This is a genomic window from Pararhizobium sp. DWP1-1-3 (assembly GCF_049896125.1).
Taxonomy (GTDB): Bacteria; Pseudomonadota; Alphaproteobacteria; order Rhizobiales; family Rhizobiaceae; genus Pararhizobium.
Map to the genome: position 1 here is coordinate 168,826 of NZ_JAFCTR010000001.1, position 56,048 is coordinate 224,873.

The 56,048-nt window shown below is 60.5% G+C and carries 54 protein-coding genes, 1 tRNA gene and 2 pseudogenes (2 of these 57 only partly in view); 37 read left to right on the plus strand and 20 right to left on the minus strand.

The annotated features are described in order from the left end of the window. Positions 1–47 (plus strand): annotated as a pseudogene (locus ACP7BS_RS00795) (VOC family protein); it begins 338 nt to the left of the window's first position. 80 nt (positions 48–127) lie between these two features. Here ACP7BS_RS00795 and carA read toward each other — a convergent pair. Continuing rightward, a complete protein-coding gene (gene carA / locus ACP7BS_RS00800; RefSeq protein ID WP_426235331.1) occupies positions 128–1,333 on the minus strand; it encodes a glutamine-hydrolyzing carbamoyl-phosphate synthase small subunit in 1,206 nt (401 codons plus the stop codon). Positions 1,334–1,616: 283 nt separating this feature from the next. On the opposite strand from carA, the gene ACP7BS_RS00805 reads away from it, so the two are divergent. After that, positions 1,617–2,075, plus strand: coding sequence for a GatB/YqeY domain-containing protein (locus tag ACP7BS_RS00805; protein ID WP_426228499.1), 459 nt, complete (start codon positions 1,617–1,619; stop codon positions 2,073–2,075). A gap of 63 nt (positions 2,076–2,138) precedes the next feature. On the opposite strand, the gene ACP7BS_RS00810 is transcribed toward ACP7BS_RS00805, so the two are convergent. Both ACP7BS_RS00810 and ACP7BS_RS00815 read right to left on the minus strand, forming a co-directional pair. Continuing rightward, a complete protein-coding gene (locus ACP7BS_RS00810; protein WP_426227345.1) occupies positions 2,139–2,474 on the minus strand; it encodes a BrnA antitoxin family protein in 336 nt (111 codons plus the stop codon). After that, positions 2,437–2,730, minus strand: coding sequence for a BrnT family toxin (locus tag ACP7BS_RS00815; RefSeq protein WP_426235333.1), 294 nt, complete (start codon positions 2,728–2,730; stop codon positions 2,437–2,439). The genes ACP7BS_RS00810 and ACP7BS_RS00815 overlap by 38 nt, the downstream gene beginning before the upstream one ends. 154 nt (positions 2,731–2,884) lie before the next feature. Here ACP7BS_RS00815 and dnaG point away from each other — a divergent pair, with 154 nt between their 5' ends. Next, on the plus strand, positions 2,885–4,885 hold the full coding sequence (gene dnaG, locus ACP7BS_RS00820) for a DNA primase (RefSeq protein ID WP_426235335.1): 2,001 nt from the start codon (positions 2,885–2,887) through the stop codon (positions 4,883–4,885). Between the two features lie 271 nt (positions 4,886–5,156). After that, positions 5,157–6,752: an EAL domain-containing protein gene (locus ACP7BS_RS00825; protein ID WP_426235337.1), complete on the plus strand. Its 1,596-nt coding sequence runs from the start codon at positions 5,157–5,159 to the stop codon at positions 6,750–6,752. Positions 6,753–6,783: 31 nt separating this feature from the next. Here the strand turns inward: ACP7BS_RS00825 and ACP7BS_RS00830 are convergent, their stop codons facing one another. Continuing rightward, positions 6,784–7,089, minus strand: a complete 306-nt coding sequence (locus tag ACP7BS_RS00830) for a hypothetical protein (RefSeq protein WP_426235339.1) — start codon at positions 7,087–7,089, stop codon at positions 6,784–6,786. A gap of 80 nt (positions 7,090–7,169) precedes the next feature. Here ACP7BS_RS00830 and recQ point away from each other — a divergent pair, with 80 nt between their 5' ends. Further along, positions 7,170–9,026, plus strand: a complete 1,857-nt coding sequence (gene recQ / locus ACP7BS_RS00835) for a DNA helicase RecQ (protein WP_426235341.1) — start codon at positions 7,170–7,172, stop codon at positions 9,024–9,026. A gap of 284 nt (positions 9,027–9,310) precedes the next feature. On the opposite strand, the gene ACP7BS_RS00840 is transcribed toward recQ, so the two are convergent. After that, positions 9,311–10,081 carry an SDR family oxidoreductase gene (locus ACP7BS_RS00840; RefSeq protein ID WP_426235343.1) on the minus strand — a complete coding sequence of 257 codons (771 nt, stop codon included), beginning with the start codon at positions 10,079–10,081 and terminating at the stop codon, positions 9,311–9,313. Between the two features lie 114 nt (positions 10,082–10,195). Further along, positions 10,196–10,603: a lysozyme inhibitor LprI family protein gene (locus ACP7BS_RS00845; protein ID WP_426235345.1), complete on the minus strand. Its 408-nt coding sequence runs from the start codon at positions 10,601–10,603 to the stop codon at positions 10,196–10,198. Positions 10,604–10,885: 282 nt separating this feature from the next. Between ACP7BS_RS00845 and ACP7BS_RS00850 the strand changes: the two genes are divergently transcribed. From ACP7BS_RS00850 to ACP7BS_RS00895, 10 genes are all read left to right on the plus strand, one after another. Further along, the gene (locus tag ACP7BS_RS00850) at positions 10,886–12,073 is read left to right on the plus strand and encodes a glycine C-acetyltransferase (protein WP_426235347.1); all 1,188 of its coding nucleotides are present in this window, start codon (positions 10,886–10,888) and stop codon (positions 12,071–12,073) included. A gap of 188 nt (positions 12,074–12,261) precedes the next feature. Continuing rightward, entirely contained in the window at positions 12,262–13,296 is a 1,035-nt protein-coding gene (gene tdh / locus ACP7BS_RS00855; protein ID WP_426235349.1) for an L-threonine 3-dehydrogenase, read from the plus strand. A gap of 225 nt (positions 13,297–13,521) precedes the next feature. Beyond that, positions 13,522–14,214, plus strand: coding sequence for a L,D-transpeptidase family protein (locus ACP7BS_RS00860; RefSeq protein WP_426235351.1), 693 nt, complete (start codon positions 13,522–13,524; stop codon positions 14,212–14,214). A 108-nt stretch (positions 14,215–14,322) separates the two neighbouring features. Next, on the plus strand, positions 14,323–14,667 hold the full coding sequence (locus tag ACP7BS_RS00865; protein ID WP_426235353.1) for a GFA family protein: 345 nt from the start codon (positions 14,323–14,325) through the stop codon (positions 14,665–14,667). Between the two features lie 449 nt (positions 14,668–15,116). Then, positions 15,117–17,168 carry an RNA polymerase sigma factor RpoD gene (gene rpoD / locus ACP7BS_RS00870; protein WP_426235355.1) on the plus strand — a complete coding sequence of 684 codons (2,052 nt, stop codon included), beginning with the start codon at positions 15,117–15,119 and terminating at the stop codon, positions 17,166–17,168. A gap of 158 nt (positions 17,169–17,326) precedes the next feature. Then, positions 17,327–17,551: a DUF2188 domain-containing protein gene (locus ACP7BS_RS00875; protein ID WP_426235357.1), complete on the plus strand. Its 225-nt coding sequence runs from the start codon at positions 17,327–17,329 to the stop codon at positions 17,549–17,551. A 6-nt stretch (positions 17,552–17,557) separates the two neighbouring features. Beyond that, positions 17,558–18,199, plus strand: coding sequence for a hypothetical protein (locus ACP7BS_RS00880; protein WP_426235358.1), 642 nt, complete (start codon positions 17,558–17,560; stop codon positions 18,197–18,199). Positions 18,200–18,494: 295 nt separating this feature from the next. Next, positions 18,495–18,788, plus strand: coding sequence for a GYD domain-containing protein (locus tag ACP7BS_RS00885; protein ID WP_426227370.1), 294 nt, complete (start codon positions 18,495–18,497; stop codon positions 18,786–18,788). Between the two features lie 137 nt (positions 18,789–18,925). Then, the gene (locus ACP7BS_RS00890) at positions 18,926–19,297 is read left to right on the plus strand and encodes a DUF427 domain-containing protein (RefSeq protein ID WP_426235360.1); all 372 of its coding nucleotides are present in this window, start codon (positions 18,926–18,928) and stop codon (positions 19,295–19,297) included. Positions 19,298–19,432: 135 nt separating this feature from the next. Then, complete coding sequence (locus ACP7BS_RS00895; protein ID WP_426235362.1) at positions 19,433–20,677, plus strand: DUF930 domain-containing protein; 1,245 nt, start codon at positions 19,433–19,435, stop codon at positions 20,675–20,677. A 27-nt stretch (positions 20,678–20,704) separates the two neighbouring features. Here the strand turns inward: ACP7BS_RS00895 and ACP7BS_RS00900 are convergent, their stop codons facing one another. Then, a complete protein-coding gene (locus ACP7BS_RS00900) occupies positions 20,705–21,166 on the minus strand; it encodes an SRPBCC family protein (RefSeq protein WP_426235364.1) in 462 nt (153 codons plus the stop codon). Positions 21,167–21,224: 58 nt separating this feature from the next. Here ACP7BS_RS00900 and ACP7BS_RS00905 point away from each other — a divergent pair, with 58 nt between their 5' ends. After that, positions 21,225–21,548 carry a metalloregulator ArsR/SmtB family transcription factor gene (locus ACP7BS_RS00905; protein ID WP_318410618.1) on the plus strand — a complete coding sequence of 108 codons (324 nt, stop codon included), beginning with the start codon at positions 21,225–21,227 and terminating at the stop codon, positions 21,546–21,548. 5 nt (positions 21,549–21,553) lie between these two features. Here the strand turns inward: ACP7BS_RS00905 and ACP7BS_RS00910 are convergent, their stop codons facing one another. Further along, positions 21,554–22,006, minus strand: a complete 453-nt coding sequence (locus ACP7BS_RS00910; protein ID WP_426235367.1) for a VOC family protein — start codon at positions 22,004–22,006, stop codon at positions 21,554–21,556. A gap of 234 nt (positions 22,007–22,240) precedes the next feature. Between ACP7BS_RS00910 and ACP7BS_RS00915 the strand changes: the two genes are divergently transcribed. The 3 genes from ACP7BS_RS00915 to ACP7BS_RS00925 all read left to right on the plus strand — a co-directional run bounded on the left by ACP7BS_RS00915 (position 22,241) and on the right by ACP7BS_RS00925 (position 25,169). Continuing rightward, positions 22,241–22,879: a PadR family transcriptional regulator gene (locus tag ACP7BS_RS00915; RefSeq protein WP_426235369.1), complete on the plus strand. Its 639-nt coding sequence runs from the start codon at positions 22,241–22,243 to the stop codon at positions 22,877–22,879. 25 nt (positions 22,880–22,904) lie between these two features. Then, complete coding sequence (locus tag ACP7BS_RS00920) at positions 22,905–23,717, plus strand: siderophore-interacting protein (RefSeq protein WP_426235371.1); 813 nt, start codon at positions 22,905–22,907, stop codon at positions 23,715–23,717. Between the two features lie 204 nt (positions 23,718–23,921). After that, positions 23,922–25,169, plus strand: a complete 1,248-nt coding sequence (locus ACP7BS_RS00925; protein ID WP_426235373.1) for a diguanylate cyclase — start codon at positions 23,922–23,924, stop codon at positions 25,167–25,169. Positions 25,170–25,286: 117 nt separating this feature from the next. Here ACP7BS_RS00925 and ACP7BS_RS00930 read toward each other — a convergent pair whose 3' ends face one another. Further along, the gene (locus tag ACP7BS_RS00930; protein WP_426235375.1) at positions 25,287–26,183 is read right to left on the minus strand and encodes a DMT family transporter; all 897 of its coding nucleotides are present in this window, start codon (positions 26,181–26,183) and stop codon (positions 25,287–25,289) included. Between the two features lie 176 nt (positions 26,184–26,359). On the opposite strand from ACP7BS_RS00930, the gene ACP7BS_RS00935 reads away from it, so the two are divergent. The 6 genes from ACP7BS_RS00935 (at position 26,360) to ACP7BS_RS00960 (ending at position 30,441) form a co-directional block, all read left to right on the plus strand. Continuing rightward, positions 26,360–27,250, plus strand: a complete 891-nt coding sequence (locus tag ACP7BS_RS00935; protein WP_426227388.1) for a LysR family transcriptional regulator — start codon at positions 26,360–26,362, stop codon at positions 27,248–27,250. 774 nt (positions 27,251–28,024) lie between these two features. Next, positions 28,025–28,384, plus strand: a complete 360-nt coding sequence (locus ACP7BS_RS00940; protein WP_426235377.1) for a hypothetical protein — start codon at positions 28,025–28,027, stop codon at positions 28,382–28,384. A gap of 1 nt (position 28,385) precedes the next feature. Further along, on the plus strand, positions 28,386–28,739 hold the full coding sequence (locus tag ACP7BS_RS00945; RefSeq protein ID WP_426235379.1) for a DUF1428 domain-containing protein: 354 nt from the start codon (positions 28,386–28,388) through the stop codon (positions 28,737–28,739). Between the two features lie 40 nt (positions 28,740–28,779). Then, the gene (locus ACP7BS_RS00950) at positions 28,780–29,202 is read left to right on the plus strand and encodes a secondary thiamine-phosphate synthase enzyme YjbQ (protein ID WP_426235381.1); all 423 of its coding nucleotides are present in this window, start codon (positions 28,780–28,782) and stop codon (positions 29,200–29,202) included. 263 nt (positions 29,203–29,465) lie between these two features. Further along, the gene (locus tag ACP7BS_RS00955) at positions 29,466–29,870 is read left to right on the plus strand and encodes a ketosteroid isomerase-related protein (RefSeq protein ID WP_426235383.1); all 405 of its coding nucleotides are present in this window, start codon (positions 29,466–29,468) and stop codon (positions 29,868–29,870) included. Between the two features lie 172 nt (positions 29,871–30,042). Next, positions 30,043–30,441, plus strand: a complete 399-nt coding sequence (locus tag ACP7BS_RS00960; protein WP_426235384.1) for a hypothetical protein — start codon at positions 30,043–30,045, stop codon at positions 30,439–30,441. A gap of 227 nt (positions 30,442–30,668) precedes the next feature. On the opposite strand, the gene ACP7BS_RS00965 is transcribed toward ACP7BS_RS00960, so the two are convergent. Continuing rightward, on the minus strand, positions 30,669–31,412 hold the full coding sequence (locus tag ACP7BS_RS00965) for an SIMPL domain-containing protein (RefSeq protein WP_426235385.1): 744 nt from the start codon (positions 31,410–31,412) through the stop codon (positions 30,669–30,671). 158 nt (positions 31,413–31,570) lie between these two features. Here ACP7BS_RS00965 and ACP7BS_RS00970 point away from each other — a divergent pair. Then, positions 31,571–31,646: transfer RNA gene (locus ACP7BS_RS00970), tRNA-Ile, on the plus strand. A 706-nt stretch (positions 31,647–32,352) separates the two neighbouring features. Here the strand turns inward: ACP7BS_RS00970 and ACP7BS_RS00975 are convergent. The 5 genes and pseudogenes from ACP7BS_RS00975 to ACP7BS_RS00995 form a co-directional block, all read right to left on the minus strand. Beyond that, entirely contained in the window at positions 32,353–32,862 is a 510-nt protein-coding gene (locus tag ACP7BS_RS00975) for a hypothetical protein (RefSeq protein ID WP_426235387.1), read from the minus strand. Between the two features lie 12 nt (positions 32,863–32,874). Continuing rightward, the gene (locus ACP7BS_RS00980; RefSeq protein WP_426236432.1) at positions 32,875–33,669 is read right to left on the minus strand and encodes a hypothetical protein; all 795 of its coding nucleotides are present in this window, start codon (positions 33,667–33,669) and stop codon (positions 32,875–32,877) included. Positions 33,670–33,714: 45 nt separating this feature from the next. After that, positions 33,715–34,092 (minus strand): annotated as a pseudogene (locus tag ACP7BS_RS00985) (ATP-binding protein); the annotation flags it as partial. A gap of 30 nt (positions 34,093–34,122) precedes the next feature. Further along, on the minus strand, positions 34,123–34,806 hold the full coding sequence (locus ACP7BS_RS00990) for a hypothetical protein (RefSeq protein ID WP_426235389.1): 684 nt from the start codon (positions 34,804–34,806) through the stop codon (positions 34,123–34,125). A gap of 39 nt (positions 34,807–34,845) precedes the next feature. Next, positions 34,846–35,463, minus strand: a complete 618-nt coding sequence (locus tag ACP7BS_RS00995) for a hypothetical protein (protein ID WP_426235391.1) — start codon at positions 35,461–35,463, stop codon at positions 34,846–34,848. Positions 35,464–35,783: 320 nt separating this feature from the next. On the opposite strand from ACP7BS_RS00995, the gene ACP7BS_RS01000 reads away from it, so the two are divergent. Further along, the gene (locus tag ACP7BS_RS01000; RefSeq protein ID WP_426235393.1) at positions 35,784–36,329 is read left to right on the plus strand and encodes a dsDNA nuclease domain-containing protein; all 546 of its coding nucleotides are present in this window, start codon (positions 35,784–35,786) and stop codon (positions 36,327–36,329) included. A 174-nt stretch (positions 36,330–36,503) separates the two neighbouring features. Here the strand turns inward: ACP7BS_RS01000 and ACP7BS_RS01005 are convergent, their stop codons facing one another. Continuing rightward, entirely contained in the window at positions 36,504–37,898 is a 1,395-nt protein-coding gene (locus tag ACP7BS_RS01005) for a DUF1254 domain-containing protein (protein WP_426235395.1), read from the minus strand. A 118-nt stretch (positions 37,899–38,016) separates the two neighbouring features. Next, complete coding sequence (locus ACP7BS_RS01010) at positions 38,017–39,663, minus strand: arylsulfatase (protein ID WP_426235397.1); 1,647 nt, start codon at positions 39,661–39,663, stop codon at positions 38,017–38,019. A gap of 177 nt (positions 39,664–39,840) precedes the next feature. Between ACP7BS_RS01010 and ACP7BS_RS01015 the strand changes: the two genes are divergently transcribed. Together ACP7BS_RS01015 and ACP7BS_RS01020 are read left to right on the plus strand one after the other, a co-directional pair. Further along, the gene (locus ACP7BS_RS01015) at positions 39,841–40,878 is read left to right on the plus strand and encodes a SphA family protein (protein WP_426235399.1); all 1,038 of its coding nucleotides are present in this window, start codon (positions 39,841–39,843) and stop codon (positions 40,876–40,878) included. Between the two features lie 41 nt (positions 40,879–40,919). Further along, positions 40,920–42,359 carry an arylsulfatase gene (locus ACP7BS_RS01020; RefSeq protein ID WP_426235401.1) on the plus strand — a complete coding sequence of 480 codons (1,440 nt, stop codon included), beginning with the start codon at positions 40,920–40,922 and terminating at the stop codon, positions 42,357–42,359. A 175-nt stretch (positions 42,360–42,534) separates the two neighbouring features. On the opposite strand, the gene ACP7BS_RS01025 is transcribed toward ACP7BS_RS01020, so the two are convergent. The 3 genes from ACP7BS_RS01025 to ACP7BS_RS01035 form a co-directional block, all read right to left on the minus strand. Then, the gene (locus tag ACP7BS_RS01025) at positions 42,535–42,726 is read right to left on the minus strand and encodes a hypothetical protein (protein ID WP_426235403.1); all 192 of its coding nucleotides are present in this window, start codon (positions 42,724–42,726) and stop codon (positions 42,535–42,537) included. 564 nt (positions 42,727–43,290) lie between these two features. Next, positions 43,291–44,478 (minus strand): mannonate dehydratase, encoded by a 1,188-nt coding sequence (gene uxuA / locus ACP7BS_RS01030; RefSeq protein ID WP_426235404.1) that lies wholly within the window; start codon positions 44,476–44,478, stop codon positions 43,291–43,293. Between the two features lie 39 nt (positions 44,479–44,517). Beyond that, entirely contained in the window at positions 44,518–45,240 is a 723-nt protein-coding gene (locus ACP7BS_RS01035; RefSeq protein WP_426235406.1) for a GntR family transcriptional regulator, read from the minus strand. Positions 45,241–45,329: 89 nt separating this feature from the next. Here ACP7BS_RS01035 and uxaC point away from each other — a divergent pair, with 89 nt between their 5' ends. The 8 genes from uxaC to ACP7BS_RS01075 all read left to right on the plus strand — a co-directional run. Continuing rightward, positions 45,330–46,730: a glucuronate isomerase gene (gene uxaC / locus ACP7BS_RS01040; RefSeq protein WP_426235407.1), complete on the plus strand. Its 1,401-nt coding sequence runs from the start codon at positions 45,330–45,332 to the stop codon at positions 46,728–46,730. A gap of 59 nt (positions 46,731–46,789) precedes the next feature. Continuing rightward, positions 46,790–47,965 carry an ABC transporter substrate-binding protein gene (locus tag ACP7BS_RS01045; protein WP_426235409.1) on the plus strand — a complete coding sequence of 392 codons (1,176 nt, stop codon included), beginning with the start codon at positions 46,790–46,792 and terminating at the stop codon, positions 47,963–47,965. 246 nt (positions 47,966–48,211) lie between these two features. After that, positions 48,212–49,312, plus strand: a complete 1,101-nt coding sequence (locus tag ACP7BS_RS01050; protein ID WP_426235411.1) for an ABC transporter ATP-binding protein — start codon at positions 48,212–48,214, stop codon at positions 49,310–49,312. Further along, a complete protein-coding gene (locus ACP7BS_RS01055; RefSeq protein WP_426235413.1) occupies positions 49,309–50,187 on the plus strand; it encodes an ABC transporter permease in 879 nt (292 codons plus the stop codon). Before ACP7BS_RS01050 ends, ACP7BS_RS01055 begins: the two co-directional genes overlap by 4 nt. 52 nt (positions 50,188–50,239) lie before the next feature. Further along, the gene (locus tag ACP7BS_RS01060; RefSeq protein ID WP_426235415.1) at positions 50,240–51,082 is read left to right on the plus strand and encodes an ABC transporter permease; all 843 of its coding nucleotides are present in this window, start codon (positions 50,240–50,242) and stop codon (positions 51,080–51,082) included. Further along, the gene (locus ACP7BS_RS01065; protein WP_426235417.1) at positions 51,079–52,554 is read left to right on the plus strand and encodes a mannitol dehydrogenase family protein; all 1,476 of its coding nucleotides are present in this window, start codon (positions 51,079–51,081) and stop codon (positions 52,552–52,554) included. The genes ACP7BS_RS01060 and ACP7BS_RS01065 overlap by 4 nt, the downstream gene beginning before the upstream one ends. A gap of 414 nt (positions 52,555–52,968) precedes the next feature. Continuing rightward, on the plus strand, positions 52,969–54,330 hold the full coding sequence (locus tag ACP7BS_RS01070) for a TadE/TadG family type IV pilus assembly protein (RefSeq protein ID WP_426236434.1): 1,362 nt from the start codon (positions 52,969–52,971) through the stop codon (positions 54,328–54,330). Between the two features lie 265 nt (positions 54,331–54,595). Continuing rightward, positions 54,596–56,048, plus strand: partial view of a DEAD/DEAH box helicase gene (locus tag ACP7BS_RS01075; RefSeq protein ID WP_426235419.1) — the 5' portion only. The gene runs 479 nt beyond the window's last position; the window shows 1,453 of its 1,932 coding nt (coding positions 1–1,453); the start codon lies at positions 54,596–54,598; the stop codon falls past the right edge of the window.

Below are 56,048 nucleotides of genomic sequence, written 5' to 3' on the forward strand. Positions count from 1 at the left end.
GCGCGATCCGGCCGGCAACAAGCTTTTCCGTGGTCTTCAACGGTTAAACGCCTTCAACGGCCAAATGCAAAAGCCCCGGTACTCCTTTGAGAGACCAGGGCTTTCAGCATTTTATAAGGGTAAAATATCAGCGTTCGGCCAGCGCCGGTTCGCCCTTCTTCTCGCGCACCAGATTGATGAAGCGGCGGAAGAGATAGTGGCTGTCCTGCGGGCCGGGCGAGGCTTCCGGGTGATGCTGGACCGAGAACACCGGCTTGCCGGTCAGGCGCAGGCCGCAATTGGTGCCGTCGAACAGCGAAATGTGAGTCTCTTCAACGCCTTCCGGCAAGGACTTCGAATCCACCGCGAAGCCATGGTTCATCGAGACGATCTCGACCTTGCCCGTCGTGTGGTCCTTGACCGGATGGTTGGCGCCGTGGTGGCCCTGGTGCATCTTTTCGGTGGTGGCGCCGAGTGCCAGGCCGAGCATCTGGTGGCCAAGGCAGATGCCGAACAGCGGGATGTCGCTCTTGATCAGTTCCTGGATCACCGGAACCGCATACTCGCCGGTTGCCGCCGGGTCGCCCGGGCCGTTCGACAGGAAGATGCCGTCCGGCTTCTGGGCAAGCACATCTTCGGCCGACGTCGTTGCCGGCATGACGGTGACCTTGCAGCCGAGCCCGGTGAACAGGCGCAGGATGTTGCGCTTGACGCCGTAGTCGAGCGCCACGACATGATACGTCGTGTCGGCGTCCGCCAGTTCGTCATAGCCTTCGTTCCACACCCAGGGCTTTTCGCTCCAGCGCGAGGTCTGGCCGGAAGAGGCGACCTTGGCGAGGTCGAGGCCTTCGAGCCCGCTCCAGGCCTTGGCTTCCGCCTTCAGGGTGTCGATGTCGAAAACGCCGTTCGGGTCATGGGCGATCACCGCGTTCGGCGCGCCGTTCTCGCGGATCCAGGCGGTCAGCGCGCGGGTGTCGATGCCGCACATGCCGATGATGCCGCGTGCCTTCAGCCAGGTGTCGAGATTTCTTGCGGCGCGGTAGCTGGAAGGGTCGGTGATGTCGGCCTTGAAGATGACGCCGACCGCGCCGTGGCGCGCTGCCGGCGTCAGGTCTTCGATGTCTTCGTCATTGGCGCCGATATTGCCGATATGCGGGAAGGTGAAGGTGACGATCTGGCCGAGATAGGACGGATCGGTCATGATTTCCTGGTAGCCGGTGAGGGCGGTGTTGAAGACCACTTCGGCCTGCACCTTGCCGGTGGCGCCGATGCCCTTGCCTTCGATGACGGTGCCGTCGGCCAGAACGAGCAGGGCGGTTGGTTTTGCGGTGGTCCAGGGGGCTGTCGCGGTCATTGTCTTCATCCCGTTCAGGCGGCGCGTCACGGACGCTCCGAAAGGGAACGCCGGCCGGCCGTTGTGGTTTGCAGGCGGGCAGATGCGGGCGATCGGCGCGCGCTGTCAGGCCTGGTCACGATGTTGGTGCAGGTGACGGTCAATACCTGCAGCGCCCGGCAAGGTCAATCTTGAAGACGGCGGGATCGGGCTTTTCCTGCGGCTTTTACCGCGGATTCGCGCAATTTGTTTGCCCCGGTCTGTCCGGCTGGTTTATGAAGCGCCATCAAACAGGAGTAAGACAATCATGCGCGATCAACTCGCTGCCGCCCTCAAGGATGCGATGAAAGCCAAGGATGCCCTTCGGCTTTCCACCGTCCGTCTCATTCAGGCCGAGATCAAGACCCGCGATATCGCCAACCGCGGCACCGGCAAGGGTGACGCCACGGACGACGAAATCCTGCAGCTGATGGCCAAGATGGTCAAGCAGCGCGACGAATCGGCAAAGATCTACGAAGACAATGCCCGCCCGGAACTCGCCGCCAAGGAACGCGCCGAAATCGTCGTCATTCAGGATTTCATGCCCAAGCAGCTGAGCGAAGCCGACGTGCGCGCCAATGTCGCCGCAGCGATCGCTGAAGCCGGCGCCAGCGGCGTAAAGGACATGGGCAAGGTCATGGCGGTGTTGAAGGAGCGTTATGCCGGGCAGATGGATTTCGCCAAGGCCTCGTCCGTGCTCAAGGAACTGCTGTCCGCTGCCTGACGGTTGATCTGACCGTGATGTCCGGCCGCGCCGGCGCCGCCTATTTTCCGCAGCGCCCTGAAGCTATCCGTTCTTCCGGCTTTTCTGCTCGGTCATGAAATGCCGCAGCACCGCATTCATCCGGGTCTGATACCCCTTGCCGCTCTTCTTGAAGAAGTCGATGACATCCTCGTCGAGCCGGATCGAAACGGCTTTCTTCGGGGTCGGGTAGACGATCGTCGCTTTTGACCAGTCGACATCCATGAATTCCGCCCAGTCGGGATCGTCCCGCATGGCCGCCATGATGTCCTCGTCGGTCAGGGCTGCGACGCGCGCCCAGTCGGTCAGGCTTTTTTCGCCGCGTGCCCGCTTATCGAGGATTTCATCGAGAGAAACTCTGGTAATAGATTCTTTGCTCATTCTTGTGTGCCGGACGGGCGGAGATGATTCTGCAGATTTCCGCTCGCATCGTGTAGACGACAGTGATGATGCGGTTGGTGTCTGGGCAAATCGCTAACGTCCGGACTTCTCCGTTTCTGATGGATTGAAACTCGATCCTGGATGCTTGCAGAGCAAGAATGGCATCTTCAAAGTCGATGCCATTCTTTCGGATATTGTCGAGGCGCTTTTGGTCATTCCAATCAAAAGACGTCAATGGTTGCGGGTCTAACATCATAATGCCCCACTGGCTTCGCCAGACCCAACGATAACAATACAGATTGTATATACAGTTGCGGAAACCGTCAACCTGTGAATTGCGGGTATGACGTATCCCCTCTGTAGCGCGGGCGCGGTTTGCCGCCTATATGGAAGCCAGCCCAGAGGTATTCATGCGATTTTCCAACTCCTTTCTTGACGAGATCCGCGACCGCGTTCCCATTTCGGACGTGATCGGCAAACGCGTCACCTGGGATCGCAAGAAGACCAATGCCTCGCGTGGCGACTATTGGGCCTGCTGCCCGTTCCATGGCGAGAAATCGCCGAGCTTTCACTGCGAGGATCGCAAGGGCCGGTATCACTGCTTCGGTTGCGGCGTCTCCGGCGATCATTTCCGCTTCCTCACTGATCTCGACGGAATGGCCTTTCCCGAGGCCGTGCAGCAGATTGCCGATCTCGCCGGTGTCGCTATGCCGCAGCCGGATGTCGAGGCCGAAAAGCGCGACCGCCAGCGCATCGGCCTGCAGGACGTCATGGAAGTGGCGACGCAGTTTTTCCAGGACCAGCTGCAGACGGCAAACGGCGCCAAGGCACGCGCCTATCTGCGCGACCGGGGTCTGACCGGCCGCACCATCGAGACGTTCCGCCTCGGTTACGCGCCCGAAAGCCGCAATGCGCTGAAGGAGTTTCTGGCCGGAAAGGGCATACCGAAAGACCAGATCGAAGCCTGCGGCCTCGTCGTTCACGGTCCCGATAAGCCGGTCTCCTACGACCGCTTCCGCGACCGCATCATGTTTCCCATTTTGTCGTCGCGCGAAAAGGTCATCGCCTTTGGCGGCCGCGCCATGTCTCCGGATGCGCCGGCCAAATATCTCAATTCCAACGAGACCGAGCTCTTTCACAAGGGCAACGTCCTTTACAATTTTTCGCGCGCCCGCAAGGCGATGGGTGGCGCCGACGGCGCAGGGACCATCATTGCCGTCGAAGGATATATGGACGTGATCGCGCTGCATCAGGCCGGCATCGAAAATGCCGTGGCGCCGCTCGGCACCGCGCTCACCGAAAACCAGATGGCGCTGTTGTGGAAACTCACCGCGCAGCCGGTGCTCTGCTTCGATGGGGACAGCGCCGGTATCCGCGCCGCCAACCGCGCCGTCGATCTGGCGCTGCCGCATCTCAAACCCGGTTTCTCGGTGCGCTTCGCCATGCTGCCGGATGGCAAGGACCCCGACGATCTCGTCCGCAACGAGGGCCGGGCGCCGTTCGATAAGGTCATGGCATCGGCCCGTTCGCTGTCGGAAATGGTCTGGCTGCGCGAGGCCCAGGCAGGGGCCTTCGATACGCCGGAAAGCCGCGCCCAGCTGGAAGCAACCCTGAAACAGGTCGTCTCGGTGATATCAGATGAAAACGTCCGCCGCCACTATGGCCAGGATGTGCGCGACCGGCTCAACCAGTTCTTTCAGGGTGCCTCGCGCCAGCAGAACGGCCAGCGCAATTTCGACCGCAACCAGCGCCAGGGTGCCAACCGCAATGGCGGCCAAGGGCAGGGCCGCAGCGGACAGCAGGGCGGACGCATGTCGGAACGCTCTGGAATTTCCGATAGGCTTGCCCGCTCGTCGCTGGTCAGCGGTCATCAGGCGCTGCCGCCCTTGCGCGAAAGCGTGCTGGCGCTGACCATCGTCAATCATCCGCAGCTGCTGTTTGAGGAATATGACGAGATTTCCGCGATCGAATACGACAATCGCGATCTGCAGCGCTTCTGGTCGTCGGTGCTCAACGCCGCCGCCGCCAAAGGTCCGCGCCTGTCACGCGAAATCCTCGTCGAGCAGCTGGAGGCCGAGGGCTTCGATACGCTGTTGAAATCGCTCGACCAGCAGATACGCTTTGCCCGCCTGTGGACCGCAACCACCGCCGCAGCGCCCGAGGATGCCCGCGAAGGCTACCTGCAGGCACTCGCCCTTCACCAGCGCACCAAGGCGCTCTTGTGGCAGCGCCGTGAACTGGAAAGCGAACTGGCCTACGCAACCGAAGAAGGCGACGACGACACCGTCAGCCAGATCCTGCGCAATCTCCAGGAAGTACAGCTGGAAGTGACCCGGCTGGAAAACCAGGAAGCGATCATCGACGGTTTTGGCGTGCTGTCGGGACGCGTGAAGGGCCCTGCGGGCAAGTAGGAGAGCTTTGGCCGGCACAGGCGTTTTCCGCCTCAACTGACGGGCGGCGCAGGAGTTTGCGGGCCTCGTGCCATCGCGCCCGGCAATTGCAAAAGTCTGGTCTTCGTCGTTGGGCCTGCAGGCGCCCATCCGCAGGGGCGTGCGAACGTTTGATTTCTGTCGGAAATTCCGGATTGCTGCCGGATAAATACAATGCCGCAGAAAGCCGAAATAGATTTTTAATGCAACCTTGGCATGAGTCTCCCTGAGCTCATCGCGGGGTTTGTGAAAAATGGATAGGCGGCGTTCCCGCATTATCGCGGTTGCTGTTTTTCTGGGTCTTTTCGGCGCGCTGATCCCGATCGTCGCGATGGCCTATATGTCATGGGTCATCGCGGTTGAGAGCAGGCAGGATCGTCTGGCGCAGTTCTCCCGGGGGACACTTTTGCGGGCGACGCACACGTTCGCCGATGCGAAGGGCGCGCTCGACGCCATGGCGGCGGTATCCTTCATACCCTGTTCCGACGTTCACATCGCGCGTATGCGCGCCCTGACCTTCAACACCATGTCCGTCGAAGAGATGGATTATTTGGAGGATGGTCTGGTCAAATGCACGTCCTGGGGCAGATCCGTCGGCGAAATCCCCAAGCCGCATGTCGATTATGTGACGCCTGACGGTATGGAGGTGACGATCCGGATTCAGCCCGCTATCAGCGGTGGCGAGCAGATGATGGCTCTGCATGAGGGCGCACACAACGTTCTTGTCGCTCCGTCGCGGTTTATGGATACTCTGCTTGACGACGGCATGTCCATTGCCTTGGCAAACGGGCAGGGCGCGCTGCTCAACGCCGTGAACGCACCTGATCCGAAGCTTGTCCGCTCCCTTATTCGTGAGCCCCGTAAAGGGATGACGGACAGCGACCTGTTTGCTGCGGTGGGTGGTGACGGCCTGATTGCGGTTGCCACCGAGCCGCGATCCTTGCTCGCCTCTCAGCTGCGAAATGAGCAGATACTCCTCTTGCCGTTAGGCGCGTTCATCGCGGCCTTCATCGTCGGCATCGTCATATGGCTGTCGCGCAAATGTTTCTCGCCGCTGGCAGACCTGGAGATCGCTGTCCGCAACCGCGAATTCATCGTCCACTACCAGCCGATCGTTGAGCTAACAACCGGCATATGCTTCGGTGCCGAAGCGCTGGTGCGCTGGCGGCGGCCCGACGGTTCGCTTGTCAGGCCCGATCTTTTCATCCCGCTTGCCGAAGAGAGCGGCCTCATCATGCCGATCACCGACCAGGTCATCGAGGCAGTCATTATGGATCTGAACGGCACCCTCGTTCAAGACCGCACCCTGCATATCGCCGTCAATCTATGTGCCGCCGATATCAAATCCGGCCGCATTCTCGACGTTCTCGAGGCCAAACTTGCCGACACCGGCATCCGGCCTGAGCAGATATGGCTGGAGGCGACCGAGCGCGGCTTCATGGATATAGACGCAGCGCGCGTGACGCTCACGAAAGCCCGCGAACGCGGGCATTCCGTCGCCATCGACGATTTCGGCACCGGCTATTCCAGCCTGCAATATCTGCAGGGCCTGCCGATGGACGCGCTGAAGATCGACAAGTCCTTCATCGACACGATCGGCAGGGACACGGCCACCAGCTCCGTCACCCCGCACATCATCGACATGGCAAAGACGCTCGGGCTCTACACTGTCGCTGAAGGCATCGAGGTGGAGGAGCAGGCCGGTTATCTGAAAGCCCACGGAGTCGATTTCGGGCAAGGGTGGCTTTTTTCAAAAGCACTGCCGGCCGCCGCGTTCATTGCCTATCAACGGCGGACGAAGGAAAAATATGGCGCGGCGCCGGAAGTTGCTCAGGTGGGTGCGGAGTGAGCCGGCGGCTTCTGTGCAGCCCGCCTGACAATCAGAATTTGGGATAACCAGGATATCCTGGGCCTACGCAATCGAAGAAGGCGACGACGACACCGTCAGCCAGATCCTGCGCAATCTCCAGGACGTACGGGTGGAAGTGACCCGGCTGGAAAACCAGGAAGCGATCATCGACGGTTTTGGCGTGCTGTCGGAACGCGTGAAGGGCCCGGCGGCGAAATAGCAAGGCACCGGCAGGCAAGCAGGATGAGTTGGCCGTCCCGCCCGGCAGAAGGCTGCTTTGCACGACGGTGACCGGCTGTCCGTTTTCGTGCGGTGCGGGCGTGCCGTCAATGTGCATCGGGGCCGGACATGTGGCAAAACCCTCGCACCCGCCACCCGATCTGTGCCATAGTCGGCTTTCCCCACGAAGGCGATTCCATGCTGCAGACCAAAGACCGTATCGATCCCCTGTTTGACACTGACGGTGCGAAAAATCCGCTATCCGTGTTGAAAAGGGTTTACGGTTATCCCGCCTTTCGCGGCAAGCAGGCGGCCGTCGTGGAGCGGGTGGTGTCCGGCGGCGATGCCGTGGTGCTTTTTCCGACCGGGGCCGGCAAGTCTCTCTGCTTCCAGATCCCGGCGCTGTGCCGCGATGGCGTCGGCATCGTCGTGTCGCCGTTGATTGCCTTGATGCGCGATCAGGTGGAGGCATTGAAGCAGCTTGGGGTGAGGGCTGCCGCGCTCAATTCCTCGCTGTCGCGCGAAGAATTCGTCGATGTCCGCCGGGCGATTGCCAATGGCGAACTCGAACTTCTCTATGTCACGCCGGAGCGTATCGTCACCCCGGGCTTCAAGGAGATGATCGGCAATGCGAGGATTTCGCTGTTTGCCATCGATGAAGCGCACTGCGTCTCGCAGTGGGGACATGATTTTCGCCCGGAATACCGGGAGCTGGGCCAGCTTGCCGAACATTATCCCGGCGTGCCGCGCATGGCGCTGACGGCAACAGCCGATCCGCACACCCGCGAAGACATTATCGACAAGCTGGGCTTACGCTCCGCCGAAGTCTTTACCACCTCGTTCGACCGGCCGAACATCGCCTATGAAATCGTCGAGCGCGACCAGCCGCGCCAGCAACTGTTGCGCTTCCTGTCGCGCCACAAGGGGTCCAGCGGCATCGTCTATTGCCTGTCGCGCGCCAAGGTCGAGGATACGGCCGAATGGCTGAACGGGCAGGGTGTTCGTGCGCTCGCCTATCATGCCGGCATGGACAGGGCGGTGCGCGATTCCAACCAGGATGCCTTTTTGAAGGAAGAAGACCTGTGCCTGGTGGCGACCGTCGCCTTCGGCATGGGCATCGACAAGCCGAACGTACGCTATGTCGCCCATCTCGATCTGCCGGGTTCGGTCGAGGCCTATTACCAGGAAACCGGCCGTGCCGGGCGCGACGGCCTGCCGTCGGACGTCTGGATGGCCTATGGCATGGCCGATGTCATCCAGCGCGGCCGGATGATCGATGGCGGCACGTCGGGCGACGATATCAAGCGGGTCGAGCGCGCCAAGCTGAATGCGCTGCTGGCCATCTGCGAAACGCCCGGCTGCCGGCGGCAATCGATCCTTGCCCATTTCGGCGAGGCGCATGGCGGTAGGTGCGGCAATTGCGATACCTGCATCAATCCGGTCGAAACCTGGGATGGAACAGACGCTGCGATCAAGGCGCTGGCGGCGATCTACCGCACCGGCGAGCGGTTCGGCACTGGCCATCTGATCGATGTGCTCTTGGGCACCGAAAACGAAAAGACCGAGCGTTTTGGCCATAGCAAGATGCCGGTCTTTGGAGCCGGCAAGGATATTCCGTCGAAAACCTGGCAGTCGGTCTATCGCCAGTTGCTCGCCGCCGGCCTGATCAGCGTCGATCATGAAGCCTTTGGCGCACTGAAGCTGGAACCGGACGCCCGTACCGTCTTCAAGCGCGAGCGCGAGGTCCGGTTTCGTAAGGACCGTCCCGCGACAGGCAAGGGCAAGAACGCCCGGCAGTCGGCCGCGTCCGGCGCCAAATCCGCCCTGTCCGGTTCGGATGCGGAGCTGTTCGAGGCCTTGCGCCGGGCCCGTTCCGGCATCGCCAAGGAACTCGGCGTGCCGCCCTATGTCGTCTTCCCGGATACGACGCTCATCGCCTTTGCCACCGCCCGCCCGCACGATCACGACGCCCTGCTTGGCATTTCCGGCGTCGGCCAGTCCAAGCTGGAACGCTATGGCGACGCATTTCTCGATGTCATTCGCGGATTTGATTGACGATTTGGGTGTCTGCTGGCGACCGCTTACGTGCTGCGCGGCTTACCCCCCTCTGTCACTCCGTGACATCTCCCCCACAAGGGGGGAGATTGGCCGTTTGCTGCTGCGCCCTCCTAACGAGTTCGCGATTTTATATGATCGCCTAATTTGCATGATCGTTTGAGGGAAAAGGATGATCTCCCTCCTTGTGGGGGAGATGTCACGGAGTGACAGAGGGGGGTGAGCCGCAAGGCACCTAAGCGGTGACGCCGCGAAATCTACCTCGAATGCCAGTATCCCGCCGCCTACATCCTGACCGTCATGCCGCCGTCCACCGTCAGCACGTGGCCGTTGACGAAGGATGCGGCGTCGCTGGCGAGGAAGAGTGCCGCGCCGGCGATCTCGTCCGGCCGGCCCCAGCGTTGGACCGGGATGCGCTGGCGCACGAAGGGCATCAGGTCTTCGTCGGCGGCCATCGCCGCATTGGTCTCGGTGGCGAACCAGCCCGGCGCGATGGCGTTGCTGGTGATGCCATGCGGACCAAATTCGACCGCCATCGAGCGCATCAGGCCGGTCAGTCCCTGCTTGGCGACCGGATAGATGCCGTCGCCCGGCATCGCCACCTGGCCGTTGATCGAGGTGATCGAGATCAGCCGCCCGTGCGCGTTCTTCTTCATGATCGCGGCTGCATCGCGCGACAGGGTGAGTGCCGCGATCAGGTCTGTCTGGATCAGGTCGATCACCGCATCGTCGTCGAATGCGGCCAGCGGCCGCCGGTCGCGGGCGCCGACATTGTTGATGAGAATATCGAGCCGTCCATGCCGCTTTTCGATCCCGGCAAGCGTGTCGCGCTGCGCTTCGCGGTCGGTGATGTCGAAGGCCGCCGCCTCGGCGCTGCCGCCAGCCTTTGTGATCGCGGTCACGGCATCATCAAGCGTCGCCGCAGTGCGCCCATTGATGACGGCATGCGCTCCGGCCTCGGCCAGCGCAAGGGCAATTTCCAGCCCAAGCCCGCGCCCGCCGCCGGTGACGAGCGCGACCCGGCCGTTCAGGGAAAATCTGTCGAAGATTGTCATGGCTTCCTCGCCGTGGAGAAGAGATTGCCCATCGACACCAAAATACTTGACTTGGTCAACTATTTTTTCTGCCCGTGAACCTTTTTGCCGAGGCTTGCGGCTGGCTTCATACGATCATTGCGCCGATGGAACGGGGCAGCTCAGATCGCCTTCCTCGCAGGCAAGATAGGTCTGCAGATCCTTCGCCCGCGTCTGTGTCAGCCCGTCGAGGCACATGGAATGGATCATCGGATAGGCGCTTGCGCCTGCCACGCCCGAGGATGAGAAAGCGCATTCGGCATCGCGAAAGGCAACCCAGGCGCGTTGCGCCGCCACCAGAAGCTTGGTCTTGTCCGCGTCGTCCTTCAGCCGCGTCCCGATCTGTTTATAGAGATCGTTCAATTGCTTGTCTGACTTTTTGAAGGACTCGCTGGCGCAGACGTCCATCGTCGTCTGATCCTGCGCATTGGCACAATCGTCGGCGGCGTGTGCGGTGCCCGTCGCAAGCATTGCCAGAGCGGCGAGCAGGAAAGTGCGTGTCATTGGCGGCCTCCCATGTATCGGTGCGGCAGGTGCCGCGTGCCGCAATCTCAGCATGCATGCAACGGCGCGGCAACATAAAACGTCCATCAGCCTTTCCGGGATGTTGACCGGTCTGTTGCAGGCCTGCCGTGGTCGAAATAATCCGCGTCGCGGATGGACGACAGCAATGGATCATCCTGTCGTGCAAACGCCCCGTCCTGACGCTGTCTTTCGCTGTCATGTGGATCGGAATATGATAGGTCTCCATCGCAACCCGATCTCAAATCCTGGAAAGCGGCCTTCATGACGTCAGCCTTCATCACTCACCTTTCCTCCGAACTTGAGGGACTGAAGTCCGCCGGGCTTTACAAGTCCGAGCGGGTGATCGTGTCCAAGCAGGCTGGCGAAATCGAGGTTGCTTCTGGCGCGAAAGTGTTGAACTTCTGCGCCAACAACTATCTTGGCCTTGCCAATAACGAGGAACTGGCTGAAGCCGGTAAACGGGCGCTGGACCGGTACGGCTACGGCATGGCATCCGTCCGTTTCATCTGTGGCACGCAGGAGGAGCACAAGCAGCTCGAGGCGCGCATTTCCTCGTTTCTGGGGCTTGAGGATACGATCCTCTATTCCTCCTGTTTCGACGCCAATGGCGGCCTGTTCGAGACGTTGTTGAACGAAGAAGACGCGATCATTTCCGATGCGCTGAACCACGCCTCGATCATCGATGGCGTGCGTCTCTCCAAGGCGAAACGCTTCCGCTATGCCAACAATGACATGGCGGCACTGGAAGAAGAGTTGAAGAAGGCCGAGGGCGCGCGCTTCAAGCTGATCGCCACCGATGGCGTCTTTTCGATGGATGGCATCATCGCCAATCTGCAAGGCGTGTGTGACCTTGCCGAACAATACGGTGCCATGGTCATGGTCGATGACAGCCATGCCGTCGGCTTCGTCGGCAAACATGGCCGTGGTTCGGCCGAATATTGCGGCGTCGAGGGCAGGGTGGACATCATCACCGGCACGCTCGGCAAGGCGCTCGGCGGCGCATCCGGCGGTTATACCTCGGCAAAGGCCGAGGTGGTCGATTGGCTGCGCCAGCGCTCGCGCCCCTATCTGTTCTCCAATACGCTGGCCCCGGTCATCGCGGCCGCCTCGCTTAAAGTGTTCGACCTGATCGACAACGGCGACGCACTGCGCGCCCGGCTCGAAGCCAACGCCGCTTTGTTCCGCACCGAAATGAGCAAGCTCGGCTTCACGCTGGCCGGCGAAGGCCATCCGATCATCCCGGTGATGCTGGGTGATGCGTCGCTGGCGCAGGCTTTTGCGGCAAAAATGCTGGAAAAAGGCGTCTATGTGGTCGGCTTTGCCTTCCCGGTCGTGCCCAAGGGCCAGGCCCGCATCCGCACCCAGATGTCGGCGGCGCATAGCGAGGCCGATGTCCGCCGGGCGATTGCGGTGTTCGAAGAGGTCGGCAAAGAGCTGGGTGTGATTTGAGACCCTTACCTCCCCCTTGAGGGGGGAGGTCGCAGCGAAGCTGCGGGTGGGGTGACCACAGCGAACACCAAGGTCAACTGCATATGCTGCAGATCACCCCACCCCGTCGCTGCGCGCCGACCCTCCCCCTCAAGGGCAGGGTGGAAGACATTCGCCGCCGATGACAAAAACATTCTGAGGAACCACCGATGACAAACATGATGAAGGCGCTCGTCAAATCCAAAGCTGAAGTGGGCCTGTGGATGGAGCATGTGCCGGTGCCGGAGCCCGGCCCCAATGACGTGCTGATCAAGGTGAAGAAATCCGCCATCTGCGGCACAGACGTGCATATCTGGAACTGGGATCAGTGGGCACAGAAGACCATTCCGGTGCCGATGGTGGTCGGCCACGAGTTTGTTGGCGTCATCGCGCAGGTCGGCTCGGCCGTTACCAAATACCATGTCGGCGAGCGTGTCTCGGGCGAGGGCCATATCGTCTGCGGCAAATGCCGCAATTGCCGGGCGGGCAGGGGGCATCTGTGCCGCAACACGCTCGGCGTCGGCGTGCACCGCCCCGGCTCCTTCGGCGAATATGTCTGCATTCCGGAATACAATGTCGTGGCCATCCCCGACGAGGTGCCGGACGAGGTCGCCGCGATCTTCGATCCGTTCGGCAATGCCGTGCACACGGCACTCTCCTTCGACGTCGTCGGCGAGGACGTGCTGGTCACCGGTGCCGGGCCGATCGGCATCATGGGCGCCATGGTCGCCAAACGCTCTGGCGCGCGCAAGGTGGTGATCACCGACATCAATCCGGTGCGGCTGGCGCTGGCCGAAAAGATGGGCATCGATTATGTCGTCGATGCGTCGAAGGAAAACCTGTCGGATGTGATGAAGCGCATCGGCATGACCGAGGGGTTCGATGTCGGGCTGGAAATGTCGGGGGCGGCGCCTGCCTTCCGCGACATGATCGACAAGATGAACAATGGCGGCAAGATCGCCATTCTCGGCATCGCGCCGACCGGCTTCGAGATCGACTGGAACAAGGTCATCTTCAAGATGCTCAACCTCAAGGGCATCTATGGCCGCGAGATGTTCGAGACCTGGTACAAGATGATCGCCTTCGTGCAAGGCGGCCTCGACCTGTCGCCGATCATCACCCACCGCATCGGCATCGACGATTTCCGCGACGGGTTCCAGGCCATGCGCTCGGGAAATTCCGGCAAGGTCGTCATGGACTGGTAGGCCGCAACCGGTCCCGTGATGCTGCGGGGCAGGTTTCCAGGTGCACCACGTCAAACCCGTGCAGCGGCTTCGCCCATGGCTGCGTGAAGCGGCCGCACCGCTGAGGCGTTTGTGGCGGGCATCCGGCCCCATCACAAGCCGTTCACGTTTGCGTTGGGTGGCTTCCCATGCCTGCCCGCGCATGGCAAGCGGGGGACCTTCGACAAGCAGATGAGGTTTCCCCGATTGATTGATTTGAATGTGTCCCGCCGAACCTTCCTGCAGGCGGGCGGCGCCTTTGCAGCGCTCGGTCTTACCGGCTGCGCCACCACCGCCCGGCCTGTCGCCGCCGAAGCCGAACCCGTCGCACTGCCCACCGCCGAAAGCGAAATGTACGGCGCAAGGCCCGACGAGCAGTTCCCGCTGCCGGCCATCCCATACCAGAAGGTGCCGCCGCGCTTTCGCCGCCAGTGGGTCGACAATACCACCGGCGAGCGTCCCGGCACGCTGGTGGTCGATACCGCCAATCATTTCCTCTACCTGACCTATGAAAACGGCAAGGCGATGCGCTACGGCGTCGGGCTGGGCCGTGCGGGCTTCGAATGGGCAGGCCGTGGCGTCATCCAGTACAAGCGAAAATGGCCGCGCTGGACCCCGCCCGACGAGATGGTGGCCCGCCGCCCCGATCTTAAACCCTACAGCATTGCCAATGGCGGCATGGACCCGGGCCTGAAAAACCCGCTCGGCGCCCGCGCGCTCTATATCTTCAAGGACGGCGTCGATACGATCTACCGCATCCACGGTTCACCGGAATGGTGGACGATCGGCAAATCGGTGTCGTCCGGCTGCGTGCGCATGCTCAACCAGGATGTAATCGATCTCCATGACCGCGTGCCCAACCGCACCGAAATTTTGGTGATCGGCGCCACGATGGCCTAGCCGTACGCGGCTTTGGAATTTGCGTCTTTTTGGGTGGCGATGCAGGCAAGACCTTGACATCGCCACCGGAGGCATCATCTCTCAAGCTGTCCGACTTGGGAGGGTTTGATGATCTATTCGGGAAGCTGTCATTGCGGAGCCATCGCCTTCGAGGTCGAGGCCGAGATCACGCAGGCGATGGATTGCAATTGTTCGATGTGCCGCCGGCGCGGCGGCCTTCTGGCCTTCGTGCCGCGCGAAAAGCTGACGCTCAAGACACCCGCCTCGGCCGTATCGACCTATCAGTTCAACAAGCACGTCATCCAGCATCACTTCTGTGCCAACTGTGGAATTGCGCCTTATGCCGACGGGGAGGGCAGGACCGGGCCGATGGCGGCAGTCAATGTCCGCTGCCTGCCGGATGTCGATCTTGAAACCTTGACGATCACCAAGGTCGATGGACGGAGTTTTTGATGGAAAGGAACGTTTTGACGGAGAAGCGGCGGCTCATCCACAAGCGGCGATTCTTTTCACCCTTGTCTTTCCATCAACACTTCCTACATTTCGGCCATGGAACTGAATCTTTGAAGCTCTCTGCTTGATTCGGTCTTTTTTGCCGATTTGAACGGTTTTTCACCGGAAATGCTTGACGGGACCGAAAATTGTGGGAATCACCATTTCTGATACAGTGAGTGAAATGGGTACGGCGGACAGATCCATCATGCAAGTGATGTCAAAACGGCGCTGCTGTCGCAGCTGGCCGGTTTAACCGCGGTGACTGTCGTGGTTAATCAGGAATTAAAGATCATCCCGTTACGTCAGGGGTAATGATTCGCGGTGGGGAGCGCTTGACGCCCCCGAGCCTCGAAAGAGTTTTGCACCGCGCACGCGTTGAGTGCTGTCCAAGGAAAGCGACGATATAAATGGCAACCAAAGTCAAAGAGAACGAAGAAGCAGAAGCCGAACGCGAAGGCGCACCCGACGGCCCGCTTCTCGATCTCTCGGATGACGCGGTCAAGAAGATGATCAAGGCCGCCAAGAAGCGCGGCTATGTGACCATGGACGAGCTGAACGAGGTTCTGCCGTCCGATCAGGTTGACCCCGATCGTATCGAAGATATCATGGCGATGCTCAGCGAAATGGGCATCAATGTCGTCGAGGACGAGGAAGCCGACGAAGGCCCGGCCGCGTCCGAGGAAGAAGACAGCGATTCCGATGGCGAGAGCGAAGGCGGCGAACTGGCCCCTTCGAGCGGCACCGCGCTTGCGACCGCCAAGAAGAAAGAACCGACCGACCGCACCGATGATCCGGTGCGCATGTACCTGCGCGAAATGGGCTCGGTGGAGCTTTTGTCGCGCGAGGGCGAAATCGCCATTGCCAAGCGCATCGAGGCTGGCCGCGAAACGATGATCGCTGGCCTGTGCGAGAGCCCGTTGACGTTCCAGGCCATCATCATCTGGCGCGACGAACTCAACGAAGGCAACACGCTTCTGCGCGAGATCATCGATCTCGAAACCACCTATTCCGGTCCGGAAGCCAAGGCCGCGCCGCAGTTCCAGAGTCCCGAGAAGATCGAGGCCGACCGCAAGGCTGCCGAGGAAAAGGAAAAGAACCGCAAGCCGCGCGCCGGCGACGACGACGTGACCAATGTCGGCGGCGAGGGCCTGCCGGCTGAGGAAGAGGAAGAGGACGACGACGAATCGAACCTCTCGCTCGCCGCGATGGAAGCGGAACTGCGGCCGCAGGTCATGGAAACGCTCGACATCATCGCCGAGACCTACAAGAAGCTGCGCAAGCTGCAGGACCAGCAGGTCGAAGCGCGGCTGGCTGCCACCGGCACGCTGTCGCCCGCCCAGGAGCGCCGCTACAAGGAGCTGAAGGACGAGCTGATCACGGCTGTGAAGTCGCTGTCGCTCAATCAGAACCGAGTCGATAGCCTTGTCGAGCAGCTCTACGACATTTCCAAGCGTCTGATGCAGAACGAAGGCCGCCTGCTGCGCCTGGCCGAATCCTATGGCGTCAAGCGCGATAGCTTCCTGGAACAGTATGCCGGTGCCGAACTTGATCCGAACTGGATGAAGTCGATCGCCAATCTGGCCGCCAAGGGCTGGAAGGAATTCGCCAAGAACGAAGGTACGATGATCCGCAACATTCGCGGCGAGATTCAGAATCTGGCCACGGAAACCGGTATCTCGATCTTCGAATTCCGCCGCATCGTCTCGATGGTGCAGAAGGGCGAGCGCGAAGCCCGCATCGCCAAGAAGGAAATGGTCGAGGCAAACCTTCGCCTCGTCATCTCGATCGCCAAGAAGTACACCAACCGCGGCCTGCAGTTCCTCGATCTGATCCAGGAAGGCAACATTGGTCTGATGAAGGCGGTCGACAAGTTCGAATACCGCCGTGGTTACAAGTTCTCCACCTATGCGACCTGGTGGATCCGTCAGGCGATCACCCGCTCGATCGCCGACCAGGCCCGCACGATCCGTATTCCGGTGCACATGATCGAGACGATCAACAAGATCGTGCGCACATCGCGCCAGATGCTGCACGAGATCGGCCGCGAGCCGACCCCGGAAGAACTGGCCGAAAAGCTGGCCATGCCGCTCGAAAAGGTCCGCAAGGTCCTGAAGATCGCCAAGGAGCCGATTTCGCTCGAAACCCCGGTGGGTGACGAAGAGGATTCGCATCTCGGCGATTTCATCGAGGACAAGAACGCGCTTCTGCCGATCGACGCCGCTATCCAGGCGAACCTGCGCGAAACGACGACTCGTGTTCTGGCCTCGCTCACCCCGCGCGAAGAGCGCGTGCTGCGCATGCGCTTCGGCATCGGCATGAACACCGACCACACGCTGGAAGAAGTCGGCCAGCAGTTCTCGGTCACCCGCGAACGTATCCGCCAGATCGAAGCCAAGGCGCTGCGCAAGCTCAAGCACCCGTCGAGAAGCCGCAAGCTGCGCTCGTTCCTCGATAGCTAAGCGGCGGCATTTGCGAGATGAAAAATTGCAACCCGGTCAGTGAAAACTGGCCGGGTTTTTCGTTGGAATGGGGGCAAGGGTATTTACAATGCACCAGTCCCTTGGCACGGTTCTATAAATCTATACAATGCTGGGTGGCAGGAACTGGAGAGTTGCTTATGTCGAGCAAAGGCAAGCATGTGATCCCAAGCGGCGGCAAGTGGAGCATCCGCGAAGCAGGGTCTTCGCGCGCATCCAGGACGTTCCCAACCCAGGATGAGGCTGTCGAAGCGGCGAGAAAAATCGCCCGGATCGAGGGAGCCACGCTGTATATTCATGGAAAGGATGGACTGATCCGCAACCGGCGATCCTACGCGAACGACCCTTTGCCTGCCAAGAAGTAGACATTCGTGGATCCGGATTTTGATCGGAATGTCTTTATCAATTGCCCGTTCGACGCTGAGTTTGCAGCGCTTCTGCAGGCGGCCGTATTCTGTGTCGTTTATTTCGGCTTGACCCCACGCCTTGCCAGTGAACGGCTGGAGGCCGGCGAAAACCGGCTCGATAAGATTGTCGATCTGATTCAGCGGTCACGCTATTCCATTCATGATCTCTCGCGCTGCCGCGCCCGGGAAGCGGGCGAGTTTCTCCGGATGAATATGCCGTTTGAACTCGGGGTCGATCTTGGATATCGGCGCAGTGGCGCTAAGGGTGCGCATCTAAAGAAATTCTTGATTTTCGAGCGCGAGCCATACGACCTGAAGCGTACATTGTCGGATATTGCCGGTCAGGATGTCGATCACCATCGCGATGATTACGAGACAGTCATCAAGAAGGTCCGGGACTTCTTTCGTGTCGAGGCGAATGTCGATGCGCCAGGACCGTCCAAGCTTGTCTCCGACTATGCGACTTTCCAGGGCTGGATGACCGAAAAGAAAATCCACGAGGGCCATTCGGAGCGCGAGGCGGTGAATTTGCCCATGCAGGAGCGTGTCGATGAAATGAAAGCGTGGGTTCGCCTCGGCAGACCGGGAGAATATCAACCCGCCTGATGCGCAAGCGGCAGTTGTCTGCTTGCGTCCCTGTCTTTGCGGCGGTCTCATTAGCAAAAATGAATTTTTCCGCTCAGCCTGATCGCATCTCAATTGCTAACCTTACCCCTTGCTTGTTCACTAAAGCCGACAGGAATATACTTTAGTCCTCGCTAAAACCTCTGGGCTTTCATCGTACGCGTTCTGTTGACTGAGATCGGCCGTCCGCTTTGCCGGATGGTGCGTCCGATGAGGCGGGGGTGGAGGCATCAATCGCGGTGCGACCGTCAAGGTCGTGCCGAATGGGAGGTGTGCCATGACCATGTATATCGTGCTGATCAACTGGACGGAGCAGGGTGTCAAGAATGTGCGCGATTCGCCCAAGCGTCTCGACGCCGCGAAGAAGCTGCTGAAGGATATGGGCGGCTCGTTCAAGGAGTTCTACCTGACCATGGGCGATCATGACATGGTGGCGGTGTGTGAAGCGCCTGATGATGCGGTGATGGCGCGGTTTTCACTGTCGCTCGGCATGGGCGGCAATGTGCGCACCCGCACCTTGAAGGCATTCCCGGAGGCCGCCTACCGGGAGCTGATCAGTTCGCTCGGATAGGGCGTTCGATCGGGCTGAGCGGGGTAAACCGGGCAGGCTTGCAGGCATCCGTCCTGCGAGAGCGCATGCCCTTGATTCTTTCTCGTGGCGACCCAATGTGAAAGAGGCAAAGCCGCTTCAAACGCTTGGAGTTTCCCATGCTCGACAAGCCTGTCAAATTACCCGGTCCGGATCACCCGATCGTCATCACACCCAATCCCGGCCGTGTTGTTGTCCGGCTGGGAGATATTGTCGTCGCCGACAGCCGGAGCGCGCTGACATTGCGCGAGGCGTCGTATCCGGCGGTGCAATACATTCCCCGCGCCGATGTCGATATGGCGCAGTTTCAACGGAGCGATCACGCCACCTATTGTCCCTATAAGGGTGATGCGTCCTATTTCAGCGTTCCCGCCGGTGATGCCGGGCTTGAAAATGCCATCTGGTCCTACGAGGCGCCCTATGATGCGGTTGCCGTGATCAAGGATCATCTGGCTTTTTATCCCGATCGTTTCGAGATCACAGAGGCTTGAGTTGGTGTCTGCCGTGCTAGGAACGGCGTTGCCCGCGTGTTAGGAAGAGCCGTCAACCGTTCAGGCTGGCGATTTCCATTGTCTCATTGTCCGCCGGTCACGATCCGGTCAGTATCCGGCTCTATCGACCATCCTATGCAGCAGAATTCGGAAAAACGGCGGGGTACATTCGGAGCGGGGCTGTTTGCGTCCGTGGCCGTGCATGTGGCCGTTGCCGCATTTCTGCTTTTCCAGCTGCCGGTCGCGCCACCAAAACCTGCAGAGGAAGAGGTGGTCAAGGTCGAGATGGTTCCGGAGCCGGAAAAGAAACCAGAGCCCGAGAAGGCGCCGGAGCCTGAAAAAAAGCCAGAAGCGGAAAAAAAGCCAGAGCCAGAGAAGAAACCGAAACCGGAAGAAAAACCGGAAACCAAGCCTGAACCGGAAACGAAGCCGCAGGAAGACGCCAGGCCGATCGAGACGCCGATCAAGGAACCGGCGGAGAAGGCGGAAGAACAGCCTGAGCAGAAGCCTGCGGATAAACCGGAGGCAGGGCAGGCCGACGACCAGAAAGCCGCAGCCCAGAAGGCTGAAACCGAAAAAAGCGAAACCGCAAATATCCCGCCGCTTCAGCCGCAGGCCCTCGAATCCGCAGCCAAGGAGGGCGGCAAGGACGCAGGCGGAGACCGTCCTTCTGAGCCGGAAAAGCAGGCCGAACCGGAGCCGCGCGCTGAACGCGCCGCTCCATTGGCGAGCGAGCAGGCGCCGGAAGAGGTCGATCCGCAGCTGCCCAGCCCGCTGGACAAACCGGCCGAGACCCCGGCTGCTGCAAAGTTGCCCGAACTCAATCTTCCCGAGGCCACCAATGCCAACCCGGTGCTTAACGAAGGCGAGGCGCTGATCGAGACCGTGCCGATTCCACGAGCCAAGCCGCAGGACCGGCCGGTGGATGTCGCCGTGTCCGATCCGCAAAAGGTTGCATCGGCAGACAATCTTTCAGCCGATAACAAACCCAGCCGTCCACCATCTGAGTTGAAGAAGGCAAGCGAACTCTATTCCGCCGATACGCTGTCCGATCCGCGCGTCCGCCAGGCGCTCGGCAAGCTGCCGAAGGACCGGCGGATCGTGCAGATGTGCATGATCGAGACGCTGGAGCAGGTGCGCCGTGCCCGTCCGGATACCGTGCCGCAGGGCCTGTTCTTCGATCCACGCAACGGTTCTCCCATTTCCGGGCAGGTGATGACGGCCACGGGTGCCGCCTACAAGACCGCGCAGGGGTGGATCGATGTCGACTTCAAATGTTCTGTCAACAGCGATGTTAACGGGATCGCCGCCTTCAGTTTCGCGGTCGGCAGTGCGGTGCCGAAAAGTCAGTGGCAGGCGCGGCGGTTTCCGAAGAACTGACATGCCGCGCCGGCTGTTCGCAATCGGTTACTTGTAGAACCCTTCACGCAGGTTGATGCCGTGCTCCAGCCAGGCCTTCATGGCGCACAGCGCACCCGTCCAGCCCTCGCAATTGCCGTAGGAGCTTTTGAGCCCGGTTTGCGTCTGGCGCCAGCCTTCCTCTGATATCGTCACCAGCGTGCGGCCGGGTTCGACGGGTTGGAAGGCCATGGTCACCGTGGTGTCGTATTTCGGTGCATCCGAGCCTTTACCTTCATCCGCCGCCCATTGGAAAACGATCTTTTCGTCCTTGATCACCTCGATCACCTGGACTGGGAAGGCGCCGGGAAAGTCGTGAAAATCCCAGGTGACGGTGGCGCCCGTCTCAAGCCTGCCCTTGGCACCACCGGTGGTGAAATAGCGCGACAATTGCTCCGGATTGACCACCGCCTCGAAAACCTCCGAGACCGGCTTGGCGATGCGTCCGGCGACCCTGAATTTCAGTTCCATGTTCTTTCCTCCTGTTTTTCTGCTTGTCCTGACACCTATTATGTTATAAAAATATAACATGTCAACTGATGATGAAAACGATCGAATCTTCAAGGCTTTGGCCGCATCAAGCCGACGTGCCATGCTGGATGTGCTGAAGGACCAGCCGCAAACGACCGGGGATTTGTGCGCGCGGTTTCCCGCCCTTGACCGCTGCACAGTAATGCAGCACCTGAAGGTTCTGGAGGCGGCCGATCTGGTCATCGTCAAGCGCGAGGGCCGCGAGCGCTGGAACTATCTCAACCCGCTGCCGATCAAGCATATCCACGACCGCTGGATCGGTCCCTATGCCGCCCAGGCCGTCAATTTGCTCAGCCGGTTGAAGGACGATCTCGAAGGGTAGGGCGCTTACCCGGCAGCCGCCTTCTCGAGCCCGGCCACGTCGATCTTGACCATCCGCATCATCGCGTCGCGCACCCTGCCAGTCTTGGCCGGGTCTGGATCGCTCATCAGCCGCATCAACGCATCCGGAATGATCTGCCAGGTAACGCCGAAGCGGTCGGTCAACCAGCCGCATTGCTGCGCCTGTCCGCCATCCAGCAGTCTGTCCCAATAATGATCGACCTCCGCCTGATCGGCGCAGGCGACGAAGAAGGAGACGGCGGGCGTCAGCTTGTAATGCGGCCCGCCGTTCAGCCCCATGAACCCCTGTCCTTCCAATTCGAAGGCGGCGGTGAAGGTTTTGCCGTCCGGCCCCTTCTGCTGATAGGTCACCTTCGCCTGCCGGAAAATCGACAGATAGAAGGCCAGTGCCTCATCGAGAGTGTTGTCGAACCAGAGAAAGGGCGTGATCTTCTGCATGAACGTTCCTCCTGTTTGCGTGAACAATTGCCTCCTAATGACGAATGGCCCTGCGCCAATTCCACAAGGCGTATGAATTTTTTTCCCGGCCGAAGCCTTTGGGTCTGCAGCGCTTTTCTGCAGTCCGTGCCCGTCATTGTAGCAAAGTCCTCCGGAATGCGGACAGAGCCGCTTGCCTATCGAAAAATATATCGTAAGATATATCTAGTGTTATATCTTACGAAGGAAAATCCCATGTTTGGACGTCATCGCGGACACGAGCACCGCACTCACGAGGAATCCTGCCGCGAGCGGCATGCCCATGGTGGCCATGGCCGCCACGGTCCCGGCCGTTTCGAAGGCGGCTTTGCGTCGCGCGACGGTTTTCGCGCCGGGCGCAAGCTGTCGTCGATCGATCTGCAATTGCTGATCCTGGCGCTGCTCGCCCGCCAGCCCGCGCATGGCTACGAACTGATCCGCACCATCGAGGAAATTTCCGGCGGTTTTTATGTGCCGAGCCCCGGCATGATCTATCCGGCTTTGACCTATCTCGATGAAATCGGCCATGCGGTGGCGGAAGCCGATGGCAACAAGAAGCTGTTCACCATCACCGAGGCCGGCCGCGCCGCCCTGGAGACCGACCGGGCAGGAGCCGATCGCATCATCGACGGCCTTGGCCGTATCGGCTCGAAGATGGATGCGGTGCGCGATGTCATGGAGGGCCGGGGGCAGGTGCCGGGCGAAGATCCGGAAGCCCATGGCCACCACGCGCTGGAAATTGCCCGCCAGGCGATCAAGGCCTCGCTGTTCCACAAACGCGGCTGTTCCTCCGAGGAGGCGACACGGCTCGCGGATATCCTCCGCCGCGCCGTCGACGAGATCAATCGCGGCTAGCCCCGCCCAAGCTAAAGGATTTTTCATGACCGAAAGACACGCCGTCGCGCGCGTCCGCCACGAGTTGCGCCGCCGTCTTCTCACCGTGACGACGGCCGAGCGGCTCACCCCGCAGATGGTTCGCGTCACGCTGACCGGCGACGACCTCAAGGGCTTCGTCAGCGCCGGTTACGACGATCACGTCAAGCTGTGCCTGCCGCTCGCAGGTCAGGACGCCCCCGTCTGGCCGGTAGGGCCGGATGCGCCCGCTTTGCCGGAAGGCGTCGTCGCTTCACCGATGCGGGATTTCACGCCCCGCCGTCATGATGCGGCAAAGGGCGAACTCGTGGTCGATTTCGCCATCCATGCGGCCGGTCCCGCCACCGAATGGGCCTCAGTCGCCAGGCCCGGCACCAGGCTCGGCGTCGGCGGACCGCGCGGCTCCTTCGTCGTCACCGATGATTTCGACTGGTACCTGCTGATCGGCGACGAAACAGCATTGCCTGCGATCGGCCGCCGGCTGGAAGAGTTGCGGGCAGACGTGCCTGTCATCGTCATCGCCACGGTGGCAGGCGTTGAGGAACAGCAGGCCTTCGAAACCGCCACCCGCCTCGACACCCGCTGGGTCCACCGCCCGCTCGACACTGCCAGCGATCCCGCGTTCCTGCTCGATGCCGTCACGTCGCTGCAACTTCCCGAAGGCGACGGCTATATCTGGATCGCCGGCGAAAACGACACGGTGAAAATCCTGCGCAGGCATCTGGTCGAGGAACGCGGCCACAACCGCTCATGGATCAAGGCCGCCGGTTATTGGCGCAAGGGCAGCGCCGGGTTCCACGAGAACCACAACGAGGGCTGACGAACGCGACAGCAACGCTGCGGCGGCCTGCGGACATGTGCGATGTCCGCGGCTGCCGTCCTGCATTCTGCGGCGCTTGCGAAAATCCCGCAGATTTCAATGGCAACTTTTCGCCATTTGCAGCCGTATCATCAGCGATATAGTCAGGTGCTTGGCGGATTGTGGAATGGATCATGATGGGCCGACGCAAGGAGACATGTGCCAATGGCGGTCGTACGCGCATTCGGAAAATCATCTACCGGCATGATCCAGCGGGAAATCGACCGCCTGGCGGCGCTGGACGCCTTCGATCTGCTCGATACGCCCCGCGACGAGGGGCTGGACCGCGTGGTCGGACTGATCAAGGAAATCTTCACCGTCGAGATCGGCATCGTCTCGCTGATCGACGCCCACCGGCAATGGTACAAGTCATGCTCTGGTCTTTCAGCCGAAGAGGTCCCGCGCGAAGACACGTTCTGCCGCTATGTCGTCGATATCGAAGAACCGCTTGTCGTCCAGGATGCAACCAAGGACCAGCGGTTTGCGCAGCATCCGGCCGTGACGGGTGAAAGCCATATCTGGTTTTATGCGGGCGTGCCGCTGAAAACCAAGGAGGGTCATACGATCGGAACGGTCTGCGCCATCGATCGCCAGCCGCGATCGTTTAGCCGCCGCGATCTTAAAATTCTCACGGAACTCGCCGGCGTCGCGATGGACCGGATTTCTCTGCTGCAATCGGCCGCGACCGACGGCCTGACCGATGCGCTGACCCGGCGCGCCTTCAAGCAGGAGGCGGACCAGCTGATTTCGCTGGCCTTGCGTCACCGGCACGATGTCTCCTGCATCGTTCTCGATGTCGATCATTTCAAGACGGTCAACGATACCCATGGCCATGCCGCCGGCGATGCGGTGCTGAAGAGTGTCGCTGCGACCTGCAAGGCGGCGTTGCGCGCAGGTGACCTGTTCGGCCGCCTCGGCGGCGAGGAGTTTGCCATCCTGTTGCCGCATGTGGACAGGGATGGGGCTGTTGCGGTCGCCGAAAAGGTCAGAAGCCTGATTGCCGCCCATAGCGTCGGCGAGCGCCAGTTGAAGGTCACGGCGAGTTTCGGCATCTCGGCGCTGTCGATCGTCGGCAAGGATATCGAGACCCTGCTCGCCCAGGCCGATGCGGCGATGTACAGGGCCAAGAACACCGGCCGCAATCGCTGTGTTGCGTGGAGTTCGTTGCAGACCGATCAGACAGCGGGTACCCGGCGGCGGGTGCTGAAGGCGGGCTCGATCGTCTTCAACGACCGGCGCTCTTCCATCGACTGCACCGTCAAGTCGCTCGGCAGCGACAGTGCCGGCCTGTCCGTTTCCAATTCCGCCGGCATTCCCGCCGAGTTTCTGCTGTCGATCAAGGGCGAGGGGTTTGAAACCCGCTGCCAGGTGATCGCGCAGGACCGGCAAAATCTGGAAGTGGCGTTCCGGTAAGCGGATGACGGCCAGCCTCCGGGTTTGGCCGGAGCGAGGATCGCCGCCGGAGCGCCGCTGTTTCCGATGGACCCAGTGGTGCCGTGACGTGACCGGCGGCTGGCGGCGGAGAAGCCGTCAGCCGCGCGACGTTATCCAGACGCCGGCAAGCGTTACCGCCAGCCCGATGAACATCGCCGGTGTCAGAGGTTCGGAAAACAGCGCCCAGGCCCAGAGCATGGTGACCGGCGGGCTGAGATAGATCGCGGCGCTGACCTTTGCCACCGGGAACATGCGCAGGCTGGTATAATAGATGGAATAGGCTGCAAAGGTGGCGAAGACCACGAGCCAAACCATTCCGACGGCGAAATTGACGGTCAGGGGTGGCGCGATATCACCTTGGATCATCGCACACAGGCCAAACAGCACGGCCCCCGTCAGCGTATGGATGCAAAGGCTCTGGTGCACCGGCATATGCGCGGCCCGCCGCCAGCGGAACAGCACCGAGGCAAGTGCGAAAATCAGCATCGAACCGATGGTCACCCCGTAGGCCCAGGCGGGAGCCGTGCCGAAGCTGAGACTATCGACCGAGACGACCAGCACGCCCACTACTGCGACAGCCGTTCCCAGCCATTGCCGCGGGCTCAATCGCTCCCCCAGAACCGGTTGAGACAAGGCGGCGATGGCGAGCGGCACCAGATCGGAAATCAGCGCGACGAGCCCTGTCGGCACGCGCTGTTCGATCGCCAGCGCAAACCCGCCCAGATACAGGAACACCGACATCACGCCGAACAGCATCTGCTCTCCTATCCCGCGCAGCCGCATGCGCGGTCCGATGGCCAATGCGAAGGGCAGCAGGATCAGGCCGGCCAGAAGCGTGCGCCAGAACAGAACCAGCGTGACGCTCGCCTGTTCGCTGGCATAGCGAATGCCCACGAAGCCGGAGCTCCAGCTGATCACCAGCAATGTCGCCATCAGCGGCCAAAGGAACCGGCGCTGGTTTCGGGCGGGCTGGGATAGGGCTTGGTCGGTCATCGGTGTCTCACAGGCATGGTGTTTGCCGTTCAGCCAATAGGGCCGCAGAGATCAGGTTGCACATGACAAATATGAATTGCTGCATGACATTCTATGTGTCCACGTCATCGAATGTTGCTCAAAACGGCCGGGCGCTGCATAATTTCCGGAAACAACATCGAACTTGGGCAGGGTCCATGACTGACTTCACCACCCGGCGTCTGGAAATCGATGCGCTGCGCGCGCTCTGGGCGATCCGCCACCATGGCGGCATCACCCGCGCGTCCGAAGCCCTCGGCCTGTCGCAATCCGCCGTCAGCCACAAGATCAGGAGGCTCGAAACCAGCCTCGATTGTCACCTCCTCAGCCGCAAGCCGGGAGCGCCGATGTTTACCGCAGCCGGAGAGGATCTGCTCGACTATGCCGGCCGCATCATCGGCCTGCATGACGAGGCGCTTTTGAGCCTGTCGAAAACCTCCATCGCCGGCCGCATTGCGCTGGGCTTGACCGAGGACACGACCTGCACCGACCTTGCCCGCATCCTCGGGCGATTTCGGCGTCTGCATCCGCATGTATCCGTCCGCACCAAGGTCCGCATGAGCCTGGTTTTGCGGGCGATGCTGGAGCGCGGCGAACTGGACGCTGCGATCGTACAGGTGTTTGCCCATGAGGTTCGCCCCACCGATCTGGTGCTTTTCCGCGAGGATCTTCATTGGGTGAAGCACGCTGATTTTCCCGTTCCGCAGAACGGTCCTATCGCTTTTCTGTCCTTCGACGACGCGTGTTTCTATCGCAAGTGGGCTTTCGATATCGGACAGGACGGGGGAGCGGCTCTTGAAACTGTCTTTGAGTGTTCGAGCGCTGCGGGAATTGTTGCGGCGGTCACCGCTGGCATGGGGATAGCGCTTCTCAGCGCGCGCCATCTGCGCCCCGATATGCAGGTCATCACGGACCGCCTTCCGGCACCGCCTTCCCTGGCCTATGTGGTGCGCCGCGCAGGAAAGGCAAGAAACGCGGCTCTCGATACGCTCATCACCGAAATCGGCAATGAAATCAGGCGTTACGGTGGACTGACGATCGCCAGTTGAGGTGACCGCATCGTTGCGAAAAACGCGGTTCTGAAGGCGCGACTATTGCTTCAGGCGGGTGTCTACGGCACGCCCCCTGCCGCCCTTTGGCGCACTTTCTCCTTAAAAAATTATCCCCGCAAATCCCCGCCCGCAAAACCCGTGCGATACTTCTTCCCGTCCCACCACGGATACACCGGAAAGCGTTGCCGGCGAGGTGGGGCCGGTGCCCGGATGGTTTGGCGAAACGCGCGCGAAATCCCCGGGGCTGCGTGAAAGGCGGTTCTCCTCCGGTTCGTGAAAGCGGGCCGGGCGTGCCGGGTAGCCACACCGTCCTTGGACGGTCCAGGGCTAAACCCCGCCGCATTGAAAAGCCCAGCGGATAAGCGGCCGGGCTGGGGCATTGGAGGCTTTCCTGTCAGAGAGGAAAGCGCAGAAGAACCTGAGAAGCGCGGCAAAAGACACTGAAGCGGGGCACATCGCGTGTCACCTACTCCTACTTACCTGCGGCACCCGATGTGCCCCGGCCGACCCTGCCAGGCAAAAGCCAGGCAGACATGCAGATGACGCAAACCACGGGCGAAAAAGCCGCCGCGTGACGGGAAACCCGTACCCATTATTCCAATCCCTCCACCCCCTGTCCTGGAAAAGGAGAAAAACATGCCACCAATCTGTGGACCTGAAGAACTGCCGCTTCATCCCGTTCTGTTCGAGATGCTTTGCCGTGTTGCCGCGACCCGGATGGATATTCCCTCCTTCTGCCGTGTCCGCAGTTGCGGCCGGCAAGGCGAATGCGTGGGCAAGTTGAAGCTGCGGGAAATTCCGCCGCACTTTCGCGGCCTTGCGGATGTCGATGCCTTGCTGCCGGCGTGCATCGCCGGTGCCAGCGATGCCTGGTTCCATGAATTCGTCATTCAATGGATCCTGTGCCGGGAAGATTATTTCGGCCGCGTCCGGCCGCCCGAAGCGGTTCGCAGCCTGCTTGCCCTTGACGAGCAGTGGCCGGTTTCCATCTATGTCGATAAGCAAGAGCAAACGCCGGCTGCCGCATGCTCATACCCTTTAAGCCGGGACTTGCTCGATACGGTGCAGGCCTCCCTGGAGGCAACGATTGCCCGGATTGATGAAAGAGCCGCATCTCGAGGAGGAGACTGACATGCCCTATGTCGATGGATTCATCGTCGCCGTCCCGAAAGACAGTATCGAAGCCTACAAGGACCTGGCGCGCACAGCAGGCCAGGTCTGGAAGGAATATGGTGCGCTCTCCTATGTCGAGTGTATCGGTGACGACGTGCCTTACGGCGAGCTGACGTCCTTTCCCCGTGCGGTGAAGGCCGGCGACGACGAAGTGGTGGTTTTTTCGTGGATCACCTATGCCTCGCGCGAGCAGCGCGACGACATCAATGCCAAGGTCATGGCTGATCCACGCCTCAGCATGGACAACTGGCCCATGCCGTTCGACGCCAAACGGATGATCTATGGCGGCTTCAAAACTTTTCTGGAATTGTAACGCGGCAAGCCGCCAAGCCGCACCGGCCCGAAAGGATTTTATGCCCCAGACGATCATCAGCCTGCCGACCCGCGGCGCCGGTCTCTACGAGTTCACAGACGAGGCGCAGGCCTTCGTCAGCAGGGCCGGTGTGGAGGAGGGCCTGTTGACCGTCTTCGTGCGCCACACCTCCTGTTCCCTGTTGATCCAGGAAAATGCCGATCCCGATGTCAGGCGCGATCTCGACCAGTTCTTCAAACGCCTGGTGCCACCGTCCAGTGATCCGTCGATGGGCTGGGTCATCCACACCGCAGAAGGCCCCGACGACATGCCCGCCCATATCAAGGCAGCGCTGACCCAGGTCTCGATCGGCATTCCGGTCGGAGAGCGGCGCCTGCTTCTCGGCACCTGGCAGGGTCTCTACCTGTTCGAACACCGCGACCGCCCGCACCGCCGCGAGGTGGTGTTGCATCTGGGCGGATGAGGTGGTGATGGCATTGAAATTACAGGAACAAAAACAGTTGTTTGGGCGCTACGTGGTTTCTTCTGGGGTGATTGCGTTCAAGCATATCCACGTCCTCCGTCATCCTCGCCCTTGTGGCGGGGATCCAGTCACGGCGCGTCCGCGCCGTGAGAAGACTCTTCCACGCGACGGACGTCGCGTGACGGGATTCCTGTGACGAGCACAGGAATGACGGGGAGAGAAGGAGCGAACCCATTAAATTTTACAGGCAAAGGACAGAAACAGTGACCGACGCGCAGACCATTGCCAGCCGCTTCATGCAGGCGCTCAACGAACGCGATTTCGACACGATCGGCACATTCCTCGACGAGGACGTGGCGCTCGATACCCTGACCGGCCAGCGCACCATCGGTTCCGGTCCGTTGCGCATGGCGGTGATGAGCTATTTCCGCCATTTCGACGAAAGCTTCAGCGACATGGTGCTGATGCACGACGCCTTCGGCCAGCGCGTCGCCGTCGATGTCACCGCGCGTGGCCATTACCGCGAAACCATGCCGGGCCTGCCGGAGGCCAGCGGCCAGTCCTATTCGATCCCGAGCGTGCTGGTGTTCGAATTCGAAAACGGCGCTGTCACCCGTCTCAGTCATTACCGCAATATCCGCGTGTTTGAGCAGATGCTCGCCCGCTGACCGCCCCGGCCGCCTTGTTCCTGCCATTCGAACACGGTCTTGCTCCGGCTGAACCCCGGATGAACGGCCGATTCGGGTTCCGTTCAGCCGCGCCGGATTAGGGTGTCTTCAATGCCCCGGAACAGACGGCGGGCGGACATCTCAAAGTTTTGGACCATAAGGAGAAACAGTCATGAAACAGATTTTTGCAAAGCTGGCGCTTGCCGGCATGATCGGTCTGACCGGCTTTGGTGCCAGCCTTACACCGGCAGCAGCCGAAACGCTGACCTTCGGCATTCATTCCGGCGGCGTCGTCGACGTTCAGTATCGCGATCGCGACCGCGACCGCGACGGATATGGCGATGAGCGCGATTGGGATGGCGACCGCCGTCATCGCCCAGGCTGGGGCGAGAATCGCCGCGGCCGCTGCGACCCTTGGCTTGCCCAGGAAAAGGCCCGTGATTTCGGCATGCGCCGGGCCCGCGTCGTCGATGTGACGCCCCGCCGGGTGGTCGTCGAAGGCGTGCGCCGCGGCGACTATCGCAGCATCGTGTTCGCCAATGCCCGCGGTTGCCCGGTGATCGGCCGCTAACAAGGCCCGGTCCTTTCAATTCTTTCCGCCTTGTCTCCCCCGGCCGGCGGAAAGTGTCGCCCCTCGCGGTTTTCCGCGGGGGGTGTTTTCGTTTTGGGCACCGTCCAGCCTGCCGGGTTGATCACGCCCCGTGCCGGGATGCTGCTTCTGCCATCGTCCAGATATTTTCCATGAAAAAACCCCGCCGGAGCGGGGTTCGATCGTCCACGGCGCTTGGCGATGCGGTATTATTGCTTGATCGCGAAGGTGACGTTGACGGTGACGTTATAGCTGTTTTCTCCCGTGGCGATCGGTACGGCATCCGCGGCATATTCCTTAGCCATGGTGCGCATCATCGGTATCGGTTCGGGCCGGGATGAATTCTCTGAAATCTCGACGATACGGCCAATCGAAACGCCGGCGGCTTCCGACAGCACCTTGGCCTTGGCAACGGCATCCGTCACCGCCGACTTGCGGGCTTCGGTGACCGTTGCTTCCGGCTTGTCGTTGGAAAACTGGATCGAGCCGCCCTGGTTGACGCCGAGCGTCACCGCCTGGTCGATGATCGCGCCGAGCTTGGCCAGGTCGCGCACCTTGATGGTCAGCGAATTGGCCACCTGGTAACCGGTCAGCACCGGCTGGCGATTGCCGCCGTCGCTGTTGTCGGGATACTGGTACTGCGGGTTGACGGCGAAACCGGATGTCTGCAGATCGCGATCGGCAATGCCACCGGTCTTCAGCGCGTTGAGCACATCGGCCATCGCCTTGTTGTTGGCGTCGAGCGCTTCCTTGGCGGTCTTGGCATCCTTGACGACGCTGAACGACAGGATCGCCAGGTCCGGCGCAACGCTGGCGCGGCCTTCGCCCGAAACGGTGATCACGGCTTCACGCGGCGCGGTGTCCTGCGCAAAGGCCGACGTGCCGGCAATCCCCGCAAAAGCGGCGGCCAGAACGGCGGTTTTCAGCCGGCGGGGGAAATAGGTGGATGTCATGGATGGTTTCTCTCCAGTTGTGTTTCGTCCCTGCCACCTTATTGCGGATTGATTGTGTAGGGATTGCGGCAACGTCTTGTGGGAAAACCAGTTTTCCGCTAGAGCCAGTCCCATCCGCGGACTGCCATTGGCCCGCGGCGCACCGGATCCGTCCGGAAGGGCCTGTAGCTCAATGGTTAGAGCCGGCGGCTCATAACCGCTTGGTTGGGGGTTCGAGTCCCTCCGGGCCCACCATTTTCTGTCACGCCCGACATCCGCGTACACCGGCTTGGCAACAGCGGACACTGTACCCGGCAACAGTGTACACTGAACGAAAAATAACGCAAGTTCAGTAGTTTAGGGCACCGGAGACGGCCGCCTTGCGCTCTCAATCTGAGTGCCAACGAATAGGATTCAAGCCTAAATCGACCGCGGAAAACAAGGCCTCCGGAAGGATTCGAGCATGGATCGAATCCTTCCGGAGGCAAGCTTGAGTCCTTACTTCGATGGTCTTGAAAATGCTCTTTGCGCAGGCGCCAACGACGAGAATCGACTTGTGTTAAACGTCACGAGTCTTTGTGTGCGCTGGGGCAGGCCTGGGCAAATACGACCGAAAACTGGCCGACGAGCCGGAATTTGGCCTCCGGCACTCAAGAAATATATTTTGGCCCAAAAATTCCGAAAACGTCAAAAAAAGTTGAAGGCAACGCCAAGCATAAATTCGCCAGTTCATCGACGGTGAAAAGAATTTTTGAAGATCAATTTAGCATAGTCTACAATAGGTCGAAAATCGCATCCTACGTCGACCTGTAGCGGGTTGGATCTACCCTTTGCTGATCACCCGCTCGCCGCCACTCCTCTCGTAAAGGACTCCGCGTCGTCTGGGTTTCTGCCCACCACGGTCGAATCCTTTAGGAGGGTTAAGTCGCCTGGTCGACGAGCGCTTTTTCCCGATCCCCGTCTACGCGGTAAACAAGGGGCATTGGGTCGCGTCAGGCATCCTCTCGACATCATCGCGCCCGTCCTGAAACGCTTGCCGGAGCTCCACCCAAATAGGATTCGGCGATGCCCATCGTTCAGCGTACGGCCTCCATCCGAAGAATAGGCGGGCGTCTTCGCTCATGTCGTCCTGTATGGATTCGACCTCTCCAATCAGCGCCGCGACCGTTCGCAGGAAAGGGAGGTTTCTCGACATGTGATCGAGGTCGTCCTTCGCCGCGGCAAGGCTCTCGTCCGCTTCGATGAAATCGTCATCCACGAACTGGAAAACGCTGGCCGCAGAGGCGCCGTGTCGGTAGGCGACGCTACGGAGATCGTCCAGGATTCGATCGGCTGCCGCCCGATCAAAACGGCCTCCGCCTTTTGCCTTGAACAGGGCCGCTTGAAACCGTTCAAAGTGAACGGCATCCGGGATTCCCTTCCAACCGGACACCTTTTCAGACGGGATGTTCGCCATTGATCCATTCGTCATGTGTTTCTCCTTCTATGAGAGCCTCTGTCTGATTTTTCGGCGCATTCTGGGCGTCGGCATTGGGATCTTGTCTTCGCGCCAGAGCTTTTCCTCGATCTCGTGACCCGAGAGACTGCCTCGTTCGATCAGGTCCAGCCAAAGGCCAGAAATCTGAGGGCGTCGGGATTCGATGATCGTCTTCGCTCGCGCCAACTGTTCCTGTAGGATGGGTTCAATCCTTCGCAGCAACGCACTGTCGTGCCGGCGCACGTCGTTGATCGCCCGGATGTCGAAGCCGACCGGCCAGGAGTGCAAAACGCCGTTCATTCCAAGGTGGCGGTCGAGGATGATCGCAATGCGGGTCGCATCGTCGAGATCGGAGGTGACGCCATCACCGTGCTCCCCCAAGAAGACCTGCTCGGCCGCCATGCCACCCAAGAGGATCGCGATGTTGTCGAAGTAGGTTTGCTTGTTGCGGATGGCATGTTCGTCCGCCTCCATGGTCGCATTGCCCAGGACTTGCTGTTGCACGTCGGCCGTCGCCCGATGTTCCACCGAGATGCTTGTCAGCTTCCTAGTGCCGGTCATGATAGCGACGACTGCGTGTCCGAGTTCGTGGATGGCGATATTCCTGCGCAGCTTCTGCGAGATCGTAATCCGGCCTGGCAGGCTTGCCATGATATCGCTAGGCGTCACCGCGCGTCTCTGCTTGCGTGCAACGCGACGGGCAAGCCTGACGATCCTTGCGATGTCCGCGCCCGTCATTCCGACGCTTTCGTCAGCGAACGCGGAGAAGTCATCTTCTGTCAGGTCTCCGCGCAGATGCATTTGAAGGATTCCCTTGCGCGCCTCAGCATCCGGCAACGGCAGTCGAATGTGATAGTCGAGCCGTCCCGGACGCAGGATTGCGGGATCGATCACGGTCGGGTTGTTGCAGGCACCAACGACGACGACACCCTCACGATCGACGGTGCCGTCCAGGCATTCGAGGAACGCGTTGACCACCTGCCTGCTGTAATTGCTGTTCGGACCCTGGTCGGCATCCCTGTCTCCGAAGCTGTCCACCTCGTCGATGAAAAGGATTGCCGGCGCCGACTTGCGCGCTTCCTCGAAGGACTTGAACATCGCCCGCTGCATGTCGCCTAGGTGGCCTTTAGACTGCCATCGTGCCGCCGAGGCGACGATCAGTTCGGTGCCGCAGGCTGTTGCCAGCGCCTGCGCATAGAGGGTCTTTCCGACGCCGGGCGGCCCAGAGAGAAGAAGCCCCTTGTCGACGTCAGACTATGGAATGAGGTTGGCATCCCAGTCCTTCAGGTCTTCCTTGAGCTGAAGTCCCCAGTCCCGCGCCGCTCCATAGCCGCTCATGGATTCGAGATCGATCTCGACCTCGTCGTTGGTCGGCCGCGATGGTGGTGGGACTGAAGGCGAATCTACTTCCCCCGACATCGTGGCAAGCTGCGACAGCATCCGACCGACGCTCTTTCCGGGGCGGGCGATCGCGCGCTGAGATTCGGCGTTCAGGCCGAGGAAGAGTTCCGCTTGAGCGTCTGTCAGGCGGGCGCCATATCGCAAGCGGAACACCCTCTGCATCTGTTCGTTCGTCGGCTGCTCCAGCTTGACGACGACATCGGCCGCCAGCCTTGCGGCGCTCGTGATGCAAGCCTCGTCTGGAAAAAGAAGGACGACCTTGTCTTCCTGGAGGGCGTCCTCGATCTCGATCATCGACCCCTTCGACTTGGCAGGATTGAATACTCCCACCGCGGTCGAAGATCGGAGCCGGGTGCCATTGTCGATGACTGAGACCGCTGCCCTGAGATAGGCCATCGGTTCTGCGTCCGGCGGCCGGACGATCACTGCGACGTAGCGTTTCGCCCGTAGCAGCGGCCGGATCGCGGCCTTGATGGATAGGTATGCGAGATATTCCGGAAGGCCGTAGCCCTTTCGGTGTTCAAATGGTTTCTTCATGGTTCCGACCTTTGATAAGAGCTGAGACATTGGCGGGTCTCAGTCCCGTATCCGGCGGACTGTGGTGTCGGGGCCGATCAGAGCGGCATCCAGATCGATCTCCAGGAATCCTTGTAGAACGAGGGCGGCGAGGCATCCCATGGGACGGCCTTCCCTGAATACGGACAGCGCTTCTGCTACCGTGAGAGAGGTCATTTCGTCGAGCGTAGCGAGAAGCCGAATCCTATCGCCGAGCGGGCATCGGTGAAAGCCGTAGCGGAGGAGATCCTTCGCGTTTTGAAGCCGAATGCTGTCGGCAAACTCCTGGGCTGAAACCGGGCGATATTCATGACCAGCCCGGCGGGCCGCAAGCGGAAGCCAAGCGGGAGGCGAGGGGTGGTGTTCGTCAACCTCGACGAGGAAGGTCTTGCCTTCACTCGACGTCGCGAGGAAGTCAGTCCTGTACGAGCCCCCTCCGGACACAACTTCCACGCCGTCGCAGGTCCACCGATCCACGTTCGGATCGACATCGAGAAGGCAGGCGAAATCACGGGCGGCCTGCGTCCGAAACACAGGATTCCCGACGCATTTGACGGTGGCAATTGGATAGTAGATGCGGGGAGACACGAGCTTCGGCATTGAATTGCCGGCCGAGGTCTCGAATGGAACATGCGTCATGCCTATTCCTCGGAAACACAATACGACAGAGACGGACACCGGAACTCGTCCGGCAATCAGTCAGCGTATTCGAACCGGGCGATAGTTAGTGATGTACAACATGATGGCGAGAACGTTTAGTGAACAAAAATGTTGGCGTCAAGCGCGATTTATCGTTTGTTTGTAATAAGATCCGCAGCGAGTTAGCGGTCGACACAAGCTTGGAGGCCACTTTTCGGGTCCAGCGGCCCTGGAGGGTTTACGGGCGATGCCTGAGGTTGTGACGGGTACTTCCATTTTCTGCGACAAGTAGTAAAAGATTTCAGCCCCTCCCGGAATCGATGTCGTTGCCCAAACCTACATTATCGACCGTAGCCTCCAAGAAACCTCGCGAGACCGCGGGCTCCGCAGCAGTCACGGCTTTCGATTTTCAGGTGAACGTTTCGATGGCGCGAATCCTGGAGCTTCACCAGCAAGGCAAGCAGTTCGTCGCCGTCTTCGATCACCATGACGACCTCGTGCTGTTCGTCGAGGAAGGTGACGGCTCAGAGTTGTCGTTCTATCAGGTCAAGTCGAGGAGCAAGCCGACTTGGACAGCGAAGAAGCTCGCGCAGCGCGCAGCCAAGGGCGACCTGCCTAGATCGATCGTCGGCAAGGCCTACTACAACGTCGTCCAGTTCGGGGCAGAAATCCGGCGGGCGTCGATCCTGTCTAACCGGCCGCTCAGCGCGACGCTGACAAGCGCCGCGACTTCAGCGCTGCATGACGGAGAGCTCGCAGTCGCGGATCTTTGCGTGGCTGATCAGGCGTCGGTGATCAAATCGCTTGTATCTCGATTTCCTCTGATAACCGACTGGTGGTCGATCGGCATGAGTTCTCGGATGTGATGCCATCCGTCGAAACCGCCACTCTTTACGGAATTGCTGAAATAGAGATCGGTTTCCGCACGCACGAAATTGTCGACTGTCACGGGCACGGGCGTCTGCGCGAACGACGGCGATTGCAATGTCAGGACAATCGCGAGTGCGGTGGCTGTTTGCAGTTTCATGAAGGCCTCCTGGTCATTGCGCGCTGATTGTCTGGATGTCCGGCAGCACCCACGTCTTGTCGAACAGTGGCTTCTCCGGACCGTAGAGACGGAACAGGACTTCGAAGGTTGCGCCCGCCTTCGTGGGAACCCAGTTGCTGTCCTTTCCTTCCGGCGCGGATGGGGCGAAATAGACATCGAACGATCCGTCGGCGTTGGCATGGATGCCGGGAGTGTTCGACGCGCGGCTAAAGTGGCCCATTTCGCGGATGAAGCCGTGGGTCGCGCCGTCATAGACGGTTGCAGACCAATACTGCTTGGCCGGAGCATGGGCGGGCACCGTGAGGCGATAGCTCTTTCCGCCGTCGAGACGTTTGCCGTCCTTGTCGTTGAGCGCCATCATGTAGAACTGGCCCGCGCCCAGTCGTTTGATCCCGACATAGCCCATCGAGTAGGTAATCGCCCGCGCGTCGGTCGGATAGCTGTCGTTGCGTGCGAAATTCTCCGACTGTCCCTCAATGCCTTCCGGCGAGGCGGGGACAAACCATTGTTTGCCCTCGAAATAGGGCGCAAACACCGACGCGCGCTGATGCTCAAGCCAAGCGTTCGCTTCGGTCGCAGCCGCATTCAACGCACGTGCGGTTCCTTCATCGGGCGCGAAGGGCTTGCCCTTTTCGATCCCCAGCGACTTCAAGGAATCGATCATGGCCCTATCCCTCGGGAGCCACGGTTCGTTTTGGATGACCCGATAGAGGGCCTCGAAGTAGGTCGTGTTGTACGGGATCGTCGCATCGAAGACACTGTCGATGACATCGACGAATTTTGTTTCACCCGGCTTTGCAGCCGCGGACAGCGGATAGAGCTTTACCCGCTTTCCATAAGCCACAGCTTTGGCTACGTCCTCATCGCTGGCGGACTTGACCGTAGAGCGAATGAGCGCGTAGCCCGAATATGTATCGGATCTGAGTGGGATATAGCTCTCCGGAATGCCGTCAGCATATCCAGGCGGCAGGATGAGATACTTGCCGCCTTTCCCCTTGTCCGCCCCAGAGGGTCCGGCATCCTCAAGGGCAACCTGCCATATGTTGTCAATGTTGCCTGTGAGGGAGCCTTGATCGGCGGGCGGAACCTCCAATACCATCGGCCCCTCCTTCGTATTAAAGAAAGGCATGAAATAAACCGTATCGGGGTTGGGTGTCAGGGTCTGGTTTTTCCAGGAGGGCAGCCGCGACCAATATGCTATCTGGTTCGGCCCGCCTCCGGCCTTGACGAATGCCTGATACATCAATTCGGTGTTCACTGCGGGCAGTGACCAGACGATCGCCTCTACTCCTCGGCGCTGGATCGCACGCTCCTCAACGCCTTCCGCAGCATCCGCCCCACTGACCATCGCCACAAATGTCAGCGCCGTGATAATCAAACGTTTCATTTGCCGATCCTATTTTCTACCCGCGGCCGTGCTGTTGCGCCTCGTCCGGGCACTCTGTGGGCTGAAGTCAACGTCGTTGCGCCAAGCTCCGTAAAATCCGAGTGCGCTCATGTCGCGGTCACTGAGCTTTGGCTTCAAAGCTTCGCTGCATCTTTTCAACAATCTGGTCGATGCTGAAGCTCGCGGCCCGTTGGCTTGGTGGATAATCCTTGAAGGTTCCTAGAAACTCTGCGGCGACTGCAGGTGCCGCAAGAAAAACTCCAGCGCCATCGGACATGAGCCAATCGTAGTAGGTATTGGAGGTCACATCTGCTCGTTCGTACGGATCGGAGCGCAGGTTGAAGAGTTTCGGAACCCTGAGAGGAGTGAACGGCTCCGCCCATATTCGCATCGTGCCTTGCACACGCTGCTCTTCGAAAACGACCTTCCAGTTCTCGTAACGAAGGGCGACGAGGTCACCATCGTCGTTGAAATAAAAGAACCGATTACGGGCGCTCTTGGGTTCCTTCCCAGTCAGATATGGCAACTGGTTGTAGCCGTCGAGATGCACCGTGAATGACTTGGTGCCTGCTTGATGCCCCTTTAACAACTTGTCCCTGATGTCGGGTTCGCCCGCTGCGGCCAGAAGTGTGGGCAGCCAGTCGAGACCACTGACGATGTCGGTTGCGTAGGACCCCGGCTTAATGTTTCCCAGCCAGCGCGCCAGGCATGGGACGCGGAACGCGCCTTCCCAGTTCGTGTTCTTCTCGCTCCGGAACGGGGTCGTTCCCGCGTCTGGCCAGGAGTTCTGATGCGGACCGTTGTCGGTCGTGTAAATCACGATGGTATTGTCCGCGATTCCCAGGTCATCGACTGTCTTCAAAACTTTACCTACGGTCACGTCATGCTCGATCATGCCGTCGGCATATTCAGTCCTGGAGGTCAGGCCGGGAGCATCCCGGTTCTCCGCGCGGACATGGGTTCGGAAGTGCATTCGCGTCGAGTTGAACCAGCAGAAGAAGGGTTTGTCCTGCGCCGCCTGGCGCTGCATGAAGTCGATCGCCGCCGCCGATGTCTCGTCGTCGATTGTCTCCATCCGCTTTTTGGTGAGAGGTCCGGTGTCCTCAATCCGCCCGTCCGCGTAGGCTTTCACGACACCCCGCGGGCCAAACCTTTTCCTGAACTCGGGATCGCGCGGGTAGAAGTGATTTTCCAGGTCTTCTTCGGCATTGAGATGGTACAGGTTTCCGAAGAACTCATCGAACCCATGGGCGGTGGGAAGGAACTCGTCGCGATCCCCGAGATGGTTCTTGCCGAACTGCCCGGTGGCATAGCCAAGAGGCTTGAGCAGCTCCGCGATGGTCGCGTCTCGCGACTGCAGACCGACCGTGGCTCCGGGCATGCCCACCTTCGATAGCCCAGTACGGAGCGTGCACTGGCCTGTGATGAATGTCGAACGGCCTGCCGTGCAGCTCTGCTCGGCATAGTAGTCCGTGAACATCATTCCTTCTTTTGCGATGCGGTCAATGTTCGGGGTCGTGTACCCCATGAGCCCGAAAGTGTAGGCGCTGATGTTGGCCTGGCCGATGTCATCGCCGAAAATGACAAGAATGTTCGGTTTCCTCGCCGCGCCTGGACTAAGCGGCGTGCTGTCCTGGGCACTTGCGGTGCGAACAGATCCAGCGGAGAAAGCCGAAACTGCGAGAGAGCTACCTCCCATGAGCAGGTCACGGCGGCTGACAGCGATATCACTGTCGTTGGTTGTCGGAAGTTTGCCTTGGGTCATCGATATTGCTCCCTCTTTGGTCGCGACATTACGATTTGCGCACAAATTCCCACCTAGAGCCATCACGGCTTCAACCAACGATTGGCAGGAACTTATCATACGGGTCCGATTTTTCCACCAGTCTTGCGACCGGCATCATGGAAAGCATTCTTCCTTTCTCATTCACGTCATGTATGAATGTCGCATCTGGTTTCTTTCTGGAGGAACGCCTGGATGCTATACTTGCTAAAAGCGCTGCCGTTTTACGGCAAGGGTACGCGTTCCGGGTGTACTGTGCTGCTACTCCTGACCGTTGGCGCTTCTTCGGCAAACGCTGATGAGGGAGGGTTGAGCTTCTGGCTTCCAGGGATGCAAGGCAGCTTCGCCGCCGTACCAACGGAGCCAGGCTGGTCTTGGGCCGCCCTTTATCTCCATCCGTCGGCCGAAGCCGGAGCGAATGCGCGCTTTCCTCGCGGCGGACAGATCGACGTTGGCGTGGACGGCCGCGGCGACCTTTTCGCGTTCGGCCCGACATATACGTTCGAGCAGCCCCTCTGGGGTGGCCAGGCCTCTCTCAGCCTGCTCGCTATCGGCGGGCGCAACTTCGCATCGGTGGATGCCAGCCTTACGGGACCAGGTGGCGGAGCGATTTCCGGCAACCGGAGCGAGGCCGTTACGGGTTTCGGCGATCTATTCCCGCAGTTCACCGTCAAGTGGAATGACGGCGTCAACAACTACATGACCTACGCCACGGGCAATATACCGGTAGGCTCCTACGATCCCGATCGTCTGGCGAACCTCGGCCTTGGCCACGCGGCAATCGACGGGGGTGTCGGCTACACCTATCTCGATCCCGGCACTGGCCGCGAGTTCTCGATCGTCGGCGGCCTCACCTACAACTTCGAAAATCCGGACACGAATTACAAGAACGGCATTGATGGCCACATCGATTGGGCCGCCTCCCAGTTCATCACGGAAAAGGTGCACGTTGGCCTGGTTGGCTACGCCTTTCAGCAGCTCTCTGGAGACAGCGGTGAAGGCGCGACGCTCGGTGACTTCAAGTCTCGCGTCTTCGGGATCGGACCCCAGGTCGGTTACAAATTCAACGCGAGCGATACCACCGACGGCTACGTCAATCTCAAGGGATACTACGAGTTCGGGGCAAAGAACCGGGCCGAAGGATGGAATGTCTGGTTGACGCTGGCGTTTTCTCCTGCGGCCAAAAAAGCTGATTGATGAACGGGTTCACGCTGAACTAAAAACCATTTGGGGGCAGCATGAATAAGTCTCTGCGTCTTGCCCTCGGCAGCAGCATTGTCGCTAGCTTCGCGCTTACGGGAAGTCTCGCGCAGGCGCAGACGCCTGCCGCCAAGCCGAACATCGTCTTCGTGCTGATGGACAATCTGGGCTACGGCGAGGTGGGCGTCTACGGCGGCGGCATCACCCGCGGCGCGCCGACACCACGGATCGACAAATTGGCCGCCGAAGGCCTGCGTTTGACGAACTACAATGTCGAGGCGCAGTGCACGCCAAGCCGCTCGGCAATTTTGACTGGCCGCTTCTCTATCCGCTCCGGCACACACTCGATCCCGATCGGCGAAGGGTTGGACGGCCTTACCCAGTGGGAGGTGACGATCGCCGAGACGCTATCCGATGCCGGATACGCCACAGGCCATTTCGGCAAATGGCATCTCGGAAGTGCCCAGGGCCGGCTGCCGAACGCACAGGGCTTCGACGAGTGGTATGGGATAGCTCGGACGACGGACGAGGCTTTCTGGCCGTCCGACCCGGCCGCAAAAGCCGCCAACGTAACCTTCACCCACATCATGGAAGGAAAGAAGGGCCAACAAAGTACCGAGGGTCCTGTATACGATCTCGAGCAGCGCCGTCTGATCGATGGAGAAATCACGACGCGGACGATCGACTTTATGAAGCGCAGCGTCGAAGCGGGCAAACCCTTCTACGCCTACGTGCCCTACACCCTTGTACATTTTCCGACATTGCCGAACCCAAAGTTCGCGGGGAAAACCGGCAACGGTGATTTCCCGGACGCGCTTGCCGAGATGGATTCCAATGTCGGCCAACTGCTGGATGCGGTCGACGATCTGAATGCACGCGACAATACCATCTTCGTCTTCACGAGCGACAACGGTCCTGAGGCCACTTGGCCGTGGCAGGGGTCTTCGGGGCCTTGGCGCGGCTACTACTTTACACACATGGAAGGCTCGCTGCGGGTACCTTTTATCGTGCGATGGCCAGGGCACATTCCTGCCGGTCGCGTCAGCAACGGGATCGTCCATGAGGTGGACACCTTTCCGACGTTCGCGGCGATAGCGGGGGCATCAGTTCCTAAGGATCGCCCCGTAGACGGCGTCGAGCAAACCGAGTTTCTGTTCGGCACCACCGACAAGTCCAGCCGCGAAGGGTTCCCGATCTTTGTTGCCGATCGTCTCGAGGGGGTGAAGTGGCGGAACTGGAAGGTCGTCTTTTATGATGAGGAAAGGGATTGGTGGACCGTTCCGGCAAAGCTTGGTTCGCCGAAGGCGTTCGATCTGACCACCGATCCCAAGGAGGAGTATCCGCAAACCGGCTTGCGAAGCTCCTGGATGGCGGATCCCGCGATGAAAATTGTCGCGGATTTTGAGGAAAGCCTCCGTCGGAACCTCCCGATTAAGCCGGGCACACCGGACCCCTATGAGCCGTCGAAAGTTCAGTAACTGTCCGCCTTACGCCAAAAGGCGACGAATCTGCTCGGCCGCCCGGCAGACTGTGGGGCGGTCGAAAGTTCATTCTGAACATCGGTCAGACGTAGCAGATCCGTCTGAGCGAGACGATCGGCCGTGCTTCTATCGGGTAATCGCTTCGATTTGAAACCTGCAGAGATGAAAATTGCTATTCAGTACCAACGTCCAATAATACCGTTGTCTCATTGAGAAGAACGGCAATTTTTTCATCCCAAGTTGAATTCAGGCGATGAGCTTCCTCATCATCAAAGCCAAGCTCGGTGAAAATATTCGCCCCCGCTCTTGTGACGTGGCCTACAGCATGCTGTTCGTGGCATTTATCATTTTTCATGGCTGGCATACATATGTGGCCCCTCGTTGATTGTCCCTTACGATCTTCCAAAACGCAACAATTTGAAGCCAGCGTTTCCTGAACCGTTCATTGACAGTCCTAGCAGTGGACGACGACGCCCTAGTCTTGATGAACTCCTGATGCTCGAGGATCCCGGCATGAAGTCCTCGAAGCGCACTCAGCCAAGGATGCTCTTCGTATTCTTCAAGGTAGCGCTGCCTCAGACATCATGAAGATGAGATTTGGTCTATAATTCCGCTCCGTGCGACCGGCCGCAAGACGTTCGGAACTAAGTTTCGGAGCGAATAACCCGACATGGAGACACAAGATGTTGACCGATGTCGAAGGACATGGAACCCTGAATTCACAGTCGAATCGGTTTTCGCTTTGAGGACTTCTCTTCGGGTGTACGCCGATACCGGGCAGGGCTGATCGAGTGTAAACTGTTGCCGGGCCGAGTGTATCCGCTCCTTGTCAAACTGACCAAAAAGTCTAATCGCATCAATGTTAACGATTTACGCTGATGCCGGGCACTACATTTTCCCCCTGATCCACCCTGCCGGTGCCTCACGCTCAGTTCGGCTTGGCACCAAGCGCGTGCAAAATGCCGCGCAGTTCGGCGAGGCCGCGCAGGCGGCCGATGGCGGGGTAGCCGGGGGTGACGGTCTTTTCCAGGTCGTCGAGCATGCGGTGGCCGTGGTCGGAGCGGAAGACGATGGTGTTTTCGGCTGAGCGGCGGCGGTCTTCGGTGACCAGTTCCTTCAGCACTGCGACCATGTCGACATCGCCGTCGAGATGGGCGCTTTCGTGGAAGCTGCGGCCACCGCCTTCTCTTGTGGTGGCGCGCAGATGGGCGAAATGGATGCGCGCTGCAAAGCGGCGGGCAATCTCCGGCACATCGTTGCCTTCGCGGACGCCAAGACTGCCGGTGCAAAAGCACATGCCGTTGGCGGGCGAGGGGACCGCGTCGAACAGGGCGGCATAGTCGTCTGCGGTCGAGGCGATGCGCGGCAGGCCGAACAGCGGGCGTGGCGGATCGTCCGGATGCAGGGTCAGTTTTACGCCGAGCGCCTCTGCCGCTGGGGTGACGGCCTCCAGGAATTCGATCAGGTTCTGGCGAAAACGGCTGGCGTCGATGCCGCCATAGGCGGCGAGGCGTTCGCGAAAGCCGGGGACCGTCATCGGTTCGGTGGTCGAGCCGGGCAGGGCGGAAGTGATGATGCGGGTGATCTCCGCCATCTCGGCTTCCGGCATCGCCTCGAAAACGGCTTTGGCACGTTCGCGATCTCCGGCCGAATAGCCGTTTTCGGCGCCGGGGCGCTTGAGCACGAACAGATCGAAGGCGGCAAAACGCTCATGGTCGAAGCGCATGGCAGTTGCGCCGGTCGGGGTGACGAAGTCCAGCTCGGTGCGCGTCCAGTCGACCACGGGCATGAAATTGTAGCAGATGATCTTGATGCCGCAGGCGGCGACGGCCGCAAGGCTGGCAATCCAGGCTTCGATCTCGGCCCTCGCCTTGCCGCCCGTGCGCTTGACGGCATCGGGGATGGGGATGCTTTCGACCACGGACCAGGTGAGCGGCGAGCGCCCAGTGGGCGTGGTTTCGATCAGGTTTTGGCGCTCGCGCACTTCGCTTTCCGTCCAGGCGCGGCCGATCGGCACCTGATGCAGCGCCGAAACGATATTGGTTGCTCCGGTCTGGCGCACATCGTCCAGCGTCACGGGCGCATCCGGCCCAAACCATCTCCATCCCTGACGCATGCCTGCTTCTTCCTCCGGGTCGTTCAGTTTTGTTCTTGTTCAGCAAAAATAATCGGGATGCATGATCCGCAATTCGGCAACGTCGGGAATGACGGCGCCCAGATGGTGCATCATGGCGGTGCGGGCGCCTGCGATATCGTGGGCGGCGATGGCATTGCGGATCGTCACATGCTCTTCGATCACGCTCTCCATGCGTCCAAGCGCCGGCAGGGTCAGGCGCCGGGCGCGGTCGATCTGGATCTTGACGGTTTTCAGAATGGCCCAGATACCGGGATAGCCGGCGATGCCGGCGATCGTCTCGTGGAAGGCCTCGTCCTGTTCGTGGAACAGCGAGGTCTCGTTATGGGCGGCATGGAGGCGCTGGCGGGCGATGATCGCGTCCAGCCTGGCGATGTCGGCTTGTGTGGCGATCGCGCTTGCCGATTCCACCGTCGTTCCCTCCAGCGACTTGCGGATCACCACAGCTTCGGGAATGGCGGCGACCGGCACCAGCGATACGAAGGTGCCGGACTGGGGAAAGATATCGACAAGCCCGGCTTCCGCCAGCCGCAGCAGCGCCTCGCGCACCGGCGTCCGGCTGACGCCGAATTCCTCGGCGATCCGTTTTTCCTGCAGCGGCATGCCGGGCGGCATCTGCAGCGAGGAGATGGCCGAGTGCAACCTGTCGTAGATCGCCGACCCGGCCGTGACACGTCGAAGCTTTGCTGTCGTCGGCTCTGCAAGGAGGGACACGACGACGGGGCTTGGGGGTGATGACGGCATGAGGTCTCTCGAAGCGTTGACACTGTTGTGAATACTAGTATATCAGTTTCACAACGTTGCCAAGACGTGAAGCGGAGGAGCGACAAGGAATGGCATTGCACCCCGACAGGCTGTTTCCTGCCGACCCCGGCACGCGGGCGATCGCCAGGCAGCTTTACGATACCGTTCAGGGACTGCCGATCATATCGCCGCACGGCCATACGGATCCGTCCTGGTATGCGGAAGACAAGCCGTTTCCCGATCCAGCCGCGCTGTTCATCACCCCCGATCACTATGCGACGCGCATGCTCTATTCGCAGGGCGTGCGGCTGGAGGATCTGGGTGTTGCGCGGCGGGACGGGGCACCGGTCGAAGCCGATCCGCGCACGATATGGCGGACGTTTGCCAAGCATTTCCATCTGTTTGCCGGAACGCCGACCCGCATCTGGTTCGAGCATTCGATGGAGACGGTGTTCGGGATTACCGAGCGCCTGTCGCCAAAAACGGCGGACGCCCTGTTCGACCGGATCGAGGCGGCGATCCCGACGCCGGAGATGCGGCCGCGCGCTCTGTTCGAGAGCTTCGGCATTGAAGTGATCGCCACGACGGATAGCGCGCTTGACGATCTCAGGCATCACGATGCGGTGCGCAATTCGGGGTGGCATGGCCGCGTTGTGCCGACATACCGGCCGGATGCGGTGGTGGATCCGCAGATGCCCGGATTTGCCGCTAACCTTGAACGTTTCCTTGCCATGACCGGTGAGGCGGCGATATGGGATGGTTATCTGAATGCACACCGGACGCGCCGCAGCTTTTTCAAACAGCGCGGTGCAACAGCCACAGACCACGGTCATGCCAGCGCACGGACGGAAAACCTGTCGTCCGGCGATGCGGCGGCACTCTTCGACAAAGTGCTTTCCGGCCGAACGGATGCGGCAGAAGCCGCTGCCTTCCGCGGCCAGATGCTGACGGAAATGGCGCGGATGAGCCGGGATGACGGGCTGGTGATGCAGATCCATCCGGGTTCCTATCGCAACCACAATCCCTCGCTGTTTGCGGATTTCGGCCCCGACAAGGGGGCGGATATCCCGGCGGCAACCGATTACGTGCAGGCGTTGAAGCCGCTGCTCGACGCTGTCGGCAACGACCCGGCGCTGACGGTGATCCTCTTTACGCTCGATGAAACCGCCTATTCGCGCGAACTGGCGCCGCTTGCCGGGCATTACCCCGCCCTGAAGCTTGGGCCTGCCTGGTGGTTCTTCGATAGCCCTGAAGGCATGCGCCGCTACCGCGAGATGACCACGGAAACCGCCGGGTTCTACAATACGGTCGGCTTCAACGACGACACCCGCGCCTATCTGTCGATCCCGGCCCGCCACGACATGGCGCGGCGGGTGGACTGCGCCTATCTCGCGAGGCTCGTGGCAGACCACCGTCTCGACGAGGAAGAGGCTTCCGGTCTGGCGCGCGAACTCGCCTACGGGCTGGCAAAGAGGGCCTATCGACTGTGACTATCTGGCAGACGGGCGGCGCAGGAGGCGCCCGCTGCACAACAAGGGAGGAGAACGACATGAACGTTACACGCAGGACTTTTGTCGGCGGAGTTGCCGGCTTGACGGGTCTGGGCTTTTTGCCCGGCCGGCTTTTTGCACAGCTCAAGGCGCCCGCCAGCCCGGTCGCCATCACCGTGGTTGATGTTGCCGGCAATCTGGCTTTGACACAGGGCATGCTCGAGGCCTATGCGGCGGCAAAGCCGGAATGGGTATCGAGCTTCGCCTTCACCAAAGCCCCGGCACCGGAACTGCCCGCCAAGCTCAAGGCGCAGCAGGCCGCCGGCAAGGTCGATATCGACCTTGTCCTGACCGGAACCGATGTGCTCGCCGCCGGTCTCGACCAGGGGCTGTGGATCGATCTTGCAGCTCATGAGGGCGACCTGCCCAATCTGGAAAGCATCCTTTTGCCGCAGGCCTTCAAGATGCAGGCGCTGGCCAAGGAACAGGGTGTCGTCGTCACCTATTACCCATCCGGGCCGCTGATCGAATACATGCCTGACAGGGTTGCGACACCGCCAAAGACGGCTCAGGAACTGCTGGAATGGTCAAAGGCCAATCCGAAGAAGTTCATGTATGCCCGCCCGGCCAATTCCGGCCCCGGCCGCACCTTCCTGATGGGGCTTCCCTATATTCTTGGCGACAGCGATCCGCGCGATCCTGTCAAAGGCTGGGCAAAGACCTGGGAATACCTGAAGGCTCTGGGTGAAAACGTCGAATATTACGGCACCGGCACGACCCAGACGATGAAGGAACTCGGCGAAGGCACCCGCGACATCGTCGTTTCAACGACGGGGTGGGATATCAACCCGCGTGCCCTCGGCATCGTTCCGACTGAGGCAAAGGTCGGAAAGCTCGACGGCTTCCACTGGGTGACGGATGCGCATTACGCGGTCATTCCGAAAGGCGTTTCCGACGAGAAGGTTGCCGTCCTGCTCGACATCATCAACTTCATGCTGCAGCCGCAGCAGCAGGCGATCGCCTATGACCAGGGCTATTTCTATCCGGGTCCTGCAGTGAAGGACGTGACGATCGAGATGGCGCCGCAGGAAAGCCAGGACGCCATCAAGGAATTCGGCCGTCCGGAATATGCCGATTGGATCGCCAACAATCCGCTGGAAGTGCCGCTGGAGCCTGCCCGGATCGTCGAGGCATTCCGCATCTGGGACGAACAGATCGGCGCCTCCAAGGGCTGAGCCCTGGCTCCGCTGGTACGAGCTTTGACGATTGGGCGATCGAGGTGGATTACCCCCTCTGTCGGCGACGCCAACATCTCCCCCGCAAGGGGGGAGATCACCCGCAATCCTTCGAGCACATCAGCGAAGGAATGATCTCCCCCCTTGTGGGGGAGATGTCACGGAGTGACAGAGGGGGAGAAATCCGAGCCTCTGAATCATTCACGCATGCCCCTTGCCGTTGCACGAGACTTGAAGGAGACGACCTTGAATTTGCCGGTTCAGACCGCAGCGGCGGTGCTTTCGCCCAAACAGACGGCTCGTCTTGAACTGGATGGCCTGCGCCGCTCGTTCGGCGCCTATACCGCGCTCGACGGCATCGATCTTGCCATCGAGCCCGGCGAATTCATAGCACTGCTCGGCCCCTCCGGTTGCGGCAAGTCGACGGCTCTCAACTGCGTTGCTGGGTTGCTGGCCCTGTCGGGCGGCGAAATCCGGCTGGGCGGCGACCGCATCGACCAACTGGAGCCTGAAAAGCGCGGGTTCGGCATGGTGTTCCAGAGCTATGCGCTGTTTCCGCATATGAGCGTGCGCCGCAATGTCGGCTTCGGGCTGACCATGCAGGGCATTCGCGGCTCGGAAGCCGACCGGCGTATCGAACAGGCCTTGGCGCTGGTAAGGCTCGAAAGCCAGATCGACAAGTTGCCGGGGCAACTGTCCGGCGGACAACAGCAGCGTGTGGCGATTGCCCGCGCCATCGTCATCCGGCCGCCGGTCGTGCTGATGGACGAGCCGCTGTCCAATCTCGATGCCAAGCTGCGGCTGGAGATGCGCGCCGAAATCCGCGGCATCCATGACCAGATCGGCTCGACAACCATTTACGTGACGCATGATCAGGACGAGGCGCTGTCGCTGGCCGACCGGATCGTCGTGATGAACCAGGGCCGAATCATGCAGATCGGCTCGCCGCAGGATCTCTACCAGCGGCCCAATCATATCGATGTTGCCGATTTCATGGGTTTTCGCACCCGCATCGCCGGGCGGGTGACCGGCATATCCGGTGATGAAGCCCGGATCGAGGTGGCCGGAGCGCAGCTAACAGGCACGATGCGCGAGCCACTTGCTGTTGGCGATGCGGCGGTGCTGTCGGTGCGGCCTGAAGACCTCGTCGCCGTCGAGGATGGCAACGGCATGCCCGCCACGGTCGTTAACATGGAATATCGCGGCCGTGCCTTTTTCGGGCTGGCCAAGTCGGCTGATGGTTCCGATCTCTATTTCCGCGCCGAACAGGCTCTGCCACGCGGCGCATCGGCGACGCTGCAGCCGGCCACCGGCCGGGCGCTGCTGTTCAAGGGGACGGGCGCATGAGCACGCCGTCGCTTCGCACCCGGCTTGCCGCGCGCGGTTTCGATGGCACGACGTTGCTGGTTCTGCCGGGGCTCGCGGTCATGCTCGGACTGTTCATCTATCCGTTCTTCTACGGGCTTGCCGATTCGGTGATGCCGAAGGAGGGGCCCTGGTATGCCAACTATGTGACGTTCTTCAGCGATCCCTTTCAATACCGAACGATTGCGTCGACGCTCTGGCTGGCGCTGCCGGTGACGATCGTCAATCTCGCCTTCGCCGTGCCGATTGCCTTCCGCGTCCGGCTGATGACGCGGCAACGGATGCTGACGACGATCCTGGTCCTGCCCATCACGCTCGGCACGGTTTTCGTGGCAGACGGGCTTTTAACGTTTCTCGGGCCGCAGGGGTGGTTCAACCGGGTGCTGGTCCTTGTCGGTCTGCTGGATGCGCCGATGAAACTGACCAATAATTATTGGGGCGTGTTCGCCTCGCTGGTGATCACCGGGTTTCCCTTCGCTTTCCTGTTGACGCTGTCTTACGTGACCGGCATCGATCCGGCGATAGAACAGGCCGCCGCCACGCTTGGCGCCAACGCGCGTCAGCGGTTCACGAAAGTCTTCCTGCCGCTGCTGGTGCCGGGGCTTGCCGTCACCTTCTGTCTCGCTTTCGTCCAGGCCTTTGCCGTCTTTCCATCCGCCGTCCTGCTCGGGGCGCCGGCGGGTCCGACGCGGGTGATCTCGATTGCGGCCTATCAGGCAGCCTTCGAACAATATGACCATTCGCTGGGAACCGCGATCGCCATGGTCATGGGTGCGGTGGAGCTGGTCGTGGTGCTGGCCGTTCTTGGTGCACGCTCGCTGTTCTATCGCGGTCCGACCGGGGGGACGAAAGGATGACGACGCTTAAATATCCTGCGCCCGACCACTCATTCCTCCGGGAGATGCCGCTATGATCCGTGATCAGGGCCTCGTGTCGAAAATCTGGCGTTTTGCCGTCTGGGCGGTTGCCGGCCTGTTCATTCTCAATCTCATCGGCGTGATTGCCGCCGTGGTGGTCAATTCCTTTGCCACCCGCTGGCTCGGCACCTGGCTGCCGATCGGCCTGACGACAAAATGGTATTTCAGCGCCTGGAAGGAATTCCAGCTGTCGAGCGTCGTGTTCGTGACCTTCCAGATCGTCTTTACCGTGGTTCTCATTTCCGGGGCGCTTGGTGTGATCGCAGCCTATGCGCTGGCGCGGCGGGATTTTCCGGGCAAGCGCCTCGTCGTTCTCCTTTTCCTCTTACCCCTGCTCATTCCGCCGCTGACCTATGGCATTCCGCTGGCGACGGTGCTCTACCAGCTCGGTCTCGGCGGCTCCTTCTGGGGCGTCGTGCTGATCAATCTCGTGCCCTCGCTGCCTTTCGTCGTTCTGGTGATGATCCCCTTCATCGAGCAGATCGATCCGCGCATCGAGGCGGCGGCGCGCGTCTTCGGGGCCGGTACCGGCAGCCTGTTCCGGCGCATCCTGTTGCCGCTTCTGCTGCCCGGCATGCTGGCGGCGTTGCTTCTGGTGCTGGTGCGCACGATCGCGATGTTCGAGCTGACCTTCCTGATTGCTGGGCCGACGAGCCAGACGCTGGTCGTTTCGCTCTACTACGCGGTCTTTGCATCAGGCGTGCGGGCCGGGCAGTCGATCGACGCCATGGCGGTGATCTATATGGTGACGACGCTGTTCTGGCTGATCCTTGCCCTGCAATTCGTCAACCCCTCGCAGATCGTCGCCCGCGCCAAACAGCAGCCCGCATCATGACCAGATTATCCAACGGCACCCTGCCACATCTGCCAAAGACGATCGCAACGCCGGATTATGACCGGACGAAGGTGACGGTCGGCATCGTCCATCTCGGGATCGGCGCTTTCCACCGGGCGCATCAGGCGGTGTTTACCGATGAGATCTTGGCACGCGATCCTTCCTGGGGCATTTGCGGGGTTTCGCTGCGCAGCGCCGACACCCGCGATGCGCTTAAACCTCAGGACGGGCTCTATACGTTGAAGGTTCAGGATGGCGGGGGCGAGACGCTGCGGATCATCGGCAGCGTTGTCGAAACCCTCGTTGCGCCGGAGGACCCGCAAGCCGTTCTGGCGCGGATGGCTGACCCGGCGACCCGCATCGTCTCGCTGACGGTGACCGAAAAGGGGTACTGCCACAATCCGGCGATCGGCATGCTGGATGAAAACCACGACGACGTTCTTCACGATCTGAAAAATCCGGGAGATCCGAGATCTGCCATCGGCTTCATCGTCGAGGCTCTGGCCCGAAGGCAAGAGGCAGGCGTGGCAGCGTTTACGCTTCTGTCTTGCGACAATCTTCCGTCGAACGGCCATGTGCTGAAGCGTGTCGTCAGCCGTTTTGCCGAGCTCAGGGATCTGCGGCTGGCCGCTTTCGTCGCCAAGGTCGCTTGCCCGTCCACCATGATAGACCGGATCGTGCCGGCAACGACGGATGCCGATCGTACCGCGATTGCGGATGCTCTTGGTGTCGAGGATGCCTGGCCGGTGGTGACCGAGCCGTTCCGGCAATGGGTCATAGAGGATCATTTTCCGCTGGGCCGGCCGGCTTGGGAGGCGGCGGGCGCCGTCTTCGTGCCCGAGGTTTCGGCTTTCGAGACGATGAAACTGCGGCTTCTCAACGGCAGTCATTCGACCCTTGCCTATCTGGGTTATCTGGCCGGCGCTGAAACGGTAGCGGAGGCGATGGCCCTGCCGGGCATGCAGCCGCTGATCGAGGGACTGATGCGCGAAGAGGTTTCCCCGACGCTGCCGCCGCTTGCCGGCTTCGATCTGGTTGCCTATCGTCTGGCGCTGATTGCGCGGTTCAAAAACCCGGCGCTGCGCCATCGCACCTGGCAGATCGCCATGGATGGATCGCAAAAGCTGCCGCAGCGGCTGCTCGGCACGATCCGCGACCGCATCCGGGCAGGGGCTTCCTGTGACCGGCTGGTGCTTGGGGTTGCCGCATGGATGTATTACGCACGCGGCCTTGACGAGGCGGGGCAGGCGATTGACGTCCGCGATCCGCTCGCCCGGCGTATCGCGGCAATGACGCAAGGTCTGCACGATCCGGGAGAGATCGTCGCGGCATTTGTCGGTCTGGAAGACGTCTTCGCCGACGATCTCGGGCGCGATGCCGGTTTCCGGGGCGCGCTTATCGGCGCTTTGTCGCGTCTCCTTGCCACCGGGAGCGCCGCAGAACTGGCCGGATGGCAAACACCAAGTCCGTAAGCTCTCTCTCTCTCTCTCTCTCTCTCTCTCTCTCTCTCTCAGGTGTTGCGGCGACGGCCCAGCGGCATCCGGGTCGTGGCTCATCGATATGCAGAGGCTCCGGCCAATTTAAATATATCCTAGGTTGTGCGTGAAATATTATATGTATTATTTGATGTGCTCTTCAGCAGATTTGTATTTTTTTTCTGCCTGAGTGCCCTGCTATCCTTGCGTCGCAGGTTAAGCGCTGCGTTTTTCTGCCAAAACGACCGGCCCTTGCGGCAATTTATTAAAAACACGTTCTGCTCAATTACGTTTCGATTAACTACCGCTTTTTACCACCATTTAGAGTTTCGCAATTACTGTCCATCGTCTGAGGAATACATCTACGCCAGGCGACGCCTGGTGCGGAGACGGGGGATCACAGTGCGCATCTTGAAGAAGCTCCTTGCCGACCGGGCTGGCAATTTCGCCATCCTAGGCGCCATCGCCATCGTTCCCATTCTGGGCTCTGCCGGCATGGCGGTGGATATCAGCCGCGCCATGGAGCTGAAATCGAGGCTGCAGGATGCTGCCGATGCGGCAGTGCTGGGATCGATCGCCGAAAGATCGGCAGGTGTCACCCAGGCCGTCGGCATGACCATGGACGGTCACGTGTCCATCAGCGAGGCGGAAGCGGAGGCTTTTTTCAAAGCTCAAGCCGCAACCAATGCGAGCTCGGTGCAAGAGGAAGGTCTAAAGAAAGAAAAAGTCGAGTCGCAGGATATGAATCTCGATGTCGTCAAGGTGTCGGTCACCAAGGACGGCAAGGATATCAAAGCCAAGCTGACCTATCAGGCAACCTTGAAGACATCTTTCCTGCGCATTCTCGGCAAGGAAAGTATTACGATTTCAGGCAGCGCCAACGCTGTCTTTCAATCGCAGTCCTTCATGGATTTCTACCTGCTGCTCGACAATACCCCATCCATGGGCGTGGCTTCGACAACGGCCGATATCGACAAGATGATCAAGGCGACGAAGAACGTCGCGGACTCGGGTTCGAGGAACTGTGCTTTCGCGTGTCATATCGTATCGGAGAAGGGCGTGATCGACGGCGGCAGCAACTATGCCGTCGCCAAGCTCAACGGCATCTCGATTCGCATCGATGCGGTGGCAAAAGCGGTGGTGGAACTCACCAAGGAAGCCACCAGACAGCAGAGCTATCCCGATCAATTCCGCATGGCCACCTATACGTTTGGCGAGACTGCGATGGATACCAAACTGCTCAAGGTGGCCGGCCTGAGCGGAGATCTTTCAAAGGTACAGAAGACTGCGGAGGGTATCAAATTGATGAGCATACCGAAGCAGGGCTACAACAATGACCAGCAGACCGACTTCGACAATGCTCTGAGCAAGATCGGCGACGAAATCGGCACGCCGGGCAATGGTCTGGCAGCCGCAACTCCGGAAAAAATCGTGTTTTTCGTGTCCGATGGTGTCGGCGATAGCTATAAGCCGAAAGGATGCACGGCGAAATTGAGCGGCAGCCGCTGTCAGGAGCCGATCGATACGAAAAATTGTACCGCCTTGAAAGCGCGGGGTATCAAGATCGCGGTGCTTTATACCACCTACCTGCCGCTGCCGACCAATGACTGGTACAATTCGTGGATCAAGCCCTTCCAGCCCACGATCGGTACGAAGATGCAGGAATGTGCGTCTCCCGGCTTCTATTTCGAGGTGCCGCCGTCGCAGAATCTCGAGGGTGCGATGAAGACACTGTTTAACAAGGTGGTGCATACACCGCGTCTGACGAGCTGAGCAGCGCCTGTACCGACGAGATCCTTAAAACTGAACGGCCATGCCTTCAATGACGGAGATATAGCCGTTTTCTCGTCTATCAAACCGCTTGCCTGATGGTATTCTCTGGCGTTTTTGCAGCGCAGCATCGTGACGCTCTGTACAATTGCGCTCAGGCGCAGTAAGAGGCGCGCATGTATTGGCTGGCGACGTGCCGGCTGCGGGGACTGCGCTTACCCTCATCGACCGAGGCGTGCATGACATCCGAATTCCGAAAGATAAACATATGGTAGAGTTAGACGGCATCGCTCCGGCGATCGCTCAGGCATTGAGCAAGCGCGGTTATTCAGAGTTGACGCCGGTTCAGAAGGCTGTTTTGGGCCCTGAACTCGAAGGCAGGGACGCGCTGGTCTCGGCGCAGACCGGTTCGGGAAAGACCGTGGCCTTCGGTCTGGCGCTTGCATCGACGCTGCTTGAAGGCAAGGACCGGTTCGGCCAGCCAGGCGCGCCTTTGGCGCTCGCCGTCGCGCCGACCCGGGAACTCGCGCTGCAGGTCAAGCGCGAACTGGAATGGCTCTATGAACTGACCGGCGCGACCGTCGTCTCCTGCGTCGGCGGCATGGATATGCGCAGCGAACGGCGCGCGCTGGATCGCGGCGCCCATATCGTCGTCGGCACGCCTGGCCGTCTCTGCGATCATATCCGCCGCAACGGCCTCGACATGTCGAGCCTGAAGGCCGTCGTTCTCGACGAAGCCGACGAGATGCTCGATCTGGGCTTCCGCGAAGACCTCGAATTCATCCTTGAGGCAGCGCCTGCCGACCGCCGGACGCTGATGTTTTCGGCAACCGTGCCGCGCTCGATCGCCAATCTGGCGAAGAGCTACCAGAAAGATGCCATTCGCATCTCGACCCAGGCCGAGCAGAAGCAGCATCTGGACATCGAATACCGGGCGCTGACCGTTGCGCCGTCCGACCGCGAAAATGCGATCATCAACGTGCTGCGCTTCTATGAGGCAAAGAATGCGCTGGTGTTTTGCTCGACGCGTGCTGCCGTCAACCATCTGACCGCGCGCTTCAACAATCGCGGTTTCGCTGTTGTTGCCATGTCCGGCGAACTCAGCCAGAACGAACGCACCCATGCGCTACAGGCAATGCGCGACGGACGCGCCCGCGTCTGCATCGCAACCGACGTCGCTGCCCGCGGTATCGATCTGCCGGGCCTCGAACTGGTGGTTCATGCCGATCTGCCGACCAACCCCGATACGCTGCTGCACCGGAGTGGCCGCACGGGCCGCGCCGGACGCAAGGGCGTCAGCGCGCTGATCGTGCCCAACAGCGCCCGCCGCAAGGCTGAACGCCTGCTGCGCGATGCCAATATCAATGCCGAATGGGGCCGTCCGCCTTCGGCCGACGAAGTCAGCCGCCGTGATGACGAGCGGGTTCTGGCCGATCCGGCGCTGACCGAAGCAATCACGCCAGACGAGGCCGATTTCATCCGCGAACTGCTGGAAAAGCACGGCGCCGACCAGGTGGCTGCGGCTTTCCTGCGACAGGCGCGTGCGGGCCGTTCGGCACCGGAAGATCTGATGGATACGCCATCCTATACGCCATCCGGCGATCGTCCGGACCGTGGCGACCGCCCGGAACGCAGCGAACCGCGTGCTCCGCGTGGTGATTTTGGCGACAGCGTCTGGTTTTCTCTGTCGGCTGGCCGCAAGCAGAGTGTCGAACCGCGCT

Excerpts from the sequence above, each read along its gene's own strand:
- carA (WP_426235331.1), bottom strand. The coding sequence starts at position 1,333 with ATGACCGCGACAGCCCCCTGGACCACCGCAAAACCAACCGCCCTGCTC.
- ACP7BS_RS00810 (WP_426227345.1), bottom strand. The coding sequence starts at position 2,474 with ATGAGCAAAGAATCTATTACCAGAGTTTCTCTCGATGAAATCCTCGAT.
- ACP7BS_RS00815 (WP_426235333.1), bottom strand. The coding sequence starts at position 2,730 with ATGATGTTAGACCCGCAACCATTGACGTCTTTTGATTGGAATGACCAA.
- dnaG (WP_426235335.1), top strand. The coding sequence starts at position 2,885 with ATGCGATTTTCCAACTCCTTTCTTGACGAGATCCGCGACCGCGTTCCC.
- ACP7BS_RS00825 (WP_426235337.1), top strand. The coding sequence starts at position 5,157 with ATGGATAGGCGGCGTTCCCGCATTATCGCGGTTGCTGTTTTTCTGGGT.
- ACP7BS_RS00830 (WP_426235339.1), bottom strand. The coding sequence starts at position 7,089 with ATGCACATTGACGGCACGCCCGCACCGCACGAAAACGGACAGCCGGTC.
- recQ (WP_426235341.1), top strand. The coding sequence starts at position 7,170 with ATGCTGCAGACCAAAGACCGTATCGATCCCCTGTTTGACACTGACGGT.
- ACP7BS_RS00840 (WP_426235343.1), bottom strand. The coding sequence starts at position 10,081 with ATGACAATCTTCGACAGATTTTCCCTGAACGGCCGGGTCGCGCTCGTC.
- ACP7BS_RS00845 (WP_426235345.1), bottom strand. The coding sequence starts at position 10,603 with ATGACACGCACTTTCCTGCTCGCCGCTCTGGCAATGCTTGCGACGGGC.
- ACP7BS_RS00850 (WP_426235347.1), top strand. The coding sequence starts at position 10,886 with ATGACGTCAGCCTTCATCACTCACCTTTCCTCCGAACTTGAGGGACTG.
- tdh (WP_426235349.1), top strand. The coding sequence starts at position 12,262 with ATGACAAACATGATGAAGGCGCTCGTCAAATCCAAAGCTGAAGTGGGC.
- ACP7BS_RS00865 (WP_426235353.1), top strand. The coding sequence starts at position 14,323 with ATGATCTATTCGGGAAGCTGTCATTGCGGAGCCATCGCCTTCGAGGTC.
- rpoD (WP_426235355.1), top strand. The coding sequence starts at position 15,117 with ATGGCAACCAAAGTCAAAGAGAACGAAGAAGCAGAAGCCGAACGCGAA.
- ACP7BS_RS00875 (WP_426235357.1), top strand. The coding sequence starts at position 17,327 with ATGTCGAGCAAAGGCAAGCATGTGATCCCAAGCGGCGGCAAGTGGAGC.
- ACP7BS_RS00885 (WP_426227370.1), top strand. The coding sequence starts at position 18,495 with ATGACCATGTATATCGTGCTGATCAACTGGACGGAGCAGGGTGTCAAG.
- ACP7BS_RS00890 (WP_426235360.1), top strand. The coding sequence starts at position 18,926 with ATGCTCGACAAGCCTGTCAAATTACCCGGTCCGGATCACCCGATCGTC.
- ACP7BS_RS00895 (WP_426235362.1), top strand. The coding sequence starts at position 19,433 with ATGCAGCAGAATTCGGAAAAACGGCGGGGTACATTCGGAGCGGGGCTG.
- ACP7BS_RS00900 (WP_426235364.1), bottom strand. The coding sequence starts at position 21,166 with ATGGAACTGAAATTCAGGGTCGCCGGACGCATCGCCAAGCCGGTCTCG.
- ACP7BS_RS00905 (WP_318410618.1), top strand. The coding sequence starts at position 21,225 with ATGTCAACTGATGATGAAAACGATCGAATCTTCAAGGCTTTGGCCGCA.
- ACP7BS_RS00910 (WP_426235367.1), bottom strand. The coding sequence starts at position 22,006 with ATGCAGAAGATCACGCCCTTTCTCTGGTTCGACAACACTCTCGATGAG.
- ACP7BS_RS00915 (WP_426235369.1), top strand. The coding sequence starts at position 22,241 with ATGTTTGGACGTCATCGCGGACACGAGCACCGCACTCACGAGGAATCC.
- ACP7BS_RS00920 (WP_426235371.1), top strand. The coding sequence starts at position 22,905 with ATGACCGAAAGACACGCCGTCGCGCGCGTCCGCCACGAGTTGCGCCGC.
- ACP7BS_RS00925 (WP_426235373.1), top strand. The coding sequence starts at position 23,922 with ATGGCGGTCGTACGCGCATTCGGAAAATCATCTACCGGCATGATCCAG.
- ACP7BS_RS00930 (WP_426235375.1), bottom strand. The coding sequence starts at position 26,183 with ATGACCGACCAAGCCCTATCCCAGCCCGCCCGAAACCAGCGCCGGTTC.
- ACP7BS_RS00935 (WP_426227388.1), top strand. The coding sequence starts at position 26,360 with ATGACTGACTTCACCACCCGGCGTCTGGAAATCGATGCGCTGCGCGCG.
- ACP7BS_RS00945 (WP_426235379.1), top strand. The coding sequence starts at position 28,386 with ATGCCCTATGTCGATGGATTCATCGTCGCCGTCCCGAAAGACAGTATC.
- ACP7BS_RS00950 (WP_426235381.1), top strand. The coding sequence starts at position 28,780 with ATGCCCCAGACGATCATCAGCCTGCCGACCCGCGGCGCCGGTCTCTAC.
- ACP7BS_RS00960 (WP_426235384.1), top strand. The coding sequence starts at position 30,043 with ATGAAACAGATTTTTGCAAAGCTGGCGCTTGCCGGCATGATCGGTCTG.
- ACP7BS_RS00965 (WP_426235385.1), bottom strand. The coding sequence starts at position 31,412 with ATGACATCCACCTATTTCCCCCGCCGGCTGAAAACCGCCGTTCTGGCC.
- ACP7BS_RS00975 (WP_426235387.1), bottom strand. The coding sequence starts at position 32,862 with ATGACGAATGGATCAATGGCGAACATCCCGTCTGAAAAGGTGTCCGGT.
- ACP7BS_RS00980 (WP_426236432.1), bottom strand. The coding sequence starts at position 33,669 with ATGCATCTGCGCGGAGACCTGACAGAAGATGACTTCTCCGCGTTCGCT.
- ACP7BS_RS00990 (WP_426235389.1), bottom strand. The coding sequence starts at position 34,806 with ATGAAGAAACCATTTGAACACCGAAAGGGCTACGGCCTTCCGGAATAT.
- ACP7BS_RS00995 (WP_426235391.1), bottom strand. The coding sequence starts at position 35,463 with ATGACGCATGTTCCATTCGAGACCTCGGCCGGCAATTCAATGCCGAAG.
- ACP7BS_RS01000 (WP_426235393.1), top strand. The coding sequence starts at position 35,784 with ATGTCGTTGCCCAAACCTACATTATCGACCGTAGCCTCCAAGAAACCT.
- ACP7BS_RS01005 (WP_426235395.1), bottom strand. The coding sequence starts at position 37,898 with ATGAAACGTTTGATTATCACGGCGCTGACATTTGTGGCGATGGTCAGT.
- ACP7BS_RS01010 (WP_426235397.1), bottom strand. The coding sequence starts at position 39,663 with ATGACCCAAGGCAAACTTCCGACAACCAACGACAGTGATATCGCTGTC.
- ACP7BS_RS01015 (WP_426235399.1), top strand. The coding sequence starts at position 39,841 with ATGTCGCATCTGGTTTCTTTCTGGAGGAACGCCTGGATGCTATACTTG.
- ACP7BS_RS01020 (WP_426235401.1), top strand. The coding sequence starts at position 40,920 with ATGAATAAGTCTCTGCGTCTTGCCCTCGGCAGCAGCATTGTCGCTAGC.
- ACP7BS_RS01025 (WP_426235403.1), bottom strand. The coding sequence starts at position 42,726 with ATGCCAGCCATGAAAAATGATAAATGCCACGAACAGCATGCTGTAGGC.
- uxuA (WP_426235404.1), bottom strand. The coding sequence starts at position 44,478 with ATGCGTCAGGGATGGAGATGGTTTGGGCCGGATGCGCCCGTGACGCTG.
- ACP7BS_RS01035 (WP_426235406.1), bottom strand. The coding sequence starts at position 45,240 with ATGCCGTCATCACCCCCAAGCCCCGTCGTCGTGTCCCTCCTTGCAGAG.
- uxaC (WP_426235407.1), top strand. The coding sequence starts at position 45,330 with ATGGCATTGCACCCCGACAGGCTGTTTCCTGCCGACCCCGGCACGCGG.
- ACP7BS_RS01045 (WP_426235409.1), top strand. The coding sequence starts at position 46,790 with ATGAACGTTACACGCAGGACTTTTGTCGGCGGAGTTGCCGGCTTGACG.
- ACP7BS_RS01055 (WP_426235413.1), top strand. The coding sequence starts at position 49,309 with ATGAGCACGCCGTCGCTTCGCACCCGGCTTGCCGCGCGCGGTTTCGAT.
- ACP7BS_RS01060 (WP_426235415.1), top strand. The coding sequence starts at position 50,240 with ATGATCCGTGATCAGGGCCTCGTGTCGAAAATCTGGCGTTTTGCCGTC.
- ACP7BS_RS01065 (WP_426235417.1), top strand. The coding sequence starts at position 51,079 with ATGACCAGATTATCCAACGGCACCCTGCCACATCTGCCAAAGACGATC.